The organism is Citrobacter sp. wls757, from assembly GCF_005280935.1.
GTDB lineage: Bacteria > Pseudomonadota > Gammaproteobacteria > Enterobacterales > Enterobacteriaceae > Citrobacter > Citrobacter portucalensis.
Genome location: NZ_SZWU01000076.1, coordinates 45,484 through 102,725, shown reverse-complemented (window position 1 = coordinate 102,725; position 57,242 = coordinate 45,484). Strand labels below are relative to the sequence as shown.

The 57,242-nt window shown below is 48.3% G+C and carries 59 protein-coding genes, 1 tRNA gene and 2 pseudogenes (1 of these 62 running past the window's edge); 26 read left to right on the top strand and 36 right to left on the bottom strand.

Going from position 1 to position 57,242, the window contains the following annotated elements:
- Positions 1-361 carry the 3' portion of a YkgJ family cysteine cluster protein gene (locus tag FDW94_RS20975; protein ID WP_137378198.1) on the top strand. 224 nt of this gene lie to the left of the window's left edge, so the window shows 361 of its 585 coding nt (coding positions 225-585); its start codon lies beyond the left edge, outside the window; its stop codon occupies positions 359-361.
- A 29-nt stretch (positions 362-390) separates the two neighbouring features.
- On the opposite strand, the gene FDW94_RS20970 is transcribed toward FDW94_RS20975, so the two are convergent.
- The gene (locus tag FDW94_RS20970) at positions 391-654 is read right to left on the bottom strand and encodes a hypothetical protein (protein ID WP_137378197.1); all 264 of its coding nucleotides are present in this window, start codon (positions 652-654) and stop codon (positions 391-393) included.
- 219 nt (positions 655-873) lie between these two features.
- On the opposite strand from FDW94_RS20970, the gene FDW94_RS20965 reads away from it, so the two are divergent.
- From FDW94_RS20965 to mobQ, 3 genes are all read left to right on the top strand, one after another.
- The gene (locus FDW94_RS20965) at positions 874-1,728 is read left to right on the top strand and encodes an erythromycin esterase family protein (RefSeq protein WP_137378196.1); all 855 of its coding nucleotides are present in this window, start codon (positions 874-876) and stop codon (positions 1,726-1,728) included.
- A 106-nt stretch (positions 1,729-1,834) separates the two neighbouring features.
- Positions 1,835-2,410, top strand: coding sequence for a GNAT family N-acetyltransferase (locus FDW94_RS20960; protein WP_137378195.1), 576 nt, complete (start codon positions 1,835-1,837; stop codon positions 2,408-2,410).
- An 804-nt stretch (positions 2,411-3,214) separates the two neighbouring features.
- Positions 3,215-4,687, top strand: a complete 1,473-nt coding sequence (mobQ, locus tag FDW94_RS20955; RefSeq protein WP_137378194.1) for a MobQ family relaxase — start codon at positions 3,215-3,217, stop codon at positions 4,685-4,687.
- 67 nt (positions 4,688-4,754) lie between these two features.
- Here mobQ and FDW94_RS20950 read toward each other — a convergent pair whose 3' ends face one another.
- On the bottom strand, positions 4,755-5,297 hold the full coding sequence (locus FDW94_RS20950) for a shikimate kinase (protein WP_137378193.1): 543 nt from the start codon (positions 5,295-5,297) through the stop codon (positions 4,755-4,757).
- A 185-nt stretch (positions 5,298-5,482) separates the two neighbouring features.
- On the opposite strand from FDW94_RS20950, the gene FDW94_RS20945 reads away from it, so the two are divergent.
- Both FDW94_RS20945 and FDW94_RS20940 read left to right on the top strand, forming a co-directional pair.
- A complete protein-coding gene (locus FDW94_RS20945; RefSeq protein WP_170974260.1) occupies positions 5,483-6,157 on the top strand; it encodes a class I SAM-dependent methyltransferase in 675 nt (224 codons plus the stop codon).
- Between the two features lie 87 nt (positions 6,158-6,244).
- Positions 6,245-6,637: a cell envelope integrity TolA C-terminal domain-containing protein gene (locus FDW94_RS20940; RefSeq protein WP_137378191.1), complete on the top strand. Its 393-nt coding sequence runs from the start codon at positions 6,245-6,247 to the stop codon at positions 6,635-6,637.
- A gap of 172 nt (positions 6,638-6,809) precedes the next feature.
- Here the strand turns inward: FDW94_RS20940 and FDW94_RS20935 are convergent.
- From FDW94_RS20935 to FDW94_RS20920, 4 genes and pseudogenes are all read right to left on the bottom strand, one after another.
- Positions 6,810-7,084 (bottom strand): annotated as a pseudogene (locus FDW94_RS20935) (hypothetical protein).
- 10 nt (positions 7,085-7,094) lie between these two features.
- Entirely contained in the window at positions 7,095-7,646 is a 552-nt protein-coding gene (locus tag FDW94_RS20930; protein WP_137378190.1) for a lipoprotein, read from the bottom strand.
- Positions 7,647-7,660: 14 nt separating this feature from the next.
- Positions 7,661-8,227: a hypothetical protein gene (locus tag FDW94_RS20925; RefSeq protein ID WP_137378189.1), complete on the bottom strand. Its 567-nt coding sequence runs from the start codon at positions 8,225-8,227 to the stop codon at positions 7,661-7,663.
- A gap of 580 nt (positions 8,228-8,807) precedes the next feature.
- Positions 8,808-9,077: a hypothetical protein gene (locus tag FDW94_RS20920; protein WP_137378188.1), complete on the bottom strand. Its 270-nt coding sequence runs from the start codon at positions 9,075-9,077 to the stop codon at positions 8,808-8,810.
- A gap of 858 nt (positions 9,078-9,935) precedes the next feature.
- Between FDW94_RS20920 and FDW94_RS20915 the strand changes: the two genes are divergently transcribed.
- The 3 genes from FDW94_RS20915 to FDW94_RS20905 all read left to right on the top strand — a co-directional run bounded on the left by FDW94_RS20915 (position 9,936) and on the right by FDW94_RS20905 (position 11,690).
- A complete protein-coding gene (locus FDW94_RS20915) occupies positions 9,936-10,493 on the top strand; it encodes a replication/maintenance protein RepL (RefSeq protein WP_137378187.1) in 558 nt (185 codons plus the stop codon).
- A gap of 153 nt (positions 10,494-10,646) precedes the next feature.
- The gene (locus FDW94_RS20910; RefSeq protein WP_137378186.1) at positions 10,647-11,126 is read left to right on the top strand and encodes a DUF4756 family protein; all 480 of its coding nucleotides are present in this window, start codon (positions 10,647-10,649) and stop codon (positions 11,124-11,126) included.
- 159 nt (positions 11,127-11,285) lie between these two features.
- Positions 11,286-11,690 (top strand): H-NS family nucleoid-associated regulatory protein, encoded by a 405-nt coding sequence (locus FDW94_RS20905; RefSeq protein ID WP_137378185.1) that lies wholly within the window; start codon positions 11,286-11,288, stop codon positions 11,688-11,690.
- A 560-nt stretch (positions 11,691-12,250) separates the two neighbouring features.
- Here FDW94_RS20905 and FDW94_RS20900 read toward each other — a convergent pair.
- The 12 genes from FDW94_RS20900 to nac all read right to left on the bottom strand — a co-directional run bounded on the left by FDW94_RS20900 (position 12,251) and on the right by nac (position 19,332).
- The gene (locus tag FDW94_RS20900) at positions 12,251-12,601 is read right to left on the bottom strand and encodes a DUF6404 family protein (protein ID WP_137378184.1); all 351 of its coding nucleotides are present in this window, start codon (positions 12,599-12,601) and stop codon (positions 12,251-12,253) included.
- Between the two features lie 269 nt (positions 12,602-12,870).
- Positions 12,871-13,113 (bottom strand): DNA-binding protein, encoded by a 243-nt coding sequence (locus FDW94_RS20895; RefSeq protein ID WP_137378183.1) that lies wholly within the window; start codon positions 13,111-13,113, stop codon positions 12,871-12,873.
- 69 nt (positions 13,114-13,182) lie between these two features.
- Complete coding sequence (locus tag FDW94_RS20890; protein ID WP_137378182.1) at positions 13,183-13,533, bottom strand: hypothetical protein; 351 nt, start codon at positions 13,531-13,533, stop codon at positions 13,183-13,185.
- 158 nt (positions 13,534-13,691) lie between these two features.
- Positions 13,692-13,985, bottom strand: coding sequence for a hypothetical protein (locus FDW94_RS20885; RefSeq protein ID WP_137378181.1), 294 nt, complete (start codon positions 13,983-13,985; stop codon positions 13,692-13,694).
- 74 nt (positions 13,986-14,059) lie between these two features.
- Entirely contained in the window at positions 14,060-14,359 is a 300-nt protein-coding gene (locus FDW94_RS20880; RefSeq protein ID WP_137378180.1) for a hypothetical protein, read from the bottom strand.
- Between the two features lie 16 nt (positions 14,360-14,375).
- Positions 14,376-14,756, bottom strand: coding sequence for a hypothetical protein (locus tag FDW94_RS20875; protein WP_137378179.1), 381 nt, complete (start codon positions 14,754-14,756; stop codon positions 14,376-14,378).
- Positions 14,757-14,772: 16 nt separating this feature from the next.
- Positions 14,773-15,084 carry a hypothetical protein gene (locus tag FDW94_RS20870; protein WP_137378178.1) on the bottom strand — a complete coding sequence of 104 codons (312 nt, stop codon included), beginning with the start codon at positions 15,082-15,084 and terminating at the stop codon, positions 14,773-14,775.
- A gap of 30 nt (positions 15,085-15,114) precedes the next feature.
- A complete protein-coding gene (locus FDW94_RS20865) occupies positions 15,115-15,330 on the bottom strand; it encodes an AlpA family transcriptional regulator (protein WP_137378177.1) in 216 nt (71 codons plus the stop codon).
- Positions 15,331-15,477: 147 nt separating this feature from the next.
- Positions 15,478-16,341, bottom strand: coding sequence for a DUF6387 family protein (locus FDW94_RS20860; RefSeq protein WP_137378176.1), 864 nt, complete (start codon positions 16,339-16,341; stop codon positions 15,478-15,480).
- A 419-nt stretch (positions 16,342-16,760) separates the two neighbouring features.
- The gene (locus FDW94_RS20855; protein WP_137378175.1) at positions 16,761-16,952 is read right to left on the bottom strand and encodes a hypothetical protein; all 192 of its coding nucleotides are present in this window, start codon (positions 16,950-16,952) and stop codon (positions 16,761-16,763) included.
- Between the two features lie 410 nt (positions 16,953-17,362).
- Positions 17,363-18,313: an HTH-type transcriptional regulator Cbl gene (cbl, locus tag FDW94_RS20850; RefSeq protein ID WP_020996493.1), complete on the bottom strand. Its 951-nt coding sequence runs from the start codon at positions 18,311-18,313 to the stop codon at positions 17,363-17,365.
- A 101-nt stretch (positions 18,314-18,414) separates the two neighbouring features.
- Positions 18,415-19,332 (bottom strand): nitrogen assimilation transcriptional regulator NAC, encoded by a 918-nt coding sequence (gene nac, locus FDW94_RS20845; protein WP_103285036.1) that lies wholly within the window; start codon positions 19,330-19,332, stop codon positions 18,415-18,417.
- A 326-nt stretch (positions 19,333-19,658) separates the two neighbouring features.
- On the opposite strand from nac, the gene FDW94_RS20840 reads away from it, so the two are divergent.
- Positions 19,659-19,734 (top strand) — tRNA-Asn (locus tag FDW94_RS20840).
- A gap of 75 nt (positions 19,735-19,809) precedes the next feature.
- On the opposite strand, the pseudogene FDW94_RS24570 reads toward FDW94_RS20840, so the two are convergent.
- Positions 19,810-19,899, bottom strand: a pseudogene (locus tag FDW94_RS24570) (type II toxin-antitoxin system PemK/MazF family toxin); the annotation flags it as partial.
- A 181-nt stretch (positions 19,900-20,080) separates the two neighbouring features.
- Here FDW94_RS24570 and FDW94_RS20830 point away from each other — a divergent pair.
- The 10 genes from FDW94_RS20830 (at position 20,081) to FDW94_RS20785 (ending at position 31,133) form a co-directional block, all read left to right on the top strand.
- Positions 20,081-21,064, top strand: a complete 984-nt coding sequence (locus tag FDW94_RS20830; RefSeq protein WP_137378174.1) for an alpha/beta fold hydrolase — start codon at positions 20,081-20,083, stop codon at positions 21,062-21,064.
- Positions 21,065-21,353: 289 nt separating this feature from the next.
- Positions 21,354-21,875: a ferric citrate uptake sigma factor FecI gene (gene fecI, locus FDW94_RS20825; protein WP_008784388.1), complete on the top strand. Its 522-nt coding sequence runs from the start codon at positions 21,354-21,356 to the stop codon at positions 21,873-21,875.
- Complete coding sequence (gene fecR, locus FDW94_RS20820) at positions 21,872-22,825, top strand: ferric citrate uptake sigma factor regulator FecR (protein WP_137378173.1); 954 nt, start codon at positions 21,872-21,874, stop codon at positions 22,823-22,825. Before fecI ends, fecR begins: the two co-directional genes overlap by 4 nt.
- A gap of 86 nt (positions 22,826-22,911) precedes the next feature.
- Positions 22,912-25,236, top strand: a complete 2,325-nt coding sequence (gene fecA / locus FDW94_RS20815) for a TonB-dependent Fe(3+) dicitrate receptor FecA (RefSeq protein ID WP_137378172.1) — start codon at positions 22,912-22,914, stop codon at positions 25,234-25,236.
- Between the two features lie 74 nt (positions 25,237-25,310).
- A complete protein-coding gene (locus FDW94_RS20810; protein WP_008784385.1) occupies positions 25,311-26,210 on the top strand; it encodes a Fe(3+) dicitrate ABC transporter substrate-binding protein in 900 nt (299 codons plus the stop codon).
- On the top strand, positions 26,207-27,205 hold the full coding sequence (gene fecC, locus FDW94_RS20805; RefSeq protein WP_111465782.1) for an iron-dicitrate ABC transporter permease FecC: 999 nt from the start codon (positions 26,207-26,209) through the stop codon (positions 27,203-27,205). Before FDW94_RS20810 ends, fecC begins: the two co-directional genes overlap by 4 nt.
- The gene (gene fecD, locus FDW94_RS20800; protein ID WP_137378171.1) at positions 27,202-28,158 is read left to right on the top strand and encodes a Fe(3+) dicitrate ABC transporter permease subunit FecD; all 957 of its coding nucleotides are present in this window, start codon (positions 27,202-27,204) and stop codon (positions 28,156-28,158) included. Before fecC ends, fecD begins: the two co-directional genes overlap by 4 nt.
- The gene (fecE, locus tag FDW94_RS20795) at positions 28,159-28,926 is read left to right on the top strand and encodes a Fe(3+) dicitrate ABC transporter ATP-binding protein FecE (protein ID WP_137378170.1); all 768 of its coding nucleotides are present in this window, start codon (positions 28,159-28,161) and stop codon (positions 28,924-28,926) included.
- A gap of 371 nt (positions 28,927-29,297) precedes the next feature.
- Positions 29,298-29,900, top strand: a complete 603-nt coding sequence (locus FDW94_RS20790; RefSeq protein ID WP_032942979.1) for a TetR/AcrR family transcriptional regulator — start codon at positions 29,298-29,300, stop codon at positions 29,898-29,900.
- 78 nt (positions 29,901-29,978) lie between these two features.
- Positions 29,979-31,133: an MFS transporter gene (locus FDW94_RS20785; RefSeq protein ID WP_048235640.1), complete on the top strand. Its 1,155-nt coding sequence runs from the start codon at positions 29,979-29,981 to the stop codon at positions 31,131-31,133.
- A 194-nt stretch (positions 31,134-31,327) separates the two neighbouring features.
- Here the strand turns inward: FDW94_RS20785 and FDW94_RS20780 are convergent, their stop codons facing one another.
- Positions 31,328-31,549: a hypothetical protein gene (locus tag FDW94_RS20780; RefSeq protein ID WP_003036289.1), complete on the bottom strand. Its 222-nt coding sequence runs from the start codon at positions 31,547-31,549 to the stop codon at positions 31,328-31,330.
- Between the two features lie 404 nt (positions 31,550-31,953).
- Between FDW94_RS20780 and shiA the strand changes: the two genes are divergently transcribed.
- The 3 genes from shiA to FDW94_RS20760 all read left to right on the top strand — a co-directional run bounded on the left by shiA (position 31,954) and on the right by FDW94_RS20760 (position 36,637).
- Positions 31,954-33,270: a shikimate transporter gene (gene shiA / locus FDW94_RS20770; RefSeq protein WP_003832199.1), complete on the top strand. Its 1,317-nt coding sequence runs from the start codon at positions 31,954-31,956 to the stop codon at positions 33,268-33,270.
- A gap of 118 nt (positions 33,271-33,388) precedes the next feature.
- The gene (locus FDW94_RS20765) at positions 33,389-34,843 is read left to right on the top strand and encodes an AMP nucleosidase (protein WP_032942969.1); all 1,455 of its coding nucleotides are present in this window, start codon (positions 33,389-33,391) and stop codon (positions 34,841-34,843) included.
- A 15-nt stretch (positions 34,844-34,858) separates the two neighbouring features.
- Positions 34,859-36,637: an aminopeptidase P family protein gene (locus FDW94_RS20760; protein WP_137378169.1), complete on the top strand. Its 1,779-nt coding sequence runs from the start codon at positions 34,859-34,861 to the stop codon at positions 36,635-36,637.
- A 55-nt stretch (positions 36,638-36,692) separates the two neighbouring features.
- On the opposite strand, the gene ptsG is transcribed toward FDW94_RS20760, so the two are convergent.
- From ptsG to yceD, 14 genes are all read right to left on the bottom strand, one after another.
- Positions 36,693-38,126, bottom strand: coding sequence for a PTS glucose transporter subunit IIBC (gene ptsG, locus FDW94_RS20755; protein ID WP_003836725.1), 1,434 nt, complete (start codon positions 38,124-38,126; stop codon positions 36,693-36,695).
- Between the two features lie 416 nt (positions 38,127-38,542).
- The gene (locus tag FDW94_RS20750; protein WP_048214455.1) at positions 38,543-39,340 is read right to left on the bottom strand and encodes a metal-dependent hydrolase; all 798 of its coding nucleotides are present in this window, start codon (positions 39,338-39,340) and stop codon (positions 38,543-38,545) included.
- Between the two features lie 10 nt (positions 39,341-39,350).
- Positions 39,351-40,355, bottom strand: coding sequence for a DNA polymerase III subunit delta' (holB, locus tag FDW94_RS20745; RefSeq protein ID WP_137378168.1), 1,005 nt, complete (start codon positions 40,353-40,355; stop codon positions 39,351-39,353).
- Entirely contained in the window at positions 40,352-40,993 is a 642-nt protein-coding gene (gene tmk / locus FDW94_RS20740; RefSeq protein WP_008784374.1) for a dTMP kinase, read from the bottom strand. Before tmk ends, holB begins: the two co-directional genes overlap by 4 nt.
- Positions 40,983-42,005, bottom strand: a complete 1,023-nt coding sequence (gene yceG / locus FDW94_RS20735) for a cell division protein YceG (RefSeq protein WP_008784373.1) — start codon at positions 42,003-42,005, stop codon at positions 40,983-40,985. Before yceG ends, tmk begins: the two co-directional genes overlap by 11 nt.
- Positions 42,006-42,007: 2 nt before the next feature.
- Complete coding sequence (gene pabC, locus FDW94_RS20730; protein ID WP_032942963.1) at positions 42,008-42,817, bottom strand: aminodeoxychorismate lyase; 810 nt, start codon at positions 42,815-42,817, stop codon at positions 42,008-42,010.
- Positions 42,818-42,952: 135 nt separating this feature from the next.
- Entirely contained in the window at positions 42,953-44,194 is a 1,242-nt protein-coding gene (gene fabF / locus FDW94_RS20725; protein ID WP_137378167.1) for a beta-ketoacyl-ACP synthase II, read from the bottom strand.
- Between the two features lie 85 nt (positions 44,195-44,279).
- The gene (gene acpP, locus FDW94_RS20720; protein WP_000103754.1) at positions 44,280-44,516 is read right to left on the bottom strand and encodes an acyl carrier protein; all 237 of its coding nucleotides are present in this window, start codon (positions 44,514-44,516) and stop codon (positions 44,280-44,282) included.
- Positions 44,517-44,670: 154 nt separating this feature from the next.
- Complete coding sequence (gene fabG, locus FDW94_RS20715) at positions 44,671-45,405, bottom strand: 3-oxoacyl-ACP reductase FabG (RefSeq protein WP_003036255.1); 735 nt, start codon at positions 45,403-45,405, stop codon at positions 44,671-44,673.
- Between the two features lie 12 nt (positions 45,406-45,417).
- On the bottom strand, positions 45,418-46,347 hold the full coding sequence (fabD, locus tag FDW94_RS20710) for an ACP S-malonyltransferase (RefSeq protein WP_003832182.1): 930 nt from the start codon (positions 46,345-46,347) through the stop codon (positions 45,418-45,420).
- 15 nt (positions 46,348-46,362) lie between these two features.
- Positions 46,363-47,316, bottom strand: a complete 954-nt coding sequence (fabH, locus tag FDW94_RS20705) for a beta-ketoacyl-ACP synthase III (protein WP_003832181.1) — start codon at positions 47,314-47,316, stop codon at positions 46,363-46,365.
- A 77-nt stretch (positions 47,317-47,393) separates the two neighbouring features.
- The gene (plsX, locus tag FDW94_RS20700; protein ID WP_071846967.1) at positions 47,394-48,473 is read right to left on the bottom strand and encodes a phosphate acyltransferase PlsX; all 1,080 of its coding nucleotides are present in this window, start codon (positions 48,471-48,473) and stop codon (positions 47,394-47,396) included.
- A 123-nt stretch (positions 48,474-48,596) separates the two neighbouring features.
- Positions 48,597-48,770 (bottom strand): 50S ribosomal protein L32, encoded by a 174-nt coding sequence (gene rpmF / locus FDW94_RS20695; protein WP_003036242.1) that lies wholly within the window; start codon positions 48,768-48,770, stop codon positions 48,597-48,599.
- Positions 48,771-48,786: 16 nt separating this feature from the next.
- Positions 48,787-49,308 (bottom strand): 23S rRNA accumulation protein YceD, encoded by a 522-nt coding sequence (gene yceD / locus FDW94_RS20690; protein ID WP_003036239.1) that lies wholly within the window; start codon positions 49,306-49,308, stop codon positions 48,787-48,789.
- Between the two features lie 197 nt (positions 49,309-49,505).
- Between yceD and FDW94_RS20685 the strand changes: the two genes are divergently transcribed.
- Positions 49,506-50,090 (top strand): nucleoside triphosphate pyrophosphatase, encoded by a 585-nt coding sequence (locus tag FDW94_RS20685; RefSeq protein WP_003832177.1) that lies wholly within the window; start codon positions 49,506-49,508, stop codon positions 50,088-50,090.
- 82 nt (positions 50,091-50,172) lie between these two features.
- Here FDW94_RS20685 and rluC read toward each other — a convergent pair whose 3' ends face one another.
- Positions 50,173-51,126 carry a 23S rRNA pseudouridine(955/2504/2580) synthase RluC gene (gene rluC, locus FDW94_RS20680; protein WP_003036228.1) on the bottom strand — a complete coding sequence of 318 codons (954 nt, stop codon included), beginning with the start codon at positions 51,124-51,126 and terminating at the stop codon, positions 50,173-50,175.
- A gap of 574 nt (positions 51,127-51,700) precedes the next feature.
- On the opposite strand from rluC, the gene rne reads away from it, so the two are divergent.
- Complete coding sequence (gene rne / locus FDW94_RS20675; RefSeq protein ID WP_111465792.1) at positions 51,701-54,964, top strand: ribonuclease E; 3,264 nt, start codon at positions 51,701-51,703, stop codon at positions 54,962-54,964.
- A 40-nt stretch (positions 54,965-55,004) separates the two neighbouring features.
- On the opposite strand, the gene FDW94_RS20670 is transcribed toward rne, so the two are convergent.
- Entirely contained in the window at positions 55,005-56,030 is a 1,026-nt protein-coding gene (locus tag FDW94_RS20670) for a LysR family transcriptional regulator (protein ID WP_137378166.1), read from the bottom strand.
- Positions 56,031-56,051: 21 nt separating this feature from the next.
- Here FDW94_RS20670 and FDW94_RS20665 point away from each other — a divergent pair.
- Positions 56,052-57,242 (top strand): MFS transporter (locus FDW94_RS20665; RefSeq protein WP_137378251.1); only part of this gene is annotated, 1,191 nt, incomplete at its 3' end.

Sequence of the window (57,242 nt, the reverse complement as noted above, 5' to 3'; positions counted from 1 at the left end):
CTGCCAACAAGGTTGTGCCCATTGCTGCAAAATCCCAGTATCTGTAACAGCTGTTGAAGCAATATTAATCGGAGAATATACAGGCAAGAAAGCAAAAGAAATAGTTGAAATAGAACCAGCACTGGATAAATATGATTACTGCCCCTTTTTGGATAGAACTACTGCAAGCTGTTCAATTTACAAAGTCAGACCTCTCCATTGTAGAAATTTTCATTCTTTTGATCATTATGATTATTGTAAAACACCAGACGTTGACCATTTGATATTCATGACAACATCGAATGAGAGATTAACTGATCTTCTTGATATGCTAATCACCGCTAGTAAGGGTTATTCAGCTGACATTCGCGAATGGTTTTAATAATTATAGGTATCATGTTAAAATGATACCTATAGTCTACCAATGTTCAATTTCCCATCAATCATCTTGCAGATGATATTAATATATTTATTCTTTTCCTTTTCATTTTTATCGAACCCTAAGATATACATAGTCATTATTTTTTTGATCTCCATGCCAGAAACCTCTGATGAAAAACCGTCCTCATTATGAAGATTTATAAATTCTTCGCTCATTATTAAGTTTAAAAACTTAATGGCTACATTTATATCATTATACCCCATTTCATCTAACCCTATATTTTTTGTTTTCATCTTACTCTCCATTTGTTAATATTTATTTGTTATATCATTCTCGCTTATATAGTCAAATTTAACACATTAGATATCGCCCCACCCACCCGACACTGGTCGCTAGAAAAAAAACCACAACTACTGAAAAAAGTTACTCTTTAACAAAATAGTGTTGGCATTGCTTTAATAGATTAATTCATTTATGATGAAAAATATAAATGTCTCGATTGGTTATAAAAAATGAAAGCTCTTGATTATGATATAAACCATCATCAGATTATTTTTATTGGAGAGTCCATACACGGAGTTTCCCAATTCACCTTATTCAAACATCAGTTTATGAAAAAGCACGTTGACAAAAACTGGATTTGTTTATTTGAAGCTGATTATCTTGGTATGAAGTTGTCTCGATCTCAGGGAGATTGTGCTAATAAAATATTACTGAATTTTCCGTTAGTGATGAGAACACGAGAAACATTCGATCTTTTAACTTGGTTAGTTGAACATGATATTCCATATCACGGTATTGATAATATACCAAGAAGATTATTATCTGATTACCCGGTTGATTGGTTGTCAATAAAATCCGAACAAGATCTGGAATATCAGAAGCTAAAAATCACTAACAACCTTTTTGAATGGAGAGAGGAGGAAATGGCAAAAAACATCACCAATACAATAGGTATTTACGGTAAAAATAATAAAGCACTTATTATGCTTCACAATATGCATATTAAAAACAAAGGAAGTCACGAGAACAGTAATCTACGATTGAGGTCAGTAAAAGAAAGAATTGATGCACGTTTACGCAAAAAAAGTATCTCTATAGCTCAAGTTGCTCTTCGTGGAAGCGCTATTAATAACGATCTTACCCCATTTCATTTTTGTATCAATGACGCACAGTCAGTTGAATCATTCGCTATTAATTCAGACAATATTTACAACATCCACTCAGCAACAGATTTGCCAAATGAAGCTGTTGCATATCATCATGCTTTTGAAAAAGAGAATATTTCAGCAAAAGAACAGTATGAATGGATTATTGTTTTTAGGGATGTCACCCCTCCTAAACAAAATTTCACTGATAGCAATTAATTACTATGCAGATATCAGGGATTGGCTAGAATGATGACATTACAAGACTCCTTAAACTGCTTGAATTTGCTCAAAGAGAAGCTTAGAGTTGAAACAAGAATGTTTGATGCCGACCTTAACCGACAATTTCATGAAACAGACCATGTTAGTTCAGCACATAGTTACGGAGAGGTTGTTACTCCGCCCTCTTGAATTGAGTGATGCCACAACTATAGAGCATCTGGCTGGTGATCCCCTAATCTCGATGTGGACGTCCAGCTTTACGACGCCTTTCAGTCATCAACAGAGTATCCGCTGGGTAAACAACTCTATTATTGCAATGAATTCGGGCTACTCCATTATTTTAGCCATAACAGTGAAAAAAAGGAGACACCTCATTGGCGTAGTAAGCTTAAGGTTTTCTGAAAATGAGATCCCGCAGCTGGGGTACTGGCTTGGGACGGAATATCAGGGAAAAGGTTATTGCACGGAAGCAGTCAATGCAGTTATTGAATACGGTTTTGACCAGCTTGAATTACCGGAAATAATGGCCCGTTGTGCAGACAACAACACAGCATCAAAAGGTGTGATGCTTCGTTGTGGAATGCAGAAAATCATGGAAACCCCTTCTATAAAAATCATTAAGGATATTCCAGTAGCGCTAATCAGCTACAGTAAAAAACATCCTACACAATCTGGATAGCAGATTATCGATAACTCAAGTTTAATGTCTCTTACCGCAAACCTTCAGAAATATATTCTAGCGCTGGTAGGACACGCAGCGCAAGATGATTGTTCCAAACAATCAGTAGCTGAACAGGCTTGCCCTGTTAATGATGGGATTTATCCCGAAAAAATGGTGTTTTGGTTTTAAAAATATGATGCCAGTAAGCTCAAAATAAAAACAAGCAACACATACCAGTGCAATCACTAACGTTAATTATCTGATACTCTCCGCGTTACTTATTTTATTAAATCAATAAAAACTATTTCACCTATTGCTTTTAAACTCTGATTTCTGAATTTAGCCTGTGAATTGTGCAACACATAAAAGCATCGGTTATTTTCGCCATTTCATCTATATTACGCTTTCCCGCCTTACGGCGGGAGTGAAAAACACTTCTTTTGCCCTTACGGGCGCTATCTAAAACACAAATATCTAACATTATTATCCTACCTCAGCCGTTCATCCGATTCCTGCCCTGTTAAGTTCACAGATATTAAAACTAGTGCTATTAATTAAGGGTAAGAAAACTTTTTACATTGTCGTTATTTTTAGCTCCGTCAGGAGATATAAAAATAAAGCAATGCCCACCTATACACTCACTTCGTGAGCGTGTGGGGTCTACCGACGGTTGCCTGCCGCAGGCTAACACCGTTTCCTTCGGAAACAAGGTCAACGTCAACACCAGAGTTTTTCTTACGAAAAACTAAAATCCGCATAGTTATATTTAAGATTTATATTTTGGTTTGATATTTAAATTTATATTGAGGTTGTTTTTATTGTATGGCTATTTTTCATCTTGATTTTAAAATTGTGAAACGTTCAGAAGGCAGGTCTTCCGTTGCGAAAGCTGCTTACCATGCTCGTTGCAAAATCACAGATGAAAGAACAGGTGATACGTATGATTATAGCCGCCGTACTGATTTATATGGGCATTTCATATTAGCTCCCGCCAATGCCCCAGAATACATAGTAAAAGACTCTACAGCATTGTGGAATGAAGTTGAAAGCGTTGAGCGCCAACACAACGGTCAAACATCCCGTTATTTCAATGTTGCTATTCCTGCCGAGTTAAACAATGATGACAAGAAAAAACTTGTCCTTGAATATTGTCAAAAAAATTTCGTTGAAAAAGGCATGATTGCTGACATCGCTTTCCATGATCTTGATAGTGATAATCCTCATGCTCACGTCATGTTGACATTAAAAACCATAGGCCCGGAAGGTTTTGGTAAAAAAGAAAGAAGCTGGAATGACAGAAAAATGTCCGTTCTTTGGCGTGAGTCATGGGCATCGATGGCTAACAGCTATCTCGCTGCCGCTGGCTCGTCAGAACGTATTGACCATCGCTCTCTCCAAGCCCAGCATGAGGAAGCATTAGAGAAAGCAGCGGTTGCTCTGGATAATGAAGAAAAAGCGCTATGGCTTGCTAAAGCCGCCGAAACAAACCGCCCTGCAATGAAACGTACCCACAGTGCCAAATGGCGTAGTAAGGCTGCTCAGGGGCAAAGGGCCGCAGAACAGGCTGTTCGTGATGCAGCGAAGCAGGAAGCAGTTGAAGTCTACAAAACATTCAGTGAACTTGATCTTGAAATCGTCGTTGATGTTAGAAGCTTTACGATTACACATCTTGCTGAACCCGAAGAGATCATTCGTCCTGACTACCCGGCAACAACAAAGCAGCAGCCTGTTCTTACAGCATCTGAACCATACAGAAGGCCAGCCGTAGAATCTTACCTTAATCCAAACAAGATAAGTAAGGTTGGTTTGGCAGGAGAAGGAACTCCCGTTCAGGTTGCTCCTGAACCGAATAAATCCACTAAGCTGATAACACCTTCTTCCGGAAAAGCCGGAGCGATAAACCGCGCTCCCATGAGCAATAGAAAGCAGGTTAAACCCCGTCAGATTGGCATATTTAAGCGTTTCACCACCTATATCGTCGATTTTTTCAAAGAGAAATTCATCTGGGCCAAGAAAAAGCCAGCCCATGTTCCCGTTGATGCTGAACACGATAAGCGTATTGCTGAAAACTATGTCTTTGATGAAGTGCAGGGTATCTATGTTCCACGCTATGCACATGAGGAACGAGCAAGATTTAACACTGATGACTACAAACCAACAAAAGATGAAATCACTCGTTTCCCAAGCCGTCCTAAATACGAACCACATAATGCCGATCAGAACGTGGCTCCTGTACCATCTCTAAACTCCAGAAAAAGTAACCCCCTGAGACCACAACCTCCGGGTTATTGGTAATGATGGCGGCATTTCAACTGGACTACTTCAACCTGTGTCTTCCGGGTATGGCAGCAAAGCTAGTTTGTTAAGCTGAACGCTTACCAAGTTCACTTGCTATTTTAGCCGCTATATATTCAGGTTTTTCCATTGAAAAAATTTTTAAATTTCCCATATCAACATAATCATTAAATCTTTGACTGAATTTCTCCTCTTCTTTCTCTCTCAACAAAGAAAAACCCCGATTAAGTTGTCTATCTATGATACATTTCATAGCTTCATCATAATTCTGGGAGGGCATTACTAATACAGAGAAACCACTTTCACTCACTACTTTCTTATTATCCTCCACTATATCTGCACGAACATTTGTAGATAAAAAACCTGAAGATAGAATAAATAACACATCGTGCTGGCAATATTCAATCATTAATTTTTTCAGCAATGCAGAATTCTTCTCAAGATAGGCTTCATAACCATGCAACTTTATATACTCTCTAATGTTAGAGATTCTTTCACAAAATTCGCTGTCAAGATCTATCTCAATATATCCGAGCATATCAGACAGGATTTTACCAACTGTACTTTTACCCGCGCCTCCAAGCCCTATCAAAAAAATACAATCTGCCATATGTTTTCCATCATCATTAAAATCACCACATATATACTACAACCTCAAAGGTTAAATATCTTGTTTATTTTGATATGAGAACACATGTTTTGATAAAAAATGTGAAATAAGTCATGCAGTTTAATGATTAGCCACGGTATTATAAATCAATTTTAATCATGGGGCTAAAACGAGGATGTTCAAATATGAACAATGATGATACGTATGAAAAAAAATATCGGATATTGCGCCAGCAAAATCTTGATGCTTGGACAGGTGAAGGATACGCAAGAGCGTGGGAGCAACTGAATCATATTTTTGATATGCTTAACAAAAAAAATCTTTTCCCGGCACCACCTGCAAAATTTCTTGAACTTGGTTGTGGCAATGCAGCGATGTCTTCGCAACTGATGGCGCAAAAAGGTTATGATATTTACGGCATCGACATATCCCCAACAGCAATTATATGGGCTAATGAGCGATTTTCATCATTAAACCTGAAAGGTAGTTTTTATGTTGATAATGTTTGCAATATTTCTCATTTCCCCTCCGAAAGCTTTGATATTATTTATGACGGAAGTTGCTTACATTGCATCATTGGAGAAGACAGATTAACTTGCTTCGCGGAAATGAAACGTCTGATTAAATCAGATGGTATTTTAATAATATCTACAATGTGTGGTCTCCCTAAGCAGCAAGAAGATATTAACAACTATGACCTTGAGAGTTATCAACTCTATCATGAAGGTCAACCATGGCGTACATTAAAACCTCTTGACTGTCTCAAGGAAGAAATAACTAACTCAGGATTTTCTATCAATTATATTCATGTTAATGAAAATCCTTGGTGGGATCATGCTACTATTGCTTGTAAAAAATAAATAATAGTTTTATTGATATCTGTATATAGTTCTCTAAAATGACATTAATATAATTTCTTTTTTATATTTGTTAGCAGGATAAGAAATATGAACAAACCATTAACCATACTGGCTTTAGTCGTTTCTGTCACTGGCTGCGCACCACTTCATCCAGCTGATTGCCATAAAACAACAGCTCTCGGCAGTTGTAGCTCCGGTCGTTTCACCGATAATGATGAATATGGAAAACAGGCCAGAGCGATTAAAGATGCTATCGAATCACAACTTGCTCAAAGGTATGTTTGGTCTGGTAAAAAGTGTATATTGCATTTAGATTTTGCTTATGATGGAAAACTTAAAAACATTGAAGTAAGGGATGGCAATAAGCATTATTGTGCTGCATTAAAAGTTGCGGCAGAGCAGGCAACATTTTCACCATTCCCGAACGAGAGCATATACAATGCTTTCGCGGAATCCCGATTCAATATCCAAGGGGAATGATCAATTTAAAAGTTAACCTCACAGCATCAACTGATAATAGAGGCTTTTCGTTCAAAATAGAATAAACCAAAGTTATAATATTAAGTTTCAAACATCAATCGCATATTCATATAAAACTGCATATAATTCAACAAGGGCCATGAGAAGAACATAGCCCTTTCCATTTTAAAAGCTACATCCTTCGCCTGAACACAACATTATCAGAGAAAATTGCCTTACCTGCGACAAACCCAACAGCGGCAATTATTGGCAGGCTGATAGTAGCTCCCGCGATGCCTGTCGACATTCCGATCAGGATAGACAGGCCGAATGTAAGTAAGATAACCACAGCAGCATACCAGCCGGGGAAGGTCCATACAGAACAGTCGCCATGCAGCCGGTGCAAACGTGAACACCTCTTTGACTTTCTTTCAGGCAAAACGGACACTGGATAGTTTTGTTTTCCATGATAGACCCCTTAGATCGCTTTCCAGCCATTGCTGGTTTTAACAAGAGTAATCATGCTCTCTTCAGGTTCATTCATACCCTTGACGCTGGAGAACGCTTTTTTGTCCACCCATGAAGGAACATCCGCCAACTTCCATGTATAAGACACGCGAACAACTTTCTGATTACCATTTCCCGGTTCGGTCCATTCTTTTATCTCAGCAACAGCACGATGACCTACACAAGCACCTTGCTCACGATCCCAAAACTCAACCTCTTGGCCTTTGTCTGTTACTTCCAGAACATCAACACTGCCAAAGCCATTAGGTTGCTGCGAAACAGTAAGCAGCCCTTGTTCAGCAAGTCCTTTCAGGATTCCATCACTGGCACTGTATCCGGCAGAACGATAGCCGTGATTGACCCGGATGGGGAAGCCCTTATTGAACACAATGTCATTGTCCTGCAAGGAGTAGCACAGCTTTGATTGCGATATTTTCGCGTTGATCGCCTTCTCAAGATCGCCTTTTTCACCGCAGCCTGATAACAACACGGCAAGACCCGCAATGGCTAAAAATTTACGCATAGTTCTTATCCCTTCTAATGACTAATGGTGCCGTTTCTCAATACAACCAGACGAACTGGCATATCGGCGTTGTTGACGGTAGCGAACCCACGGACTTCGAAATTGTTTACTGTTCCGGTGACGCTGACTTTCTGGCCTTTCTTATAGGTAAGAACTGCATCATCAATACCAGAGTAGTAATCCAGCCAGACCATCCCGCCGCAGTAGCTGGTATCAGAGGTTTTAAATAAAAGGTAATAATTAGGGGCTGACTTAGGCATTCCCGTCATCATATCGCTGGCACTTCTGCCCTTCGTAACCTCGAGAACAGTGGCATTGGTGATAGAGATCCTTTTGCCTGTCCATTTTTTTTCTGCTGCCATTGCGTTTTCTTCATAGTCTTTGCAGACAGCACCAAGGCCAGATACAGACGATACCGGGCCAAGGTTTTGAATGGTGGCAGTTCCCTCCAGCGCTTTACCTACTGAAGACAACGAAGAACTGATTGCTCCATTAACTGTATTCACGCCATCGTTGAGCTGCTGGCAGCCAGAAAGAAACACCAGAGAGACCGCCAGTGGTAAGAAGTTATGTCCTTTCATCTATTCCTCAAGGATTTAGTCAGATTCGTATGCCCCAATCCCGGCGCACTGACCTGTAGATCAGGAGTTATCGTCTAATCAATTGATAGGATTGAATTATTTTTGTTGTTCGTCATATCGTTTAAATCGATCGATAAAAATCAATTGATAGGCAATAACTATTAAACACATATAATCGATCGATATAAACAATTAAAGCATCGATCAATAATCAGATTTCAATCGATTAAAGCTATCAATATTGATTTATCGATCTTTTGTATCAATTGATTGGGGGGGGTAATGGGAAATGTTCGATAGCCACAGTTGGCGTGCATTATCTAAATGATCAAGGGATAAGGAATGAAGCAGCACACATGATTTGTTCTGATACTTTTATAGGTGGAACAAAACCTGTCTACAGCGATCTGAAGCAGAGGAAAATGTCACAGACTTGACCTAAGCCGACATGGCATAGCTTATAGCCCTGTTGCTCGGTGATGAACACACGAGTTTTATCACTTACCGATTTCTGATTTTACTTAAAAAGTAATATTTTTCATGAAGTTAACATTATAACAGCAGCAGTGGGATGTTCAGGTTAGAGCATTAATGATTTTACGGTTTCTTCACTGATCTGACTGAGTTCAGAAATCAATCTCCTGTAGCTACTTACCATTCGCTCCCTATCCAAATCGCCTTCGGCCTCTGACAGGAAGAAATAACCGTAATCTTTAATATTGATGTTTTCGCTGTTTTCCAGTGTAAGCTTTATCCCATTTTTATTTTCTTCTATATCGTTTACGATACACGTCATAAAAGGGATGTTTTCATTTGATTTAAAGATACTTATTGTTTTTATGTATTTCATTACATGCCTTCCTTATTTTGTCTGTTATGTAATTAAATACCATTTATCGCTGATGAAAATCAAATTTAACTCACCATGCGCAACATGGATTACTTCTTTGTTATTATTCTTTTTGAATAAAATATTTATCTTATGAGCTAACGCTCATGTGCTGCCGCACGGCTACGCCCTAACACTGATATGAAATGAGATTTAATGTTCAAAGTATTATACTAAAATCGAAAACAGATCCTGTGCCTGCACATATGATCTTACTACCGACATATAGCATTTGCTCTTAAACCTATAGTAAAACTATATTTTCAGCAGCAGCACTTCGTGATTGTTCAAAACAATCACATTGCTGGAACAGGGTTCATCCCTGTTGATGATGGATTTATCCATGAAGAATTTCGGCGGTAGCCGCAGTGACGTAAAGGAAAAACAATTTCATCTTTACTAAGATATCAGCAGCGCTTAGTGATTGTTTGAAACAATCACTTCGCTGAGATATAAATTGAAGAGAGATAAACAATGCAATAAAAAGTAAAACTATACCCCTAAAATGCCTCTGTATAGTTGTTCTCAGCTTCGCTAATTTAATAATGAAGAAGAAAAATGCGCTCAGGCCAGCTATAGCTTGAAACCAAGTACCGACATCCGGGAGTTAAAGTCCCGAATCCCGGTACTTAAGTTGATAAGTATTCTCAAATAAAAATGATAAAGTGTTATTTATATATATTCTGTAGCACTACAAGTTTCACAAGTAAAAACATTAAGTGTTAGTTAATCTTAAAAATATAAACTTTAAATATTGACTTGTACGCAAATTATAGTATTTACTTAAATGTATAACTAAAAAATAAAGGAGTAAATACCATGATAGAAAATAAGATACAAACTGAAGTAAAGAAATCAAGAAGAGGTCTCCCACGTCATACTAAAAACCCATTTCTTAATGATACGAGTCTACATACAAAAACTGGCGTCAGACGTATTACTACAGGAAAAGATCGATTAGCATTAGTTAATGAAAATACTGGAGAGCAAGTTGGTAATGGCGGTTTCTATCAGGCTATGGAGATAGATAAGACACAGTTCGTGAAACTTTATGTTGACGGAGTATCGGCTATCGAAGGACTTTCTTCATCGGGTAAAAAAGTTTTCAAGATCCTTTATCTTGCTATCAGAGATAATAAGGATACTGATACTATTTTGATGTCATACGATATTGTTGAACAAGATGTAGTGAAAATATCAAGAACAACATATTTCAAAGGAATGAAAGAACTTGCTGACAAGAAGTTTATCGCAGAGACCATGATACAGAACTATTATTTTATTAATCCAGACTATATGTTTAATGGTGATCGTTTAACTTTCATGAAAACTTATTACTTGAAGGACAAAAAGAAAATAGTGAATAATAAAAATTAATTACCAGCGGGAAAACAGGCTAAAAAAATCGCCGTAATAAACCACGATTGCATTAAAGGTATTTTCTTGCCAAGAGAGCTAAAGAGCTAATTTTACACTAACACCATATCTCGTAATATAAAATATCCACTATTTTTATTAACGAGGTTTTATATGAGAAAAGTAAAAACAGACAACAGTGACTTAATCGAATACGTAAACACAGTCAAAGAACTAAAAAATCATATTTCGATAGAAGAATACAGAAATGAATATCGCAAACTGCGTTCCGATGACATTCCATTGGCTCAGGCTCAAAAATTTAAGTCTGCACATACCGAACTTCGCAAACTTGATAAAAGGAGAGAATCTCTTATTGAATGCTTTATTGATGAATTAAATCCCATCAGCAGTTCAAAAGCTAACACATCAGCGAAGTCATCAGGTAATCTTGAATTATGTCAAGAACGTTCTTTATACCGCAAGGCAATTTCAGAAAAAAGCGATGACGAAATAGTAGCCTTGGTGATAAAACAGCGTACAGAAGCTGCTGTTGAGTTTCAGCGCTCTGTTGAACAGAGTCTTGAACAACTCTCCCAAATCTCATCAGAGTTCGAACCATCAAGCCAAAAACGCAGGAAAATGTTTTTTTGAAGAACTACTCAATGTTATACGTGTCAAATGGGATGTTTTAAGATTGCTTAACCGACAATATTTACTATATTATTGACTGGCCGGTATTTTTTGACTGTTCAACAACACCGCCTACATTCTTTTATTAAACACCCATTTTAAAACACCGGATGACATACTATGAGTGAAGCTCTCAAGGCACTGAACAATATTCGTACACTTCGCGCACAGGCCCGTGAAACTGATCTGGCAACGCTTGAAGAGATGCTGGAAAAGTTAACAGCAATCGTTGAAGATCGTCGTGAGGAAGAAAGTGCCGTCCGTAAAGAACAAGAAGAACGTCAGGCTAAGCTTGAAGCCTTCCGCCAGAAACTGTTAGAAGATGGTATTGATCCAGCAGAACTCCTTGCTGCTGTTGGCTCATCTCAGCCTAAAGCCAAATCGACTCGTGCTCCACGCCCTGCTAAATACAAATATACAGATGAAAACGGTAATGAGCAGACTTGGACAGGTCAGGGCCGAACTCCTAAAGCAATCACTGCTGCTATCGAAGCAGGTAAAACACTGGAAGACTTTGCGATCTAATCACTCTAAAACCGTCAATCTGATTTGGCGGTTTTTATTATGATGTGTATCGGCAAATAGTAATTTCCGACCACATCCCCGCAGTTGCCTACGGCATCCCCCTGTCAATCCGCCGCCATCATTCCTGCATACGACATGGTTTTCGCAAATGATTTTTACCTTCCATAAATGTACAAAATTGAACACTTTTCGTTGTTTTTATCCGTTCCTTTTGCTGATATAGTTATTTTGTATTTCTCACAACTATAAAATTATCATCCTTTTACAGGACCCCCGTGGGTCCTTTTTTTTCATTAATACGCTAAGACTAAGTGATCATGGCAGTTGACCAATTTTCGGCAGAAGAAAGCGTACCTGTACTGAACATGATGATCACGGCTACGCGGTTGTAGCTCTTCAAGTGTTGTTTTCTGTTTTATTGTCAGTTCAATTTTCATCAGGCTAGCATTGTCCTCATTTTCCCACAAACTTACGCATTTTCAATAGTCACGGATTATGAACGTAGACTCTAAACATTTTTCTATCGCTTTCAGCTAACGTCCTGTTGGATGTAGCCTGTTTTACTCAAGACTATTCCAATCTGGAAGATTATTAGCTACTCTTCTCCACCAGTGGTACAACGCCATAGAAATCCCCATCCAAACGTCAAATAACAAACTTCTAGCAATAGCATCAGTTGGATCCATCCCCGATTCCTTCCATGTAAAAAACCACATCAGTATTCCCCAGACAGAGCCAATCGGTATTCCCATCAACAAAGCGACTTGCCAGAATCTCGCGAAAGGCAACGGAGGTATCCTGATACCCATTTTCCATGCGAGGCGTAGCAGTGGGGGGGCATAGTTACTGCTCCACATTTTCTTGCTTTTCATAATGGAAATGGCTCGTTCTTTTTTCTCTTCAAAATCCATGCAAGTCCTCTCTAATTTCATCAGAACCCTTCTCAACATGAAAAGCCAGCTTAGCAATGGAATGGTCTGCCCAAAACCTCACTCAGTTCTCTCCACTGAGGAAGTAGAAAGGCTATCAGGCACTACTTTGCCAGATGGCAACTATCACATCAGTTCAACACCCCTGTATGCTTTAGACAAACTAACAATACCTTCACCAGTCGAGTTATTACAATTGCTGTTATCAGTTTACCCGGTATGTTCGTCCACATTTCGTGTCCGGGCTATCATTATTTGAATAAGCTTTCCGGCGATACACGTTCACGCACCATTTTCTCAAGCAACTGTTGTAATCTCTTAGCCCCCAAGTTTTGTACCTTTTTCTCACCAATCTCCAGATAGTATTCTTCCCGGCGCTCCGCAACGACTTGACGGAACTTCTTCAAAAGCTGTTCCAGTGTTTTCATATCAGTCGTCGCAGCTTCAGCTTGGATTTTTTTATACATATACATAACATGGAATTCATCAATCATATTGGTTATCTCCGCTTCATTACAGGATTATTTCCCTCTACACGAGGGAATATTCATCATATTTTAATATCACATCACCGTCATTTTTAACTTCCAATAAACAGGGTCTTGATTTTCATCCTGATTTATATTCTTAAACGCGAGTTCAATGATATGCTCCAGATGCCAATGTAAGATCTCTTCCTTCAAATCATTTTTATCGATATCATATGTATTATTTTTAATAGAGTATTTCATTATCTCACGAGTTATCAATACATCATAAATAACTTCTGAATATTTCCCCCAACTCAAAATCGAGATTGCTGTTTCAGGATCTTTTTCGTAAATAGCATATATCTCATTACAGAACCCTTGTAAGATGTTAGCAATAAGTTCATTTTTTGTTTTATCATGACTGTTTAATACAATCTCTTTCATTTTCTCATCCTTATTTTTCAGTAAATAATCAGTAAGACATTAGTTGTTATAAACGACATTGATGATGGCACAACCATATTCCAGATCTATACCCGTTATACTTCAAGCTGCATGTGCGTCGCCGCCTTCCTGCAACTCGGATTATTTAGGTTATATTGTTACTTACAAAATATCCAAGAATGGCGTACAAGCCGTTCTGCCACCTCTTCAAAGTTAACCTCAGTAAGACTTCCACTATTGCCTTCCAGTGAAGTAAACTTGTAGAAGTGATTGCTGATATGTGCTATCACATTTTGAATAAACAGACTCATCACTTCGGCATCATCAACATAGTACGAGATATTATAACTGCACATCTCTTGCAAGGATTTCCAGCTTGCTTCAAAAGAACGCAGGGCCAAATAATAAAACACCTCTGTAGATACATTTTTAATTTCAATATTTTTTCTCATGATCATTTCTCACTATTAAATGATATTTGTTTGTTTTTTATTTTCCGCCACACAAATGAGGCTGGATGGATTTTTTAAATAATACCTAATCTCTTTTTGTGATTAACACGTAGTGTCATCAATACCACCACCTTATCAACCATTTTTACTGAATGTCCTACTTCAAAATACTCGGCCCTGACTACTTTTTTAAACGATGAACTTGCATTTTTGATACAAGCCTTATAAATACCATCCATGAATGCATCATCCTTCATTAATGTCTCTACTTCATCGGGACGGATTTCCTTAAGCGTATTTATTTTCATTTCATAGAATAAACTTGCCATATGCATGAAAACCTTCTGGGATTCTTTTATCAGTTTTTCACTCATGTTATTACTCCTTGTTTTAGATTATAGTTTGTTTGTTGTGGCTTAGCTCTATAGTTTTATAATAAACGATAGGGCTGTTCTTTTCATGGCATTTAATAATAATGTCATGAAAACCTGTCATAACAATCTTAGTCTCATGTAAATGTATTTTCTTTGTGTCCTTTTCATCTTCTATCCATTCATTCAATGTCATTTGGATAATACATTTAATATATTTCTCTACAATCAACCCATCCCTTATTATTTTTAAAAATAAACCATCCTTCATGTTATAATATAGATAATGTATGAACTCATTGTATGTATCTATCACATCAGAGATGAAACTTGCTGTTTCAGGATTTGTTGCCATTATGCTAATCGGGGTTTCGTCCCATTCCATACTTTTCTCTTTCATTTATTTTCCTCTTTTATTACAAGTGAACACAAAACAATGAATATATAGATTCCAGATTATTTTTGACTTTATCCATGAATAACCTATATTCCGTTCTTGAATCATCTTTCATCGCTTTATTGAAATCTTCTTTTGTTCTTTCTATAACCTTATTGAAAACCTCTTCAATATATTTCCTGTCATACAAATGTCGTTTATAGTCATCCCCCATGCACTGAGCCATAACCACAACATGTTTCTTAAAGTTCTCTATAGCTAGTTCTGCAAATATTTCTGTTTCGTCATTAGTAACTATAAAACCACAAAGTTCAATATCACCTTTTTTCATCTTAACTCCTCATTATTTAATAAATATATTTTAGATATGATTGCGAGAATCAGAAATGATTTTGCAAATCCATTCATCTATCTCACTTTCAATAAATGCTATAGACCGCAATCCGATTTTTACTTGCTTAGGAAATTTACCCGCTCTTATTAAGGTATATATCCACGTTTTACCAAATCCTGTTCTTCTTATTACTTCGGATAACCGAATAAGCTTTGGATGTTTATCTGTTTTGTTTTGAACCATGTTTATCTCCTGTGTTGTTCGATGGAGATAATTCTAGGGTTTTGGCTGGTTATAAACTAGGGACGTTCGCTAACCGTGAGTTTCGCGGAAATTTTTGGCGGGATACTCTTTATAGGGACATTCGCAGAATGTGAACATCCCTTGTGTTTACTTTCTATTTTTATCAGGAGCTTTATCGTTAATTGTTATGACTTCAGCAATTTTCCAGTCCTTTAAAATATTATTTTTGATATAGAAATCATTTAAAACCTTGAAGTACTCATCGTTATCAAGATAACTTTTCGCGTAATTATAATCAGTATCTTTGATGTTCTCACTACTTCGGATCCCATTATTACCATGCAGGATGTCAGCTAAAATTGTGAAAGGTATATTCTTACCTTCGTTGTAGAGCTGTTCCCATGAGATCAAATCCATCAAAGGGATGACTTTGTAATCAAGTATTCTTTCAAAGGTCCTATGACCAAACCTAAACTTTCGTTTCGGCGGTTTAGGCGTTTTTAGGTGCTTTTGCCATAGAGCAATCAGTACTTTCAGATGTTCTGCGAGATCGTCACTGCTGGCTTCTTCCAAGTCAATTTCAATCAGCATCTTGTTAGCAGGGTTCATGCCTCCTTGTTTAAGATACTCAGAGATGTAGTCCGAACTCACTGTAACAGGGTCTGTTTGCTCTGAAGTCTCCAGCCGATACATAGCCCGCCCATAGTTGAACAATTGGACTCTGCTCATTGGTCTTACAGCATAGCTATGTGACAGTCTGTGATTGTCTGAAATCCAGTCCGATTGAAGTATCACATCACCACATCTGATTTTGGCATCATGGTATATAGCTTGCATTTGATTATCTTTGCCTGCTGTTTCCCATTGTTGTCTTGTTTTGTAAGCCAACATCCGTCTTTCAAGCTCTGCATAGATTTGTTCTAGGGTGAGATCTTTCAGGCCATCATATCGGCGTACATCAAACCAAGATAACGCTGTTCTGAGTTCTTCCATTTCCTTTTGTGTAGTCATTGTTCTACCCATTGCTTTTGTGTTTCATAAAAGTTAACCCATTCAACATGATAGAGAAAGTGGAAAAGAGGGGCGGGTTTTCAGGATGGTGTGAGAGCAGATAGGTGATCTTGGATGTAAGTGCTTTCATCTTGACTAAATATTTTTTCTTTTCTACATAATAACAAATTGTTTTATATTAATTATTTTTACAAAAATAACGACAACATCATGTTGATGTCTAAAGTGAAATGAGATTCATATAGTTAGATGATTATGACAACAACAAATTGTTTTTAATTGACATTTTATTGATAAGAAAATAATAATGATGGTAAATATGTTGGTAAAAATATAGTTAACTTTAACAAAGTCCGTAATAACAGGAGATACAGATGAAGTTCGAGTCCAGTCAGAGGAGCCATATTTAAGAAGCCTGCTTAGGAAACTAAGCAGGCTTTTTGCTTTTCTGCGATCCCATTCGCCAGGTAGACCGCTTCACTCCACACCAGGTTTTTCCATACTGCCGACGGGAGAATGTCCGTCTGCTTATGCAAAATGTCTCTATGATCCAATTCGTTAACGTCAGGGTTAAGTATCTTATCGTGCAACGACATCAGAATGAGACCCATACTTGCCCATGCCGATACTGCTGAAAGCAGCGCTAACCGCTTTATTAGTAATTCCACTGAGTACAATAGCCGGTGAGAAAGTCACGCTACGTTGCCCGGACAGAGGCTGGGCGGAGGTGACATTTCATTTGTTCCAGCACGTTAGCGTGCTGTGGGAAAACAATAGTTTTTATATTTCCGATGCCCGCCGTAGTCAGAGTAATAAATTCTATACGTTTACCAATCGAGATGTTCTTTCGGTGAAGAATGGATTTCAGTTTATTTATGCGGATTCGGGACGGGCGGTGTCTTGTTCGATATTGTCGCGGGTGCCGACGCAGGATCTGAGGCTGGAGACCTTGAGGTAACGCAGCTTTCTACCCGCCATTCAGCGACGTCAGAGAAGCCCGTTCGCTCACGGGCTTTGGTAGTTAAATCTGATAATCAATCACCGCTTCATCTGGCTCCATCGCCTGGCGCTTAATTTCATCGACGGATAGCCCTGCATTGCATAGCTCGATGAATCGCCAGACGTAGTTGCGCTGCAGCTGTCCGCGTTTAAGCCCCAGCCAAACGGTATTTGCATCAAACAAATGCCGGGTATCCAGACGGGTTAAGGTCCCCTCTTCCTGCTCGCCGCTGGATTGCTCTGCCACCAGCCCAATCCCCAACCCCAGCGACACGTAAGTTTTAATCACATCCGAGTCCTGGGCGCTGAGAATAATATCCGGTATCAGCCCTTTGCGAGCAAATGCTTCATCGATGCGGGAACGCCCTGTAATCCCCTGACGATAGGTAATTAACGGCCAGTGAGCAATAGACTCCAGCGTGAGCGGAGAGGCTTTCACTAATGGATGGTCATTAGGAACAAGCAGGCTGTGGTGCCAACGAAACCAGGGAAAAGCCACCAACAATGGATCGCTGCTCAGCCGCTCACTGGCAATTCCGATATCTGCCCCGCCATTTTGTAGCAGGACATCAATCTCCTGTGGCGTACCCTGAATAAGTTCCAGACGCACCTCAGGGAACAGCTCACGAAAAGCTTTTATCACCGCAGGCAAGCTATAGCGTGCCTGGGTATGCGTGGTGGCAATCGTCAGAACGCCGGACGTGTCATTGGTAAACAGATCCGCCAGTCGACGAACATTACTGGCCTCATTCAGAATACGCTCGGCAATAACCAGCAAGGCTTTACCCGGTTCGGTCATGCCCAACAGGCGTTTACCGCGACGGATAAAAATCTCGATACCAAGTTCATCTTCAAGTTCACGAATGTGTCGGCTGACGCCCGACTGCGAGGTGTACAGTATATTCGCGACCTCTGTCAGGTTGTAATCCTGACGGGCCGCCTCGCGGATTATTTTAAGTTGCTGGAAATTCACGTTTCGCTCCGGGCACATCAGACATTACGCTATTGTTAAAGTCTGATGCCCGGCATAACAAATAATAAAAACCTGCATCTTATTCCTTGCGGGAATAAGGTTTAGCTGACTAGCTGCAGCTCGCGATTTTCCAGCGCCGGACGGCTGACCAGCGACAACAGGATCTCCTTCACGGCCTGCGCCTGGGGCGATAAGCTCCCTCTGGCGGATACGTTCAACGATAATGGCAGATTCATCGACGGTGTTGTGATGCGCGCCATCCAGCCGTTAGCCGCATTGCATAATGAACGGGCGGCCGACTCAGGCAACACTGTGACACCCATACCACTGGCAATGGCGGCCGTTAGGGTGGAGATAGACTCAATTTCGCCAATCACTTTAGCCGTTAAGCGACGTAGCGAAAAAGCTTCATCCACGCGCAGGCGAACCGCGCTGTAATCCCGTGGCAAGAACAAATTCATCTGCGCCACTGCGGCTAAATCGACGCTTTGGCCAGGACAGTCACGCGTGCCGACCAGGTACAGATCCTCTTTAAGCAACGGTTGACTGCTGATGCCCGCCACAGGAGAACGCTCATAGAGCACTGCCATATCTAATTGCCCGCTGAGCAGCTTGTCATTCAGCACTGCCCCACTGTTTTCATGCAAATAGACCAGCACATCAGGCAGTTCGGCACGTAGCGTCTGTAATAACGGCATGGTAATGGATGACGCGACTGTCCCCGGCGCAAGGCCGATAGAGACCTGTCCACTCAAGGTCTGGCCCACGTTATTAACCGCAAGTTGCGCCTGTTCGCACTGACGTAAAATCGTCCGGGCGTGGGTATATAGCACTTTTCCTGCTTCCGTCGGCGTGACGCCACGCTTGGTACGAATCAGCAATTGCTGATCCAGCTCACCTTCCAGCGTAGCGACCTGCTGGCTCAGCGCGGGTTGCGCAATGTGCAACACTTCCGCTGCCTGGGTCAGGCTACCAATATCGACGATTTTCACGAAATATTTCAGTCGTCTGAAGTTCATTTTGCCTCCTGTCGGAATACCAGAACCCGTGCTGGCAGTCATTAAATTCAGGATTGCAAGATGCTTGCCACTTTCGTCTAAAACGGTGTTTTACGGTTAAAGCCGCGTAAAGTCAGGAGTAAAAGCGAAGGAAGATCATTCTGCACACCTAAGTATCTCATTCAGGCTGCCCTGGAAGAGGTAGACACGCACCAGAATGGGGCAAAAGCATAAAAAGACGGAAAGATCGCCGCTTTGCTGATTTTGTCAGCAAACGAACACACAAATGTATTTACCCCTTTGACAAGCCTCACCACCCTCGCTAATATGCGCCTCGTTCAAACGATTCCTCTGTAGTTCAGTCGGTAGAACGGCGGACTGTTAATCCGTATGTCACTGGTTCGAGTCCAGTCAGAGGAGCCATATTTAAGAAGCCTGCTTAGGAAACTAAGCAGGCTTTTTGCTTTTATGCCATTGCTCATTGCGCATATCAAAACCTCAACTTAGTCTGGCCAACACTTCATTCATAATAGCCGCAGGTATTTGTTCCAGACGCTTGCCGTTCCAGGCTTCCATATCAATAGACCGGAACAACAATGAGTTGAGATGTCCACTCTTCGCTCACAGTAGACTTTAAACTCACCCAGTACGTCCGCTCTGTGCCCAGAAGCGGCGTTTTCTATCACCGCTGATATATTAATCAATGTAGAGCAGGCCATATTTATAATATAAATTGACGGGTACGCTGAATTTTACAGGAACATCTCCAATGAATATTGCCGCCTCAATTGCCCTTTTGGGCGCTTGCCCATTTGTGAGTCTGGCGGCAGTACCGGTGACCTTTTCCGAAACTGCCCTGGATGCCGCAGGGCCAAAAGGCCCTTTGAAAGGCACGTTACTCACCCCGAATTCAAAACCAACAGCCGTTGTTCTTATCGTTCCTGGCTCCGGGCCAACCGATCGGGATGGAAACAACCCGCTTGGTGTGAATGCATCGCCTTACCGACTTCTTGCTGAAGGCCTGGCTGCCAAAGGTTTTGCGACGCTTCGTATCGACAAACGTGGAATGTTCGCTAGCGCAATGGCCGTAGACGATGCCAATGCGGTGACGATTGCTGACTATGTTGACGACATTCGATCCTGGGTAGACGTGCTTAGACGTCACATGCACACTCCCTGTGTTTGGGTTTTAGGACACAGCGAAGGGGGTGTAGTCGCACTTGCCTCGGCTCAAGAAGAGAATGTGTGCGGTGTGGTTCTTATCGCAACGCCTGGGAGGCCGATGGGCGAGGTGTTGAGGGGGCAACTTAACGCTAATCCGGAAAATGAAATTCTATTAAAGCAGGCGCTGCCGATAATTGATGCTCTGGAGCATCGGCGGCGAGTCGATATTACGAATATTCACCCAGCACTGCAAAGTATCTTTAATCCTGCTGTTCAGGGGTTTTTGATCAATGCATTTTCATATAATCCGGGTCATCTCATTTCGAGTATTTCCAAACCCGTGTTAGTGCTACAAGGGCAACGCGATCTCCAGGTGGAAGAAACGGATGCAAGACTGCTTAAGGCCGCGAATCCTCAAGCGTCCCTGGTTATACTGCCCAATATGAACCATGTTATGAAAGAGGTGACTTCGGACGATCGCAAAGCGAATATCGCGACATACGCTGAACCCGCGCTCCCCTTAGCTCCCGGTTTAATCGACTCGATTGAGCATTTCCTGATCCGCAACTCACCTTTTCCCGAAAAGTAACAGCTGCTCTGCTCTCGGTGTCCTCCCAAGACGGTTTACTTTTAAAGAGTTCAGCATGCTTTAAAGCATTCGTCTGCTCCATGCTCACAGCAGACATGGTCAGATGTCATTCCAACCGTCACATGCCAGAAGCAGACTCCCCTTCCCCATCCGATATCCACCTCATAACATTTGTATAAATAACAACGCATTAAGAAGTTCAACGTAATACAATTATATTTATAATTGTAATGATAACCATTCTCATATTACTATAATCGCGTGATAATTAACTTTTGATACATTCCACATGTCTGACCACGCCACTACCACTGCTTCCTTTACGCTCGAGTCGCTTTATGGCGCACATCACGGCTGGTTGAAAAGCTGGCTGACGCGCAAACTCCAGTCCGCCTTTGATGCAGATGACATTGCCCAGGACACTTTTCTACGGGTAATGGGCAGCGACTCGCTCTCGACGATCCGCGATCCGCGCTCCTTTCTGTGCACTCTCGCCAAACGGGTGATGGTCGACCTGTTTCGCCGAAACGCGCTGGAAAAAGCCTATCTGGAGATGTTGGCGCTTATGCCGGAGGCGCTCGCGCCTTCCCCCGAGGAACGCGAGAGCCAGCTCGAAACCCTGCAACTCATCGACAGCATGCTTGACGGGCTGAACGGAAAAACACGAGAAGCGTTTCTGCTTTCGCAACTGGATGGTCTGACATACAGCGAGATCGCGCTGAAGCTCGGTATCTCCGTCAGTTCGGTGAAAAAGTATATGGCAAAGGCTATCGAACATTGTCTGCTGTTTCGTCTGGAGCACGGTCTGTGAACGCTTCTATCACCGATTCTCGCCGCCAGGCATTGCGCTCGGCATCGCACTGGTATGCTGTATTGAGCGGCGAGCGTGTCAGCCCACAGCAAGAAGCGCGCTGGCAACAATGGTACGAAGAGGACAAAGATCATCAGTGGGCCTGGCAACAGGTTGAAAACCTGCGCAGCCAGCTCAGCCGCGTACCGGGCGATGTTGCCAGCCGGGCGCTGCACGATACGCGCCTTACCCGTCGTCATGTCATGAAAGGGCTACTGCTGCTGCTCGGCGTGGGCGGCGGCTGGCAGCTCTGGCAGTCTGAAGCCGGTGAAGGTCTGCGCGCGGATTACCGCACCGCCAAAGGCGCGGTCAGCCATCAGCGGCTGGAAGATGGCTCGCTGCTGACGCTCAACACACAAAGCGCCGCGGACGTTCATTTTGATACGCGTCAACGCGCTGTCCATCTCTGGTACGGAGAAATTGCTATTACTACCGCAAAAGACGCGCAGCAGAGACCTTTCCGCGTTGTGACCCGTCAGGGCCAGCTCACCGCATTAGGCACAGAATTTACCGTCTACCAGCATGACAACGTCACACGCGTTGTCGTTCAACAACACGCTGTTGAAGTCTTACTGGCAAATCGTCCGCAGGAAAAACGCATCGTCAGCGCTGGCGAGAGCCTGCAGTTTAGCGCGTCTGAATTTGGTGCAGTAGCCTCAGCGGATGATGAAAGCGCCACCTGGACGCAGGGCATTCTGAGCTTCAGCGATAAACCTTTGAGTGAAGTGATTGCCACGCTGAGCCGTTATCGCAACGGCGTGCTGCGCTGCGATCCGGCTGTAGCCGGGTTACGCCTGAGTGGCACTTTCCCGCTGAAAAATACTGATGCAATCCTGGATGTTATTGACAAGACTCTTCCAGTGAAAATTCAGTCAGTTACGCGATACTGGGTAAATATTTCCGCACTGTAAGAAAAATAATTCTCATTTCGATTGTCCTTTTTACCCTTCTCATTCGACTCATAGATGAACACAACAAAAATGATGATGGAGAAGGTATGACGCCTTTACGCGTTTTTCGCAAAACAACACCTTTGGTTAACGCCGTTCGCCTGAGCCTGCTGCCGCTGGCCGGGCTGTCGTTATCCGCCTTCGCAGCGCAGGTTGATATTGCACCGGGTTCGCTCGACAAAGCCCTTAATCAGTATGCCGCGCTCAGCGGAATTACCCTGTCGGTTGACGCCAGCCTGACGCGCGGCAAACAGAGTAACGGTCTTCACGGTGACTACGACGTCGAAACCGGCCTGCAACACCTGCTGAACGGTAGTGGCCTGCAGTTGAAACCGCTGGGTAATAACAGCTGGACGCTGGAGCCCGCACCAACACCGCAAGAAGATGCCCTGACCGTGGTGGGCGACTGGCTGGGGGATGCGCGCGAAAACGACGTATTCGAGCATGCCGGCGCACGTGACGTTATCCGCCGTGAGGATTTTGCCAAAACCGGCGCAACATCCATGCGCGAGGTACTGAACCGCATTCCTGGCGTTACCGCCCCAGAAAACAACGGCACCGGTAGCCACGATCTGGCAATGAACTTTGGTATTCGCGGCCTGAATCCGCGCCTGGCCAGCCGTTCAACGGTGCTGATGGACGGTATTCCCGTGCCGTTTGCCCCTTACGGCCAGCCGCAGCTTTCACTGGCGCCCGTCTCACTCGGAAATATGGACGCCATCGACGTGGTTCGCGGCGGTGGCGCGGTGCGTTACGGGCCACAGAGCGTGGGCGGTGTGGTGAACTTTGTTACCCGCGCTATTCCGCAAGACTTCGGCATGGAAGCCGGCGTGGAAGGCCAGCTCAGCCCAACATCTTCACAAAATAACCCAAAAGAAACGCACAACCTGATGGTGGGTGGCACGGCGGATAACGGTTTTGGTACCGCCCTGCTTTACTCCGGTACACGTGGAAGCGACTGGCGCGAACACAGCGCGACCCGCATCGACGACCTGATGCTGAAAAGCAAATATGCGCCAAACGAAGTGCATACCTTCAACAGTCTGTTGCAATACTACGACGGTGAAGCTGACATGCCCGGCGGCCTGTCTCGCGCGGATTACGATGCCGACCGCTGGCAATCCACGCGCCCTTACGATCGCTTCTGGGGGCGCCGCAAGCTGGCAAGCCTCGGCTATCAGTTCCAGCCGGACAGCCAACATAAATTCAATATTCAGGGCTTCTACACTGAAACCCTGCGCAGCGGCTACCTGGAACAGGGAAAACGCCTCACCCTTTCACCGCGTAACTACTGGGTACGCGGCATTGAACCACACTACAGTCAGAGCTTTATGGTGGGTCCTTCCGCGCACGAAGTGGGCGTGGGATACCGTTATGTGAGCGAGTCGACGCATGAAATGCGTTACTACACTGCCACCAGCAGTGGACAACTGCCGTCCAGCGCCAGCCCTTACGACCGCGACACTCGTTCCGGCACCGAAGCGCATGCCTGGTATCTGGATGACAAAATCGACATTGGCAACTGGACTATCACACCGGGTATGCGCTTTGAACATATCGAGTCATACCAGAACAACGCCATCAAAGGCACACATGAGGAAGTAAGCTACAACGCCCCACTTCCGGCGCTAAATGTGCTTTATCACCTGACTGATAGCTGGAATCTTTATGCAAACACTGAAGGCTCATTCGGCACCGTACAGTACAGCCAAATTGGCAAGGCTGTGCAAAGCGGCAATGTGGAACCGGAAAAAGCGCGAACCTGGGAGCTCGGAACCCGATACGACGATGGCGCGCTGACGGCGGAAATGGGGCTGTTCCTGATTAACTTTAATAATCAGTACGATTCCAACCAAACCAACGACACCGTTACTGCACGCGGTAAAACGCGTCATACCGGACTGGAAACTCAGACTCGCTATGATCTCGGCACATTGACGCCAACGCTCGACAACGTTTCAGTCTACGCAAGCTATGCGTATGTGAACGCTGAGATTCGCGAGAAAGGCGATACCTATGGCAATCAGGTGCCCTTCTCACCAAAACACAAAGGCACGTTGGGCGTGGACTATAAGCCGGGCAACTGGACCTTCAACCTGAATAGCGATTTCCAGTCCAGCCAGTTTGCGGATAACGCCAACACCGTTAAAGAGAGCGCTGATGGCAGTACCGGTCGCATCCCTGGCTTTATGCTCTGGGGCGCACGCGTAGCCTATGACTTCGGCCCGCAGATGGCAGACCTGAACCTGGCGTTCGGTGTGAAAAATATCTTCGACCAAGAGTATTTCACCCGCTCTTACGACGACAACAACAAAGGCATCTACGCAGGCCAGCCGCGCACGCTGTATATGCAGGGTTCGTTGAAGTTCTAAACCCCGTTTACCCGGCCTGCATGCTGTTTTTGTAGGTCGGGCAAACGAAACGCCACCCGACGCAGGCAATTTACATGTTCACACCATTACGCACGCTATTCGCCGCTCTGCTGCTCACCGGCCATGCTTTTGCCGCCACGGTTCATGACGAACATGGCACCTTTACGCTTGATAAAACGCCACAACGGATAGTGGTGCTGGAACTGTCGTTCGCGGACGCACTGGCTGCTGTCGATGTCAGTCCGGTCGGCATTGCCGACGATAACGATGCCACACGCATTCTTCCAGAGGTTCGTGCCCATCTGAAACCCTGGCAGTCTGTCGGCACGCGTGCGCAGCCGAGTTTAGAAGCCATCAGCGCGCTGAAACCGGATCTGATCATTGCCGACAGCAGCCGCCATGCGGGTATTTACATCGCCTTACAGCAAATAGCACCTGTGCTGCTGCTCAAGTCCCGCAATGAAACCTACGCTGAAAATCTGCAATCTGCGGCCATCATCGGTGAAATTGTGGGTAAAAAAGCACAGATGCAGTCACGCCTGGCGCAACACCAACAACAGATGTCAGCGTGGGCCAGCCAACTGCCAAAAGACACGATGGTGGTGTTTGGTACGTCCCGAGAGCAGCAGTTCAACCTGCATACTCAGGAGACCTGGACCGGGGGCGTCCTGACCTCTCTGGGGCTGACGGTGCCTGCAGCTATGGCGGGTTCGTCTATGCCGTCCATCGGTCTGGAACAACTGCTGGCGCTCAATCCGGCATGGCTGCTGGTCGCGCACTATCGTGAAGAGAGCATCGTGAAACGCTGGCAACAAGACCCGCTGTGGCAGATGTTAACTGCGGCGCAAAAACAGCAGACGGCGTCGGTCGACAGTAACGCCTGGGCGCGGATGCGCGGCATTTTCGCAGCCGAACGCATTGCCAGCGACACGGTAAAAATCTTTCACCACCAGCCTTTATCCGATGTGAAATGACAATTTTCAAACATCCAGCGCTACAGTGGGGTCTTCCCCTTGTCGCGCTTATCGCTATCTTCTGGCTGAGTCTGTTTTGCTACTCGGCCATTCCTGTTTCTGGCGTTGATGCCATTCACGCCCTGCTGCCAGGCCATACGCCGACGCTTCCACAAGCGCTGGTGCAAAACCTTCGTTTGCCAAGAAGCCTGGTCGCCATTTTGATCGGCGCAAGCCTGGCTCTGGCGGGAACGCTGCTGCAGACCCTGACGCATAATGCAATGGCCTCCCCTTCACTACTCGGTATTAACAGTGGCGCAGCGCTGGCGATGGCACTTACCAGCGCTATCAGCCCTGCGCCCGTTACGGGTTACTCCATCGCCTTTATAGCCGCCTGCGGTGGCGGCGTAAGCTGGCTGATGGTGATGACCGCAGGTGGTGGATTTCGCCACACCCAGGACAGAAACAAACTGATCCTCGCGGGCATCGCGTTCTCGGCTTTCTGCATGGCCCTTACCCGCATCACTCTGCTGCTGACGGAAGATCACGCCTACGGCATTTTTTACTGGCTTGCGGGAGGCGTATCCCACGCACGTTGGCAGGAGTTCTGGCAGCTTTTCCCAATGGTAGTGGTTGCTGTACCGGTGGTATTGCTGCTGGCTAATCAACTGAACCTGCTTAACGTCAGTGACAGCACCGCCCGCACGCTGGGGGTGAATCTGCCGAAGCTCCGTTTGATCATCAATATTCTGGTGCTGCTTCTGGTCGGTACCTGCGTCAGCGTGGCAGGTCCGGTGGCGTTTATCGGTCTGCTGATGCCGCATCTGGCTCGCTTCTGGGTGGGATTCGATCAGCGCAAGGTCCTGCCGATGAGCATGCTTATGGGCGCCACGCTGCTGCTGCTGGCTGATGTTCTGGCCCGAGCGCTGGCCTTCCCTGGCGAATTGCCCGCGGGGGCAGTAGTGGCGCTGATTGGTGCACCCTGTTTTGTCTGGCTGGTCAGGAGGCGTGGATGAAAATTGCGTTCGTCATTTTCATCGCCCTCGCGCTGGCAGGACTTTCGGCTTTGTCACTACAAATGGGGGTGATCGCCGTTCCCTGGCGTGCTCTGCTGAACGACTGGCAGACCGGGCGCGAATATCATTTCGTATTAACGGCGTACCGCCTGCCGCGATTGCTGCTGGCGCTGCTTGTCGGTGCAGCCCTCGCGGTGGCAGGCGTGCTGGTGCAAGGGATCGTGCGTAACCCTCTGGCATCACCGGATATCCTCGGCGTAAACCATGCCGCCAGCCTGGCCTCTGTGGGCGCGCTGCTTCTCTTACCGTCACTACCGGTGATTACTCTGCCGCTACTGGCCTTTGCCGGTGGCATGGCGGGCCTGATCCTGCTGAGAATACTGGCGAACACCAGCCAGCCGATGAAGCTGGCGCTCACGGGTGTTGCGCTCTCTGCCTGCTGGGCCAGCCTGACGGATTATCTGATGCTTTCGCGTCCGCAGGATGTGAACAGCGCCCTGCTGTGGCTGACCGGCAGCTTATGGGGCCGTGACTGGAGCTTTGTGAAAATAGCCGCCCCACTGCTGATTTTGTTTCTGCCGCTGAGTCTGCGTTTTTGCCGCGATCTCGACCTCCTGGCATTGGGCGATGCGCGCGCCACCACGCTCGGTGTGTCGGTGCCGCGTATTCGGCTCCAGGCTTTGCTACTGGCCGTCGCCATGACATCGACCGGCGTGGCCGTCTGCGGCCCAATTAGCTTTATTGGTCTTGTGGTGCCGCATATGGTGCGCAGCATTACCGGTGGACGTCACCGCTGGCTGCTGCCCGTTTCAGCCATGACAGGTGCGTTACTGCTGGTGGTTGCCGACCTGCTGGCGCGAATTATTCATCCTCCTCTGGAACTTCCGGCTGGCGTGCTGACCGCCATTATCGGTGCACCATGGTTTGTCTGGCTGCTTGTGAGAATGCGATAAATGACATTACGAACTGAAAATCTGACGGTCTGTTACGGTACAAACAAGGTGCTTGATGGCGTTTCACTCGCCCTACCAGCGGGGAAGACAACCACCCTGCTCGGCCCTAACGGCTGCGGGAAGTCAACGTTGTTAAACTGTTTTTCACGACTGTTAACGCCGCAGTCCGGCGGCGTATTTCTCGGCGATAGTGCCATCAATACGCTCTCATCACGCCAGCTAGCCCGCAGGCTGGCGCTGCTGCCCCAGCACCATCTAACTCCCGAGGGGATCACCGTCCAGGAGCTTGTTTCGTACGGTCGCAACCCGTGGTTGTCACTCTGGGGGCGTCTCTCCGTTGAAGACAATACGCGGGTCCATGATGCTATGAGCCAGACGCAGATCCAACATCTTGCCGACCGACGGTTAACCGATCTTTCTGGCGGTCAGCGACAGCGCGCATTTCTGGCGATGGTCCTGGCGCAGGATACGCCCGTTGTACTACTCGATGAGCCAACCACCTATCTCGATATCAATCATCAGGTGGAACTGATGCGGCTGATGGGCGAACTCCGGGCTCAGGGGAAAACGGTGGTCGCCGTGCTGCACGACCTTAATCAGGCCAGCCGGTACTGTGACCATCTGGTGGTCATGGCGAACGGACATATTATGGCGCAAGGCACACCAGAAGAGGTGATGAACCCTGGATTGCTGAGAACCGTATTCAGCGTGGATACGGAGATACACCCCGAACCAGTATCTGGCAGGCCGATGTGTGTAGTGAGGTAGATGATACAGTCTGTAATGGTACCATGGCTTCAACAGGTCGCCTGTCATATCACTCACGCTGCGATGACTTTACTCTGCCCTGTGAGTTCAATCGGTCGATGCAACACTATCCTTAATCGAAGGGGGACGTTGGACGTTCACTAGAATACGGCAGATTCCGGTGTGATGGTTAACCATTACGCGTGGTTGTCGTTGTATCAACGTACTATCCTGGAAAGGATAAAATCCACACATCCCTCTACAGAAACGCATAGCAATTCATAAGAAAATCTGTCTGCGCGTCATCGCTGATTTATTTATAAAAATTATTTGACTGATCGTTCCATAATCAATACTATGCCGCCTCAACTCATTTCAAGTCCCACATCCCTATGAGTGCTGAAAAACCAACCTTTCCAGGTCGTCCACGAAAGTTCGAAGATCAGGATGTCATTGATGCTGCCGTCGCTGTTTTCAGCGCCAATGGTTATGCAGGCACCTCTGCGCAAGATTTATGCAATGGTACGGGATTAGGGCGGGGAAGCCTATACAATGCCTTTGGAAGCAAGCAAGCCCTGTACGAGCAAGCTTTGTTGCGCAGCCACGAACAAACTATGTCAGCACAGTTAACAATACTCACACAACCAGGTCTGGTAAAAGAGCGATTGCATACCCTTCTGCTCTGGGGTATTGCCGAAGATCTTTCTCAGCCAGAGCAGCATGATGCGATGGTCTTATTTTCAGCCTTAGAGATGGGCAGTAAAGATGAAGCCGTTGCGAGCCTGAATAATGAATATCGTCAGCATTTAGAAAAAACGCTGGTGTCGGTATTCATCGAAGGCCAACGAAGCGGCGAACTGAACAATAAAGCATCAGCCGTCGAAATGGCGAGAGGCTTTATGGCAGGCTATTACGGTTTACGTGTACTGAATAAAAACATTACAGATAGAAAAATCCTCGAAGATGTCGTCGCTGGTCTGTTAATCAATTTATAAATTTAAGCGAAAAAATTCATTATTTACTTGCACTCATTTTTGTAACGATCATTCCAATACAAGGAAAAATAAAAAAACATGCCATTAGTCGTTTATATTTTAGGGTTAGCCATTTTTTCATTAGGTACAGCAGAGTTAATGGTGGCGGGTATGATGACCACGCTATCGGAAGCATTTGGTGTTACAGTCGGCGAAGTCGGGCATTTGATTTCATATTATGCATTCGGTGTAATGCTAGGTGGCCCGGTATTAACCTACACCTTTCTTAAGTTTAAAGCGCCCTATCGCTCAACATTATTATGGCTGTTAGGGTTATATGTTATCGTACAAGGATTAAGCGTCTTTGCCTCTGATTACAATGTGCTAGTTGCCATTCGCATCGTGACAGGTATTTTATGTGCAGGGTGTTTAAGTCTTTCACTCGCGACAAGTATGGCTCTTGTATCTGTAGAAAATCGCCCTCGTGCCGCATCAATAGTGATAGCAGGTTTTATGGTATCCAATGTCTTTGGTGTACCTATCGCGACAATCATTGACCAGCACTGGGGCTGGAAAATGAGTTTTGGGCTGGTCGCGGTCCTGGTTTTCATATGCCTGCTAGCATTAGTACGTTTATTGCCACATATGAGCGGCGGCGGTGCTATCAAGATGGCTGAAGAGATTAAGGCATTTAAAAATAAAGCCTATTGGAAAGCCTGTGCAACCAGCTGTTTGATTTTGGGAGCAAGTTTTGCGGCATTCAGTTATTTTGTCCCCGTGCTGACGGATGTCAGTGAATTTACAATGCAGACGGTTCCCTTCATTTTGATGCTTTATGGACTAGCCAATATCATCGGGAATATGGTAACGGGACGTCTTGCATATCGCCATAGTTTAACTGTTATGGTTGTCGGCTTAACAATATTGAGTATTTCTTTGCTCGGCATGGCGCTATTTGTTCAATATCAGGTCATTGCTATTCTGGCTGTTATACTTATCGGTTTATCTGGCGTACCAATGAATCCGGCAATGATGGCAAGAATTGTCAGCGTGGCACATCCAGGGCCAATGGTCAATGCCGTTCATACTTCCGTGATCAATATTGGATTAGGTGGCGGTTCTTATTTAGGTGGAATGGCAATTTCATCTGGATTCGGTTTACGTTCAGCTCTATGGATTGGAATGGTATTAGCGGTTCTGGCTTTATTATCCGTATTACCTTATATCCGTCGTAGTAAACAAGGCTGGAGTTAATAGGTTCTGAAGATAAAAATGCCCCACTTATAAAAATTACGGGGCGTCGATTTAGCCGTTAAATTTTATTCAAAACTCACTGGCTGCATGTCGCTCAAAGTTGCCCCTCAGCTCCACGACAGGTGCGTAGTAAACCCATCCGTGTAAGTGCACAATTTTCATGTGTCACTAAAGCAGTGTGTTCCCATCAACATTCAGTCAGCTTTATACGCCTGCCACTCGCGCCAGACATTCTCAGGATCAATATCGCGGTAGCCACGCTCTCTGATTATATCCTCGGCTGCTTCGGCTGGCAGGCGGATGGCTGTAGCGCCATCGCGAATGGACTCAACCTCATCGCGGGTCAATTCCCGTCCTATGTCCTGTTCTTTATCAATCAGAACTACGATCAACGCAGGGATAAAAACAATCTTCATACTGATAAGCCTCTGAAATGTTCGCATGCCACTGTATCACTGACAGTTTTGATATAGTTCAGTAATCGTCGATTTATTTCCAGGACGGGAATCATTCATGACATTACAAATCCGTGAAGCTACACCGGCGACGCGATGTTGCTTAATACGCTGGGCTACCGCATCTACCGCGCACACTTTGAACAAAAGGCAACAATTTTTGAACACCCTGCTTTCGAGCGGTTTTTTTGCTTTTCTGTTTTCTCATTCATCTTATTTTTCATGTTGCCATCAGATGAGGGAGATAATCGTTTTCACTTCCCGTCTGTCGCGGTAATCTCATAACGGTCGTTAATATTGCGACTGCAATGTGTGTAACCCAACTCAAATACTAATAACTAAAAAACAGTACAGACAGGATAACTATGGATTCCTCCCTCACCTCCACGGGTCCCCAACAGGACGCCTCTTCACTTAACCGCGCCCGACGCGCTGCGCTTGGTAGCTTCGCGGGTGCCGTGGTCGACTGGTATGATTTTCTGCTTTACGGCATCACTGCCGCACTGGTCTTTAACCGCGAGTTCTTCCCGCAAGTCAGCCCGGCGATGGGGACACTTGCCGCATTTGCCACCTTTGGCGTCGGATTTTTGTTCCGTCCGCTAGGCGGGGTGATCTTCGGCCACTTCGGCGATCGCCTGGGGCGTAAACGTATGCTGATGCTCACCGTCTGGATGATGGGGATCGCCACTGCACTGATAGGGATTATTCCTTCCTTTGACACCATTGGCTGGTGGGCTCCCGTACTGCTGGTGACGCTGCGTGCTATTCAGGGATTCGCCGTTGGCGGTGAATGGGGCGGCGCGGCGTTGCTCTCGGTCGAAAGCGCGCCGAAAAATAAAAAAGCCTTCTACAGCAGCGGTGTTCAGGTCGGTTATGGCGTCGGGCTACTGCTTTCTACCGGTCTGGTCTCGCTGATTAGCTCGCAAACCACCGATGAGCAGTTCCTGAGTTGGGGCTGGCGTATTCCATTCCTGTTCAGCATCGTGCTGGTATTGGGCGCGTTGTGGATGCGTAACCGAATGGATGAATCGGCCGAATTCGAACAGCAGCAGCAGGCACCGCAACCAGAGAAAAAGAGACTACCGGTAGTCGAGGCGTTAATCCGTCATCCAGGTGCCTTTTTGAAAATTATCGCTCTGCGCCTGTGTGAACTGCTGACGATGTATATCGTCACTGCGTTTGCCCTAAATTACTCCACGCAGAATCTGGGCTTACCCCGTGAACTGTTTCTGAATATCGGCTTGTTGGTGGGAGGGCTGAGCTGTCTGACCATCCCCTGCTTTGCCTGGCTCGCCGACCGCTTTGGTCGCCGGCGCGTTTACATTACCGGCGCACTGGTCGGGACGCTCAGCGCATTCCCGTTCTTTATGGCGTTAGAAGCGCAATCCATTTTCTGGATCGTGTTCTTCGCGATTATGTTGGCCAACATTGCACACGATATGGTGGTCTGCGTGCAGCAACCTATGTTTACCGGTTTGTTTGGCGCAAGCTATCGCTACAGCGGTGCGGGCGTTGGTTATCAGGTAGCAAGCGTGGTTGGCGGCGGTTTTACCCCCTTCATTGCTGCTGCGCTGGTAACATTCTCCGGCGGAGACTGGCACAGTGTGGCCATTTATCTGATGGCGGGTTGTCTTATTTCCGCCACTACAGCATTGCTGATGCGGGATAAGCAGCACGGTTAAGCCCGGGTGCGGAGGCCGTCCGGTCTTCGCACAATCTTCCTCAACGTCTGACTTTTGTTTCACATTCCTGTGACATACTATCGGGAGAGCAGTACATCTGTGGAACAAGGAGACAGACATGAACAATAAGGGCTCCAGCCTGACCCCGGCTCAGGCACTGGATAAACTGGACGCGCTGTACGAGCAGTCGGTAAAAGCACTGCGTAGCGCCATTGGTAAGTATATTGAAACAGGGACGCTCCCTGACGTAATCGCCCGCCATAACGGTCTTTTTGTTTACCCATCACTGTGTGTCACCTGGGATGGCAGCGCCACCAATCCCCCTAAAACCCGCGCCTATGGTCGTTTTACCCATGCGGGCTGCTACACCACTACGATTACCCGTCCGTCGCTTTTTCGTCCGTATCTTGAAGAACAACTCACGCTGCTGTATCAGGATTATGATGCGCATATCTCCGTTGAGCCGTCGCAGCATGAAATCCCCTATCCGTATGTCATTGACGGTTCTGAACTGACGCTCGACCGCTCGATGAGTGCCGGCCTAACGCGCCACTTCCCCACAACCGAGCTGTCACAGATTGGCGATGAAACAGCCGACGGTACCTATCATCCGGCGGAATTCTCCCCGTTGTCGCACTTCGACGCACGACGAGTAGATTTTTCGCTGGCTCGACTACGCCACTACACGGGAACACCGGTTGAACATTTTCAGCCGTTTGTGCTGTTCACCAACTACACCCGCTACGTCGATGAGTTTGTGCGTTGGGGTTGCAGCCAGATCCTCGACCCGGACAGCCCGTATATCGCGCTTTCTTGTGCGGGCGGGATCTGGATCACCGCTGAAACTGAAGCGCCTGAAGAAGCGATCTCCGATCTCGCCTGGAAGAAACACCAGATGCCCGCCTGGCATTTAATCACCGCCGACGGTCAGGGGATCACACTGGTCAATATCGGCGTTGGCCCGTCTAACGCCAAAACCATTTGCGATCATCTGGCCGTACTGCGTCCTGACGTCTGGCTGATGATTGGTCACTGTGGCGGGCTGCGTGAAAGCCAGGCGATTGGCGACTATGTTCTGGCCCACGCTTATCTGCGTGACGATCACGTGCTGGATGCAGTTCTACCGCCGGATATCCCAATTCCGAGCATTGCGGAAGTACAGCGCGCACTGTATGACGCCACCAAAGAAGTCAGCGGTATGCCCGGTGAAGAGGTTAAACAGCGCCTGCGTACCGGTACCGTCGTCACCACCGACGATCGCAACTGGGAATTACGCTATTCCGCTTCTGCGCTGCGTTTCAACCTCAGCCGCGCGGTGGCTATCGATATGGAAAGCGCCACCATCGCCGCCCAGGGCTACCGCTTCCGCGTTCCGTACGGCACGCTGCTGTGCGTTTCCGACAAGCCGCTGCACGGTGAGATCAAACTGCCTGGTCAGGCCAACCGTTTTTATGAAGGTGCCATTTCTGAGCATCTGCAAATAGGTATCCGGGCTATCGATCGTTTGCGTGCTGAAGGCGACCGACTGCACTCCCGTAAATTACGTACATTCAACGAACCGCCGTTCCGTTAAGAACTGAAGGTAACTATGCACAACTCAACTCCTCTTTCCGCCCTGCGCAACCTGCTGATAGCGCAGGGGCTGGATGGCATGATTGTTCCGCGCGCCGATGCTCATCAAAGTGAAGATTGTACGCCGCATGACAATAAACTGGCCTGGCTGACCGGTTTTAGCGGCTCTGCTGGCCTCGCGTTGGTCCTTCGGGATCGCGCGTTAATGTTTGTCGATGGACGCTATCAGGTCCAGGTACGCAATGAAGTCTCGCTGGATGATTTTGAAATTCATCATTTACACGATGAACCGCTGGCCGACTATTTGCAGTCTCATGTTGCAGCAGGCAAACGTATCGGCTTTGAACCGATGCTGATGGTCAATAGCCAGTTTGAAGCACTGTCGGCAACCCACTGCGAGCTGGTGCCTCTTGAGCAAGATCCTTTTGACCAGGTATGGCTAGACCGCCCGGCAGGGCCCTGCGGCATCATTCGTGAAATGCCCATTGAAATCAGCGGTGAAAGCAGCACGCAAAAGCGTGCCCGCGTCGTGGAACAACTCGCTCAACACCAGGCTGACGTGCTGGCAATTACCCTGCCGGATAACATTGCCTGGTTATTGAATGTGCGCGGTTCGGATCTGGCCATGGTGCCAGTGCCGTTTTCGTTTGCCCTGCTCCATCGCAGCGGTGAGCTGGAATGGTTTGTGGATAGCAATAAAACGCAACAGCTCCCCGCATCACTGCTGGATACGCTTACTCTGGCCCCGCAAGAGAATTTTCTGACTCGCTGCCAGCAATTAGCTAATGGGAAGCGTTTCCTGGTCGATAAAGACTACGCCCCGGTCGCATTGCGTTTTGCCATTGAAGAACACGGTGGCAACGTCTTATGGGCGCCCGATCCCATCACTCTGATGAAATCCCACAAAAATGACGTTGAACTGGCAGGCTATCGGGAATGCCATGAACAAGATGGCGCAGCCTGGGTAAACTTCCTTGCCTGGCTGTCCCATGAAGTTCCTTTGCGCGAAGCGGCAGGCAATACGGTCACCGAGCTGGAAGCGCAGGCCAAGCAACTGGAATTTCGCCAGCAGCAGCCGGGATTTATCGAGCAAAGTTTCAGCACGATTTCGGCCTCTGCCAGCAATGCCGCAATGTGTCATTACCACTCCAGTGAAAAGACCAATACGCCAATTACCTCGCAGGCCATGTATCTGAATGATTCCGGTGGCCAGTACCACAATGGTACGACGGATACGACGCGTACCCTCGCGTTTGGCCCACAGGATCCACAACGTCGCCTGCATTACACTGCCGTGTTGAAAGGCTTTTTGTCGCTTATTTCGCTGCAGTTTCCCAGCGGGACTCAGGGCCATCAACTGGATGCTTTTAGCCGCCGGGCGTTGTGGGAGCTGGGTCTGGATTTTGATCATGGTACGGGACACGGCGTGGGTCACCAGTTGCTTATTCATGAGCAACCCCATCGCATCGCCAAAAAAGTAAACCCGTGGCCACTGGTCGCAGGCAACATCATCACCATCGAGCCGGGTTATTATCTGGCCGGACAATATGGGATCCGTATTGAGAATCAGGTGGAGATTATCAACAGTCGTCCTGGTTTCTGTCGTTTCTCAACGCTGACGCTGGTACCGATTGATTTGAATCTGGTCGAACTGCATCTGCTGAGTGATGCTGAGAAACAGTGGATTGATGATTACCACCAGCAGGTCAGAGAGACACTATCCCCGCGCGTAAACGCAGAGGCTCGTCCCTGGCTGTTCGCTGCCACCGCACCGATTCGCGTTCAGGCTAATTAATGCAATAAAAAAGGCAGCCCGCAGGCTGCCTTAGTTCTCCCCAACTTCTTACTGCTTAGCTGTTACGGATGTACTCATCCATTTCAGTTTTCAGGTTATCGGACTTAGTCCCGAAGATAGCCTGAACACCGGAACCAGCTACCACAACGCCTGCCGCACCCAGTTTCTTCAGGCCAGCCTGATCCACTTTAGCAACGTCAGCCACGCTGACACGCAGACGAGTGATGCACGCATCGAGGTTAGTGATGTTTTCTTTACCGCCGAATGCAGCAACCAGAGCCGGAGCCATTTCACCGGTTGCACCTGCTTTGCTGTCTTCGGTAGCATCTTCACGACCTGGCGTTTTCAGGTCCAGCGCTTTGATCAGCACACGGAAGATGGTGTAGTAAACAATCGCATAACCGATACCGACAATCGGGAACAGCCACAGTTTGCTGCTGTTACCGGACAGAACGATAAAGTCGATCAGACCGTGGGAGAACGACGTACCGTCGCGCATACCCAGCAGGATACAGATCGGGAATGCCAGACCAGCCAGAATCGCGTGGATGATGTACAGGATCGGCGCCACGAACATGAAGGAGAACTCGATCGGCTCGGTAATACCGGTCAGGAACGAGGTCAGCGCCGCGGAGATCATGATACCGCCCACTTTCGCGCGGTTTTCTGGTTTAGCAGAGTGCCAGATAGCAATAGCAGCAGCCGGCAGACCGTACATTTTGAACAGGAAGCCACCGGACAGTTTGCCCGCAGTCGGGTCACCCGCCATATAGCGAGGAATATCACCGTGGAACACCTGACCCGCAGCGTTGGTGTATTCACCGATCTGCATCTGGAATGGAACGTTCCAGATATGGTGCAGACCAAACGGTACCAGGCAGCGCTCAATGAAGCCATAGATACCGAACGCAACGACCGGGTTCTGGTATGCAGCCCACTGAGAGAACGTCTGAATAGCAGTACCAATCGGCGGCCAAATGAAGGACAGAACCACACCTGTGAAGATGGCAGCCAGACCAGAAATGATAGGAACGAAGCGCTTACCCGCAAAGAAGCCAAGATACTCAGGCAATTTGATACGGTAGAAACGGTTGAACATATACGCTGCAATCGCACCGGAGATAATCCCCCCGAGAACACCCGTATCAGCAAGGTGTTTAGCGGCGATCTCTTCAGCAGGTAAATGCAGAACCAGCGGCGCAACAACAGCCATGGTCTTAACCATGATGCCGTAAGCAACAACGGATGCCAGTGCAGATACACCGTCATTATTAGTGAAGCCTAACGCAACACCGATAGCAAAAATCAGCGGCATGTTCGCAAAAACAGAACCGCCTGCTTCTGCCATTACGTGCGATACAACGGCTGGCAGCCAGCTGAAGTTAGCGGAACCGACGCCCAGCAGGATACCTGCAATCGGGAGTACGGATACCGGCAGCATCAGCGATTTACCGACCTTTTGCAGGTTAGCAAATGCATTCTTAAACATAATTAGGAGTGCTCCTGAGTATTTGTGCTTATACACTTCATCCTTCAAACCGCCTCAGCGCGGGCTGCGCTCGTTCATCCCAGACACTTACTCTAGTAAGCTCCTGCAATTCACTCACTTGCCGCCTTGATGCAGCTTGATTGACTTTGTGTATTCTACGTTCTCACGCATTGGCGAGGGGGGAGAACCTCGCCGTGTACAGGGCATCTAAGTACCCTTTATTTATTACACAGAGTAAAATAATTCAGTTTGTTTTTGTTTGACGGCTATCACAGTTCAGTCGTGAATGGCCGCAAAATCCGCACATTCCGATAAAATGCGTTTCTGAATGTGTCAAACTGATTATTCACCGCCCATTTTGTGGCGGTGAACTTTACTCGCATTAGTGATTAATTACGAGCTTTAAAAAAAGTCAGTTAACGAACAGATTGCAGGCGAGAAGCGTCGATGTGAAACAGGCGGGCAAAGTTATCAGTGGTTGCCTGCGCCAGTTCTTCAACGGCAACACCTTTCACTACGGCCAAGTACTCTGCAACGTCACGAGTCATGGCGGGCTGGTTCTCTTTTCCACGATGCGGTACAGGCGCAAGGTAGGGAGAATCCGTCTCGACCAATAACCGGTCCAGAGGAACATAGCGGGCGGCATCACGGAGCTGCTCTGCATTTCGGAACGTGACGATGCCGGAAAACGAGATATAGAATCCAAGGTCCAGTAATTTGCCCGCCGTTTCTCTGTCCTCTGTAAAACAGTGTAGTACGCCGCCACAATCCGTCACTTTTTCTTCGCGCAGAATAGACAGCGTATCGGCTCGCGCATCGCGGGTATGCACGATAACCGGCTTCTGTAACTCACGGCCGATCTGAATATGGTGGATAAAAGATTCCTGCTGGCGCACCTTTGTTTCCGGCGTGTAAAAATAGTCCAGCCCGGTTTCTCCCATCGCCACAACCCCCTCTTCGGCGGCAAAACGACGCAGGTCCTCAACATCATAGGTTTCATCCTGATTTAACGGATGCACGCCGCAGGAGAAAACGACATTGTCACGCTCACCGACCAGTTCGCGCATACTGCGATATCCTGGCAGGGTGGTCGCGACGGCAAGACAGAATTTCACATCACGTGCGGCCGCTTTTGCCAGCACGTCATCCACGTCCTTATGCAGAGATTGATAATCCAGGCCATCAAGATGGCAGTGTGAGTCGACTAAAAACATAATGTCTCTCTCAAAGATGGGGAACAGGCAGTACGGTGCCCGGTTGCAGGTAATGCTCAATACGAAGAATAAGATCGGTTAACACCAGTTCACGGTTTACGCCCGTTACGTTCAGCAGTTGCTGACGACAATGACAAACGTCACCGAGTATCGCCTGTATCTGGGCAACGGATAACCGTTCTGCGATAGAAGATATCAGGTCCAACGCATCAGGATTCGTTAAATGGGAAACGCCATACGGACGTTTCAACGCATCGGTCAACAACGTTGCCAGCCAGTGTAAACGGGCGGTAGCCTGATCGTGATTTAACGCCGCGAGCAAGATATACCAGTCTCCTGTGTTTAATGTGTTCACCAGTGCCGCACAAAAATCTGTGCGGTGCGCCCAGCTTTCAGCCTGTAACAACGTGAGTGCCGCGCCTGGCGAACCTGCACTCAGGCGTAACGCGCTCAGCAGCGCTTCTGACGATGCAGTCACCTCACGAGCAAGCCAGGAGATCGCATACGACTCCGGAGGTGGCGCAAGATGATGTAACCGGCAACGACTGCGTAATGTCGCCAGCAAGCGAGCTGGCTCTGTGCTGGCGAGGAAAAACCAGGTTTGTGCCGGGGGTTCTTCCAGCGTTTTCAGCAAGGCGTTGGCGGCGGCATCGGTTAACTGGGCAGCATCCGGGATCCACACGACCTTCGCACCACCGAGACGCGAATGCTCGTACAGCTTTTCACTGACTTCGCGTACCGCATCAACCCCGAGCGTGCTTTTGCCTTTTTCCGGCAGCAGCGAATAGTAGTCAGGGTGCGTCCCCGCCTGCATTAGCTGACAGCCGCGGCACTGTCCACAGCTTTTATGCCCTTCCGGCTGCTGGCACATTAAATAGCGGCTGAGGGCGTAAATCAGCGCGTCGTCGCCCATTCCGGGTAACGCCTGAATCAGTAACGCATGGTGACCACGACCCGTCTGGTAGCTGGCTACCAGTTTTTCAAAATCCGGTCGTAACCATGGGTACCATTTCATGCGCCCTGCTCCTTCACCCATTGGGTGATGGTATGACGGATATCAGCCATCACAGCCTCCAACGGCTGCGTAGCATCTATAGTACGAATGCTGGTGTCTTTGGCAGCCAGCTCAAGATAGCGCGCGCGAGTACGATTAAAGAAGTCGAAAGATTCCTGCTCAATACGATCCAGCTCGCCGCGGGCACGGGCACGCTTCAACCCGACTTCTGGCGTCACATCCAGATAGATCGTCAGGTCCGGGCGAAAATCACCAAGCACCGCATCGCGCAGGGTTGCCAGCATGTTTTGATCGATACCGCGTCCGCCGCCCTGATACGCCTGGGTCGACAGATCGTGACGATCGCCAATTACCCACGCGCCTTTCGCCAGTGCAGGTTTAATAACGGTTTCGACCAACTGTACACGCGCCGCGTAAAACATCAGAACTTCGGCTTTATCGGTAATGACCTCGTCACCGACCGATTTAATATCCAGCACCAGACTTCTTAGTTTCTCAGCCAGCTGCGTTCCACCAGGTTCACGGGTGAAAACCATGTCACGAATACCGAGTTGCTCAAGTGTCTCCACCACCACGTTACGCGCGGTGGTTTTTCCGGCGCCTTCCAGGCCTTCAATGACGATATAGTTACTGCCCATTTTTTTCCTTAAGCACTTTCAGGTAATCCTGCACGGACCGGTTATGGCTGGCAAGATTGGTGTTAAACGTGTGGCCGCCTTTACCGTCAGCCACAAAATAGAGATACGGCGTTTTTGCCGGATGCGCCGCGGCCTGCAATGAAGCCTCTCCCGGCATGGCAATCGGGCCTGGCGGCAGTCCCGTAATGGTATAGGTGTTATAGGCGGTCGGGGTGTCTAAATCCACACGCGACAATTTGCCATTATACCGTGTACCCATCCCGTAAATCACGGTCGGATCGGTTTGTAAACGCATACCGATACGTAAGCGGTTAATAAAGACCGAAGCCACCTGGTCGCGCTCGCTGGCAACCGCAGTTTCTTTTTCAATAATAGAAGCCATGGTTACCAGCTGATTTTTGTCCTGATAAGGCAGGCCATCAGCGCGTCCCTCCCAGACAGTATCCACCGCTTTAACCATTTTCTGATGCGCACGTTTTAGCAACGCTACGTCAGTAGTATTGGCGGTATACATCCAGGTATCTGGCCAGAACCAGCCCTCCACCCATTGCGGGTTTTCCAGCTTCAGCGCCTCGGCCACGGTCTCATAGCTATCGTCGCTTAACGTATGTTTGATATACGGGGCATCACGCAGCTGTTTGAGGTAATCGCTCAGGCGCATCCCTTCAACCAGACGTAACGGGAACTGCGCCTCTTTGCCGCTTTCCAGCAGTTGCAGCATGTCCCGCACCGTCATGTCAGGCGTGAAGCGATATGTTCCGGCCTTAAAATGCGACAGCTCGGGCTCCACACGCAGCAGCCACTGGAACACGCGCGGACGATTGATAACTTTGTCTGCATACAGCTGTTCGCCGAGAGCCAGACGGCCCGTTCCCGCTTTCAGCGTAAAAATCGTTTCTTCTTTAATCAATAATTTGCTGTCCGCCAGATGGCGAACTTTCCACATTCCCACTCCAGCGGCAATGCCCAGCACAACCAGCAATAACAGGACAACAAGTAACAGTTTTTTCATGACTAATTCGGGTGCTCACAAAGTGGGGCTAAATAATCAAATAACAAACGTGAAGACAACAACGTGTCGCCACAGGCACGCACGGGAATAATGGGCATTAACGCGTTACAGACGACGATTTCATCAGCCTGCATTACCTCCTCCAACCCGGCATACACTTCGACAATACTGAATGGCGATTGTGCCAGCATCCGGATACAGAATTGTCGCATAATACCGTTCACTCCGGCCTGGTCCAGCCGGGGCGTGTAAACCACATCGCCTTTACGCCAGAACAAATTAGCCGCACAGCATTCCGTAACCCATCCCTCGCTGTCAAGAACCAGCGCTTCATCGGCGTCCGTCTGTTCAAGATGAGAGCGAATCAACACCTGCTCCAGTCGATTCAAGTGTTTAAGCCCGGCAAGCAGTGGATTACGTCCCAGCCGCACTGGGCTTAGCGCCAGCGTAATACCTTCTTGCCGCCAACGATCGTAATGATCGGGCCAGGCTGAAACGGAGAGGATGCGTGTGGCACTATGACAATTTTTGCCACTGTAACCCCGGCCTCCACTGCCACGGCTGATAATCACTTTCAACACACCGCGTACGTGCCCTTTCGCCAGCATTTTCATTTCATTTTGCAGCTCGGACCAATCTTCAAAAGAGATCAGCAGTTTTTGGCAAGCGTCTTGTAAACGCTCAAGATGCGCTGCAAAGAGAGGAATTTCACCGTCGATAATACAGGCAGTGGTAAAACAGCCATCACCAAATTGGGTCGCTCGATCGCTTGCGGCCAGCATATCTTGCTCGCAGCCATTAATTAAGAACATGGTGGCTCCTTATTTCTGGTCCGCTAGTTTGGCAGGATGAGTAACACAGGACAAGGGCGGAAAACCGAATAAAAAAAGGCCCGACAAGCGGACCTTTTCAATTTGCTATCGATGCTAGCGCATCACCTGACGGACTTAAATCTTTTTAAAGATCAAAGAGCCGTTGGTACCACCGAAGCCAAAGGAGTTACACAGCGCATACTCCAGACCACTAACCTGACGCGCTTCGTGAGGTACGAAGTCCAGGTCACAACCTTCATCCGGGTTATCCAGGTTGATGGTTGGCGGAATAGCCTGATCGCGCAGCGCCAGGATAGAGAAAATAGACTCTACCGCGCCCGCCGCACCCAACAGGTGTCCGGTCATGGATTTGGTGGAGCTTACCATCACACGGCTTGCCGCATCGCCAAAGACAGATTTCACTGCCTGGGTTTCAGCTTTATCGCCTGCAGGCGTAGACGTACCATGTGCGTTGACATAGCCGATCTGACCCGCTTCAATAGCCGCATCGCGCAGTGCGTTGACCATTGCCAGCGCAGCGCCTGCACCGTTTTCCGGTGGCGACGTCATGTGGTAAGCATCGCTGCTCATACCGAAGCCAACGACTTCAGCATAGATTTTTGCACCGCGCGCTTTCGCTTGCTCGTACTCTTCCAGTACCACCATGCCAGCACCGTCGCCCAGCACAAAGCCGTCACGCTCTTTGTCCCATGGGCGGCTTGCCGCTTGCGGGTTATCATTACGCGTAGACAGTGCACGTGCCGCGCCAAAGCCACCCACACCCAACGGCGTACTGGCTTTTTCAGCACCACCCGCAACCATCGCGTCTGCATCGCCGTATGCAATGATACGTGCGGCATGACCGATGTTATGCACGCCTGAAGTACAGGCGGTCGCGATGGAGATGCTTGGCCCTTGCAGGCCGTACATGATGGTCAGGTGACCAGCCACCATGTTAACAATCGTCGACGGAACGAAGAACGGGCTGATCTTACGCGGTCCACCGTTTACCAGTGAGGTATGGTTTTCTTCGATCAGACCGAGACCGCCAATACCAGAGCCGATAGCGGCGCCAATACGATGAGCGTTCTCTTCCGTAATTTCGAGGCCAGAATCCTGCATGGCCTGAACGCCAGCGACAATTCCATATTGAATGAAGGCATCCATCTTGCGCTGTTCTTTACGCGAGATAATGTCTTCACAGTTAAAATCCTTTACTAAGCCAGCAAATTTCGTTGCATAGGCGCTAGTATCGAAATGGTCGATCAGGCTGATGCCACTCTGACCGGCAAGGAGAGCTTTCCAGGTAGACTCTACGGTATTGCCGACAGGAGACAACATGCCCAGTCCGGTCACAACTACACGACGCTTAGACACGGTTGTCCTCCAGGGAGGGAAAATAATTCAAGTGGGATAAAAAGATAAAACTCAGGCGGTCGAATGACCGCCTGGAGATGTTCACTTACGCCTGGTGGCCGTTGATGTAATCAATGGCAGCCTGAACGGTAGTGATTTTCTCAGCTTCTTCGTCCGGAATCTCAGTATCAAACTCTTCTTCCAGAGCCATTACCAGCTCAACGGTGTCAAGAGAATCTGCGCCCAGGTCTTCAACGAAGGAAGCATTGTTGGTTACTTCTTCCTGCTTAACGCCCAGCTGTTCGCCGATAATTTTCTTAACGCGTTCTTCGATAGTGCTCATACTCTTAAATTTCCTATCAAAACTCGCTTTCGCGATGGTTTTCGTAGTGTATAAAATGTTGAAAAATTTGCAACTAAATCCCGGCAGGTCTTACCACGATTTTACGTTATTTTGAGGCCAAGACCTACAATAACGCAAATATTTTTCATCGTGGTTAAACCATGTACATCCCGCCGTTGACGTGCAAAGTCTCACCTGTGATGTAACTTGCTTCGTCAGAAGCTAAAAATGCAACCGCACTGGCGATTTCCTGAGCGCCACCGAGGCGACCCGCAGGAACCTGCGCCAGAATACCCGCACGCTGATCATCAGACAGCGCACGCGTCATGTCCGTTTCAATAAAGCCCGGAGCAACAACGTTTACAGTAATGCCACGAGACGCAACTTCGCGCGCCAGTGATTTACTGAAGCCGATCAGACCCGCTTTCGCCGCAGCGTAGTTAGCCTGACCCGCATTTCCCATGGTACCAACCACAGAACCGATAGTGATAATACGCCCATGACGCTTTTTCATCATAGCTCGCATTACCGCTTTTGACAGACGGAAAACAGATGACAGGTTGGTTTCGATGATATCGTTCCACTCGTCATCTTTCATGCGCATTAACAGGTTATCACGAGTAATCCCAGCATTATTGACCAGGATATCGACTTCACCAAATTCTGCGCGAATATTTTCCAGAACAGATTCGATAGATGCCGGATCGGTCACATTCAACATCAGACCTTTACCATTTGCACCTAAGTAATCGCTAATGGCCTGCGCGCCGCTTTCGCTGGTAGCAGTACCGATAACTTTCGCGCCACGGGCAACAAGTGTCTCAGCAATTGCGCGGCCAATGCCACGGCTTGCACCGGTAACCAGCGCGATTTTTCCTTCAAAACTCATGGTCTTCCTCTTTTATTGCTCTAGCGCCGCAGACAGTGCCGCCGGCTCATTCAGTGCCGAAGCAGTCAGGGTGTCAACAATACGTTTCGTCAGACCGGTCAGAACTTTACCCGGACCGACTTCATACAGGTGCTCTACGCCCTGGGATGCCATAAATTCAACGGTTTTAGTCCACTGAACCGGGCTATACAGTTGACGAACCAGCGCATCGCGAATTGCGTCTGCCGTGGTCTCGCACTTCACGTCGACGTTGTTCACAACCGGAACAGTCGGCGCGTTAAAGGTGATTTTCTGCAGCTCAACGGCCAGTTTCTCAGCGGCAGGCTTCATCAGCGCGCAGTGAGAAGGAACGCTGACCGGCAGCGGCAGCGCACGCTTAGCGCCCGCGGCTTTACAGGCAGCACCAGCACGTTCTACGGCTTCTTTATGCCCGGCAATAACCACCTGACCCGGTGAGTTAAAGTTTACCGGTGAAACCACCTGGCCTTCGGCAGACTCTTCGCACGCTTTAGCGATAGCGGCATCGTCCAGACCGATAATAGCAGACATGCCGCCAGTGCCTTCCGGAACCGCTTCCTGCATGAATTTGCCACGCAGTTCAACCAGACGTACGGCATCGGCAAAACCGATAACACCCGCACATACCAGAGCAGAATATTCGCCCAGGCTATGACCCGCCATCAGCGCAGGTGTTTTACCCCCCTGCTGCTGCCATACGCGATAAAGCGCAACGGATGCGGTCAACAGCGCGGGCTGCGTCTGCCAGGTTTTATTCAGTTCTTCAGCCGGACCTTGCTGAGTCAACGCCCACAGATCATAGCCCAGTGCAGCTGATGCTTCAGCAAATGTTTCTTCAACAATTGGGTAGTTTGCTGCCATTTCAGACAACATCCCAACGGTCTGGGAACCCTGCCCCGGAAACACAAATGCAAATTGCGTCATGTTTAAATCCTTATACTAGAAACGAACCAGCGCGGAGCCCCAGGTGAATCCACCCCCGAAGGCTTCAAGCAATATCAACTGCCCAGCTTTAATACGCCCGTCGCGGACGGCTTCGTCCAGCGCGCACGGTACGGAGGCAGCAGAGGTATTACCATGTCTGTCGAGCGTCACGACAACATTATCCATCGACATACCCAGCTTTTTAGCTGTCGCGCTGATAATGCGCAGGTTAGCCTGATGCGGCACCAGCCAGTCCAGCGCAGAACGGTCGAGATTATTGGCTTCCAGCGTTTCATCAACGATGTGCGCAAGCTCGGTCACCGCGACTTTAAATACTTCGTTACCCGCCATCGTCAGGTGGATCGGGTTTTCCGGGTTCACGCGATCGGCGTTAGGCAACGTCAACAGTTCGCCGTAGCGACCGTCAGCGTGCAGATGCGTGGAGAGAATACCTGGCTCTTCTGATGCGCTCAGTACAACCGCACCAGCCCCATCACCGAAAATGATGATCGTTCCGCGATCGGTTGGATCGCAGGTACGGGCCAGGACATCGGAGCCAACGACCAGAGCATGCTTAACTGCGCCAGATTTAACGTACTGGTCGGCAACGCTCAGGGCGTAAGTGAAGCCAGCACAAGCGGCTGCAACGTCAAACGCCGGACAGCCTTTGATCCCCAGCATACTTTGGATCTGGCACGCCGCGCTTGGAAATGCGTGAGTGGATGATGTGGTAGCAACCACAATCAGACCAATTTGTTCTTTGTCGATGCCCGCCATTTCAATCGCACGGTTTGCGGCGGCAAAGCCCATCGTCGCAACTGTTTCATTTGGCGCTGCAATATGGCGTTCACGGATACCTGTACGAGTGACGATCCACTCATCAGACGTCTCAACCATTTTTTCCAAATCGGCGTTAGTACGCACTTGTTCAGGCAGATAGCTGCCAGTACCAATAATCTTCGTATACATGTACGCTCAGTCACTTTTTGGTTATATACCGCTACGAGCAAATCGCTGATACGGTGGCCACATTCACAAACGCACCGTTATCTGTGTGCTCGTGATTTTGCGCTTTCGCCACCGTCCAGCAGTTCGAATCCAGCTGGGTATACAGATTCCAGGCGAGCGGCAATTCGCTGAGGAACTTGTCGCTGCACCGCCTGCACTGCCTGTTCAATCGCGACTTCAAATGCTCGCTGATTGGCCGCACCATGACTCTTAATCACCGTGCCGCGCAATCCTAACAGACAGGCGCCATTATACTGGTCGGGGTTGAGGTGACTAAATCGCCTTGTCAGGCTTTTTTGTAACCAACGTTTTAATAACAGAAGCCACCACGACCGTTTTTTGCCCTCACCCTGAGATTTCAGCAGTGAAAGGAACATTCTGACAACACCTTCCATCGTCTTTAATGTGACATTACCTGTAAAACCGTCACAGACCAACACATCGGTTTTGCCAGTCAGTAACTCATTGGCTTCAAGATAGCCGATATAATTAATGGAAGGGATTGTTTTTAGCACAGCTGAAGCATCTCGAATACTGTCGAGACCTTTCGTTTCTTCTTCGCCGATGTTGAGTAACGCTACGCGAGGATTGGCAATGCCAACAACCTCTTCTGCCAGCACGGAACCCATGACGGCAAATTGCACCAACATCGTGCTATCACAATCTACGTTGGCGCCCAAATCCAGCACCACCGTTTTGCCCTTTTGCTGATGGGGTAACACCGTCACCAACGCAGGACGCTCAATCCCCTCAAGAGGTTTGAGCAATAACTTCGCAAGTCCCATGAGTGCGCCCGTATTACCGGCGCTGACACAAGCTTGTGCCTGACCTTCTTTCACGAGCTCCAGGGCAACACGCATTGAGCTTCCACGACTGGCGCGAATAGCTTGCGAGGGCCGGGCATCACTGGCAATAACTGACTGAGCAGGGATAATCTGCAGACGCGAACGTTGTTCGAAGTCAGCTTTGGCAAGTAATGGCGTGATTGTATCGGGATCCCCGACTAAAAGAAGTGTGAGTTGCGAATTAGAATTCAGTGCCTGCAATGCTGCAGGCACTGTCACGGTAGGGCCAAAATCTCCCCCCATGACATCTAACGCCAGGGTTAGACGTGTCAAGGTATCGTCGCTGCCCGGTTAGGTGTTTCCCCAGTTACCCGGGGAAAGCCTCACTAAGCTTCATCACGCGTTCACTCTTTGTCTTTCTCACCAGAAGTGGGAAAGCCATTGAGTCATGCGTGATTACTTAGCGATTACCTTACGGCCACGGTAGAAACCGTCGGCAGTGATGTGGTGACGCAGGTGTTGTTCACCAGAAGTTTTGTCTACAGACAAGCTGGTGACTGCGGTCAGAGCGTCATGAGAACGACGCATGCCACGTTTGGAACGGGTTGGTTTATTCTGTTGTACGGCCATGGACCTTACTCCTCAATTACTTACGCTTTAAGCTGGCTAATACGGCAAATGGGTTTGGCTTTTGCGCTTCATCAGGCAATTCGCCAAAGACCATGTCCGCCTCGGACACTTCACAGTGTTCAGAATCATGCACCGGAACTACCGGCAAGGAGAGGATAATCTCATCTTCAACCATTGCAAGCAGATCGATTTCACCGAATTCGTTAACCTCAATCGGCTCATACGCTTCCGGGAGTGCTTCAGCCTGCTCGTCAGAACGGACAGGACTAAAACAATATGTTGTGTGAACATGAAGTGGGAACGGTTTCCCGCAACGCTGACACTCGAGCGTAACCGATACCTTCGCATCACCGGTTATAACGGCGAGACGCTGGTTATCGATAGCGAACGACATGGAGCATTCCACATCACTGTCCACACTGACTACAGAATCGGCGACGCGCTCAACCAGATCAGAAGTATAGATACCTTCATAATCGAGGCGTTTTTGAGCCGTACGAACCGGATCAAGAGTCAGGGGTAATTTTACCTTTTGCATAGGGCGCGCATATTAACTTTGTAACGTCATATAGTCAAAGAAAAAGGCAGCCTGTGGTTGCCTTTTGCCAATAATTCGCACACATTGCGGGTCATCGACTTAAAATCGCTCAAGACAAGCCACTACAGCCAGCTTGTAGGTCGAAGTCCATAGTTTAAAATGGCTCTCATCAATACGCTATATGCGAGGGAAAAAATATGCCTCAACTTATTCTTGCTTCTACCTCCCCCTGGCGTCGCGCTTTACTCGAAAAACTGGCAATCCCGTTTGAATGCGCTGCGCCAGAGGTTGATGAAACGCCGTTGCCCGGCGAAGCACCACGCCATTTAGTCTTGCGACTGGCGCAGAAAAAAGCGCAATCTCTCGCCCACCGTTACCCATCGCATCTGATTATTGGCTCCGATCAAATTTGTGTTCTTGATGGTGAAATAACCGGCAAACCATTAACTGAAGAAAATGCGCGCCAACAATTACTCAAAGCCCGTGGCAATATTGTGACGTTTTACACCGGACTGGCGCTGTATAATTCTGCGACCGGACATTTACAAACTGAAGTAGAACCTTTTGACGTCCATTTCCGTCATTTAAGCGAGGCGGAAATTGATGATTATCTGCGTAAAGAGCGCCCGCTCCATTGTGCAGGTAGTTTCAAAAGTGAAGGGTTAGGTATTGCACTCTTTGAACGCCTGGAGGGTCGTGACCCAAATACCCTGATCGGTTTGCCGCTTATCGCGTTGTGTCAAATGCTGCGGCGGGAAGAGATGAACCCGTTGAATGCCTGATTGATCTGCCTGATGGCGACGCGATGCGTCTTATCAGGCCTACGGTGCATCACACGATTGTAGGCCTGATAAGCAACGCGCATCAGGCTTTACTGCGTAAAACCTCAAGGCAGCGCTTCAATTGCTTATCCATCGGCGCCTCAATACGCATCACTTCACCCGTTCCCGGATGGGTAAATTTCAACGCTGCGGCGTGCAGGAAAAGTCGATTCAACCCCGTATCCGCCAGTTGCTTATCGAACTCACGGTCACCGTAGCGATCGTCAAAAGCAATTGGATGACCGGCATACTGGGTATGCACACGAATCTGGTGCGTACGTCCGGTCACCGGGCTACAGCGCACAAGCGTGGCAAACGCATAGCGCTCTTCCACTTTAAAACGTGTTTCTGACGGTTTGCCTTCCTGGTTCACCCGCACGATACGCTCGCCGCTTTGCAGAATGTTCTTTAACAGCGGCGCCTGCACGGTTTTGACATGCGACTGCCATTGGCCTCGAACCAGCGCGAGATAGTCTTTCTGCATGCCTTTTTCACGCAGTTGTTCATGCAATGAACGCAAGGCTGAGCGCTTTTTAGCCACCAGCAAAACGCCGGAGGTATCCCGGTCGAGGCGATGCACCAGTTCAAGGAAACGCGCTTCAGGTCGCAACGCACGTAATCCTTCAATGACGCCAAAGCTTAACCCGCTTCCGCCATGTACGGCCGTACCTGAAGGTTTGTTAAGCACCAGAATGTGGTCATCTTCATATAAAATGACGTCGGTCAGCGCCGCGACCTTTTGCAGGTTCGGTGAAATGGCCTCTTCTTCACGTTCAGCGACCCGCACAGGTGGAATACGCACAATATCCCCGTCTTCGAGTTTGTACTCGGGTTTAATGCGTTTTTTATTCACCCGCACTTCGCCTTTACGCAAAATGCGATAAATCATACTTTTCGGCACGCCCTTAAGCTGGGTGCGCAAAAAGTTATCGATGCGTTGCCCTGCTTCGTCGGCAGTAATGGCAACTGTTTTTACGGCTGGAGTCTCTGTTTTCATGGGGGCCGATTTTAAATAGCCATCAAGATTCGCGCCACACATTTTTCTATGCTTATATTAACTGCTATACCTTATTACTTAAGTTTGACATAGCCGATTTGGTGGTTATTAAAGCAATCACTACGCGGAAGTGAAAAAACTGTGAGTAACCGGGTGATAAATGGCAAAAGTCATCTTGCTATAACAAGGTTAGCAGTGGAATAATGAGGTTGTTTCCGTGTTGAATCTTGTTAAAACAAGAACTTTTCCGGAATGACCCAATTTTGCCCGACCGATCATCAACGCAGCAATGGCGTAAGACGTATTGATCTTTCAGGCAGTTAGCGGGCTGCGGGTTGCAGTCCTTACCGGTAATATGGAAGCTTTTCTGGAGAGTAACACCCAGACTGTTCCCCTGATAATTGCGCTGTGTTTCCGTATGAAATACAGGCAACCGACACTCTGCGCCTCTTTGAGCTGACGATAACCGTGAGGTTGGCGACGCGAATAGACACGAGGCCATCGGTTCACACCCGGAAAGGCATTACTCTGCCCGCAGCTTAGTCGTCAATGTAAGAATAATGAGTAAGTTACGATGAAAAGAATGTTAATTAACGCAACTCAGCAGGAAGAGTTGCGTGTCGCCCTTGTAGATGGGCAACGTCTGTACGATCTGGATATCGAAAGTCCTGGACACGAACAGAAAAAAGCCAACATCTATAAAGGCAAAATTACCCGTATTGAACCGAGTCTGGAAGCTGCTTTTGTTGATTACGGCGCTGAACGTCACGGTTTCCTCCCGTTAAAAGAAATTGCCCGCGAATACTTCCCCGCTAACTACAACTCCCATGGTCGTCCCAACATTAAAGACGTGTTGCGCGAAGGTCAGGAAGTCATCGTTCAGATCGATAAAGAAGAACGCGGCAATAAAGGCGCTGCGCTGACTACCTTTATCAGCCTGGCGGGTAGTTATCTGGTTCTGATGCCGAACAACCCGCGCGCGGGCGGTATCTCCCGCCGCATTGAAGGCGACGACCGTACCGAATTAAAAGAAGCGCTGGCAAGCCTGGAACTGCCTGATGGCATGGGGCTTATCGTGCGTACCGCAGGGGTCGGCAAATCCGCCGAAGCGCTGCAGTGGGACCTGAGCTTCCGCCTAAAGCACTGGGAAGCGATTCAAAAAGCCGCTGACAGCCGCCCTGCTCCGTTCCTGATCCACCAGGAAAGCAACGTTATCGTTCGCGCTTTCCGAGACTACTTACGTCAGGACATCGGCGAAATCCTTATCGATAACCCGAAAGTGATGGAGATGGCGCGTCAGCACATCGCCGCACTGGGTCGTCCGGATTTCAGCAGCAAAATCAAACTGTACACCGGCGAAATCCCGCTGTTCAGCCACTATCAGATCGAGTCTCAGATTGAGTCCGCATTCCAGCGCGAAGTACGTCTGCCGTCCGGCGGCTCAATCGTTATTGACAGCACAGAGGCACTGACCGCTATCGATATCAACTCCGCACGCGCAACTCGCGGCGGCGACATCGAAGAAACAGCGTTCAACACTAACCTTGAAGCAGCCGATGAAATTGCCCGTCAGCTGCGTCTTCGCGACCTCGGCGGTCTGATTGTAATCGACTTCATTGATATGACGCCGGTTCGCCACCAGCGCGCGGTTGAAAACCGTCTGCGCGAGGCCGTACGCCAGGACAGAGCGCGTATTCAGATCAGCCATATTTCTCGCTTCGGTCTGCTGGAGATGTCTCGTCAGCGTCTGAGCCCGTCTCTGGGTGAATCCAGCCATCACGTGTGCCCGCGCTGCTCCGGCACCGGTACCGTACGTGATAACGAATCACTGTCGCTGTCTATTCTGCGTCTGATCGAAGAAGAAGCACTGAAAGAAAATACGCAAGAAGTTCACGCTATTGTTCCTGTGCCAATCGCCTCTTACCTGCTTAACGAAAAACGTACCGCGGTTAATGCTATCGAAACGCGTCAGAATGGCGTGCGCTGTGTGATCGTGCCAAACGATCAGATGGAAACCCCGCACTATTCTGTGCTGCGCGTACGCAAAGGGGAAGAAACACCGACCCTGAGCTACCTGCTGCCGAAACTGCATGAAGAGGCAATGGCATTGCCGACGGAAGAAGAGTACGTCGAGCGTAAACAGCCTGAGCAACCGGCGCTGGCCACCTTCGCCATGCCTGACGTTCCGCCAGCCCCTGCTCTGCAGGAACCTGCCGCGAAAGCCGCCGCGCCTAAAGCTGCAGCAGCAACCGCAGCCGTTGCCGCACAGCCCGGTTTGATTAGCCGTTTCTTTGGCGCACTGAAGTCCATCTTCGGTGGTAGCGAAGAAGTGAAACCGGTTGAACAACCTGCGCCGAAAGCTGAAGAGAAAACCGAACGCCAGCAGGATCGTCGTAAACCGCGTCAGAACAATCGTCGCGACCGTAACGATCGTCGTGATAACCGTGATAATCGCGGTGACCGTGACAACCGTAGCGAACGTTCAGAAAACGGCGAAAACCGTGAAGATAACCGCCGTAACCGTCGTCAGTCCCAGCAGCAAAATGCGGAAGCTCGCGATAACCGCCAGCAAACCACTGATGTTGTAGACAAAGCGAAATCCGGTGATGAACAGCAGGCGCCGCGTCGCGAACGTAACCGCCGTCGTAACGATGACAAGCGTCAGGCTCAGCAGGAAGTTAAAGAGCTGAACCAGGCAGAACAACCTGTGCAGGATACCGAGCAGGAAGAGCGCGTACGTCAGCCTCAAACCCGCCGCAAACAGCGTCAGTTGACTCAGAAAGTGCGTTTCACAGACAGTCCGGCGGTTGAAGCCGAAGTGGCTACTGTTGCTGCAATCGCTGAAACTGCTGTTGCTCAACCAACAGAACAGCCGGTACCGGCACAGCGCACCGAACTGGCGAAAGTTGATCTGCCAGCCGTCGTTGCGACTGAGCAGGAAGACAACAGCGAAGCTCGTGACTCCAACGGTATGCCGCGTCGTTCTCGCCGCTCTCCTCGCCATCTGCGCGTCAGTGGACAGCGTCGTCGTCGTTACCGTGACGAGCGTTATCCGGTTCAGTCGCCAATGCCGTTAACGGTCGCCTGCGCATCTCCTGAATTAGCGTCCGGTAAGGTTTGGATCCGCTACCCTGTTGCACGTCCTCAGGATCAGCAGGTTGAAGAACAGCGCGAACAGGAAATGGTCCAGCAGCAAGCTGCACCTGTCGCCGTAGAGCCTCAGGTTGCTGCCGCTGCCGTTGAACACATTGTGGATACCCCTGCGCCGGTTGAAGCCGTGCAACCAGAGGTTGTCGTAGCTGAGCCTCAGGCCGCCGTTGTTGAAACCACACAGGTTGAAACCACGCATCCGGAAGTGATTGAGACCCCGGTCGAGGAACAACCGCAAATTATCGCTGCATCTGATGCGCCCGTAGCAGAAGAAATCACCGCTGAAGCCGAACCTGTGGCTGACGTTGTGACTGCACCGGTTGCCGAAGAGCCTGCAGAGGTTGTTATTCCCCAGCCAGAAGTGGTTGAAGAGATTACTGAGGTTGTGGAAACAGCGCCAGTTGTTGAAGAAGTTGCAGCGCCGAAAGACGTTGTTGCCGCGCCTGTCGTCGAAACTGAAGTCGTTAAGGCTGAAGTTGTCGCAGCCAGCGCTGATGCTGAACACCTGCACAGCCATGCAACCGCGCCAATGACCCGCGCTCCGGCACCGGAATATGTGCCAGAAGCGCCGCGTCATAGCGACTGGCAGCGTCCGGCATTCGCCTTTGAAGGCAAAGGTGCCGCAGGTGGACACAGCGCAACGCATCAAGCGACTGCGCCAGCAACACGTCCACAGCCTGTTGAGTAAGCCATAATCAATATCAAAGCCGGCCCTCGGGTCGGCTTTTTTATATCTGATCTACACCTTTCATCCCCGTCAGCTGCGGCATAACATCCTTCATTAGGGCCAGAAACTTGCGTAAGCGGGTCGGATAGTAACGCGCCCACGGATAAACCAAATGTACAGGCAACGGCGCCGCATGCCACTCAGGTAGCAACGCAACCAGACGTCCATTGGCAATATCCTCCGCCACCATCCAGCTTGAAACAATTGTCACTCCCAACCCCGCCAGCGCAGCATTTCTTGCGACATAAATACTGTCTGTGCTTAATCTGGGTGAAATATTCAGCGTGACTGGCTCATTAAGCAATTGGTGCAACAACGAAACGCTATGCTGATAAAACGTGTTCACGGCAATCCAGGGCAGCGCTGATAACTGCTCAGGATGAGAAAGCTCGCCATATTGCTCCAGCAGTCCTGGACTCACCACCATACTACGGGGAACTTCAGCCAGTAAGACGGAAACCGTGGCCGGATCCACCTCAGCACCAACCCTGATCGCACAATCAATATTATCGCTCAGAAAATCAACGGTTTTATCGTTGAGCATCCACTCTACTGCCAACTGGGGATAGCGCGAAAGAAACTGCAAAAGCGGCTCAAGTAGTTGTTGTTGCCCGAACGCATGCGGTGCGCGGACTCGCAACGTCCCCACCGGTTCATCTTCTGTGACATTAAGTCCATCTTCCAGCGCCAGCCAGGCATCAATAATCTTCTTAGCATGCTGATAGCCTCTTTCACCATCGTCGGTCAATTTCATCGCATGCGTGGTACGCATAAGCAGTTTCACACCCAGCAGCGTTTCCAGCGATTGCAGCCGTCGGCTAACGGTCGCCTGCGTCGTCCCTATCTGTTTTGCCGCTGCCGAAAGCGATCCTGCTTCGACAATACGTACAAACGTACGCATCAGCTCCACCCTGTCTATACGCTCATTTTTTATCATTTTCAGTTTCATCATACGTCTGACGTATAACTGTTTTACCACTGCGCTCGCTACCGCGCCACTCGCTGAAGGATAAAAATAGCCGCACATCTTGTGATTGAGGAATCATTTGTGAACACACATACCGCACTTTCCCGTTGGGTCATTTTTGTTCTGGCAATGGGCGCCGGATTCAGCGTGGCCGCTATCTACTACGCCCAGCCTCTTCTGCCTTTAATGGGTCAGGATCTGGCCTTAAGTCTCACCGGTATGGGGTTGGTCCCGACGCTGACCCAGGCGGGATATGCGTTAGGTATATTGTTTTTATTGCCATTAGGCGATCGTTATGACCGCCGGACATTAATCCTGCTGAAAAGCATCTCTCTTGCCGCGCTGCTGCTGGCCTGTAGCTTTACCGGTCAGTTGCATTCGCTATTACTGGTGAGCCTGCTGATGGGGATGGCGGCAACCATGGCACAAGATATTGTGCCTGCGGCGGCAATACTGGCGCCCGAAGGCAAGCAGGGAAAAACGGTGGGCACCGTGATGACGGGCCTTCTGCTGGGGATTTTACTCTCACGTACCGTCAGTGGGCTGGTGGGCGAAGCGTTTGGCTGGCGCGAGATGTACCAACTCGCTGCCGTCAGCATTGCCGTAATTACCGCGATTATGTGGAAAGTACTGCCTCGCTTTACGGTCCATTCCACGTTGAGCTATCCATCATTAATGCTCTCAATGGCGCAACTTTGGCAACGATATTCCACCTTGCGCCGCGCAGCACTGGCACAAGGCTTTCTGTCCATTGCTTTTAGCGCCTTCTGGTCTACGCTGGCGGTGATGTTATCTGAGCATTACCACATGGGTAGCGCTATAGCGGGTGCTTTTGGTATCGCGGGAGCAGCCGGAGCGCTTGCCGCACCGATGGCGGGCCATCTTGCCGATAAAGTGGGTGCGGCAAAAGTGACGCAATTGGGTGCTTTGCTGGTAACGGTATCTTTCGCACTGATGTTTTTGTTACCCGCCCTGCCCGTTCAGGGGCAGTGGCTGCTCATCGCCCTTTCGGCGGTAGGTTTTGATCTCGGATTGCAATCCAGCCTGGTTGCTCACCAGAATCTGGTCTATAGCCTGGAGCCTCTGGCACGAGGACGATTGAACGCTCTGCTGTTTACGATGGTGTTTATCGGTATGGCGCTGGGTTCGGTTCTCGGAAGTCAGGTCTACGCCCTGGCCAATTGGGAAGGTGTCGTTGCGTTGGCTACCTTCAGCAGTGCAATTGCGTTGGTCATAAGACTGACGGGGAACCCGTCGCTTAGTAAGACGTCG

Excerpts from the sequence above, each read along its gene's own strand:
- FDW94_RS20970 (WP_137378197.1), bottom strand. The coding sequence starts at position 654 with ATGAAAACAAAAAATATAGGGTTAGATGAAATGGGGTATAATGATATA.
- FDW94_RS20965 (WP_137378196.1), top strand. The coding sequence starts at position 874 with ATGAAAGCTCTTGATTATGATATAAACCATCATCAGATTATTTTTATT.
- FDW94_RS20960 (WP_137378195.1), top strand. The coding sequence starts at position 1,835 with ATGCCGACCTTAACCGACAATTTCATGAAACAGACCATGTTAGTTCAG.
- mobQ (WP_137378194.1), top strand. The coding sequence starts at position 3,215 with ATGGCTATTTTTCATCTTGATTTTAAAATTGTGAAACGTTCAGAAGGC.
- FDW94_RS20950 (WP_137378193.1), bottom strand. The coding sequence starts at position 5,297 with ATGGCAGATTGTATTTTTTTGATAGGGCTTGGAGGCGCGGGTAAAAGT.
- FDW94_RS20945 (WP_170974260.1), top strand. The coding sequence starts at position 5,483 with ATGAACAATGATGATACGTATGAAAAAAAATATCGGATATTGCGCCAG.
- FDW94_RS20940 (WP_137378191.1), top strand. The coding sequence starts at position 6,245 with ATGAACAAACCATTAACCATACTGGCTTTAGTCGTTTCTGTCACTGGC.
- FDW94_RS20930 (WP_137378190.1), bottom strand. The coding sequence starts at position 7,646 with ATGCGTAAATTTTTAGCCATTGCGGGTCTTGCCGTGTTGTTATCAGGC.
- FDW94_RS20925 (WP_137378189.1), bottom strand. The coding sequence starts at position 8,227 with ATGAAAGGACATAACTTCTTACCACTGGCGGTCTCTCTGGTGTTTCTT.
- FDW94_RS20920 (WP_137378188.1), bottom strand. The coding sequence starts at position 9,077 with ATGAAATACATAAAAACAATAAGTATCTTTAAATCAAATGAAAACATC.
- FDW94_RS20915 (WP_137378187.1), top strand. The coding sequence starts at position 9,936 with ATGATAGAAAATAAGATACAAACTGAAGTAAAGAAATCAAGAAGAGGT.
- FDW94_RS20910 (WP_137378186.1), top strand. The coding sequence starts at position 10,647 with ATGAGAAAAGTAAAAACAGACAACAGTGACTTAATCGAATACGTAAAC.
- FDW94_RS20905 (WP_137378185.1), top strand. The coding sequence starts at position 11,286 with ATGAGTGAAGCTCTCAAGGCACTGAACAATATTCGTACACTTCGCGCA.
- FDW94_RS20900 (WP_137378184.1), bottom strand. The coding sequence starts at position 12,601 with ATGGATTTTGAAGAGAAAAAAGAACGAGCCATTTCCATTATGAAAAGC.
- FDW94_RS20895 (WP_137378183.1), bottom strand. The coding sequence starts at position 13,113 with ATGATTGATGAATTCCATGTTATGTATATGTATAAAAAAATCCAAGCT.
- FDW94_RS20890 (WP_137378182.1), bottom strand. The coding sequence starts at position 13,533 with ATGAAAGAGATTGTATTAAACAGTCATGATAAAACAAAAAATGAACTT.
- FDW94_RS20885 (WP_137378181.1), bottom strand. The coding sequence starts at position 13,985 with ATGAGAAAAAATATTGAAATTAAAAATGTATCTACAGAGGTGTTTTAT.
- FDW94_RS20880 (WP_137378180.1), bottom strand. The coding sequence starts at position 14,359 with ATGAGTGAAAAACTGATAAAAGAATCCCAGAAGGTTTTCATGCATATG.
- FDW94_RS20875 (WP_137378179.1), bottom strand. The coding sequence starts at position 14,756 with ATGAAAGAGAAAAGTATGGAATGGGACGAAACCCCGATTAGCATAATG.
- FDW94_RS20870 (WP_137378178.1), bottom strand. The coding sequence starts at position 15,084 with ATGAAAAAAGGTGATATTGAACTTTGTGGTTTTATAGTTACTAATGAC.
- FDW94_RS20865 (WP_137378177.1), bottom strand. The coding sequence starts at position 15,330 with ATGGTTCAAAACAAAACAGATAAACATCCAAAGCTTATTCGGTTATCC.
- FDW94_RS20860 (WP_137378176.1), bottom strand. The coding sequence starts at position 16,341 with ATGACTACACAAAAGGAAATGGAAGAACTCAGAACAGCGTTATCTTGG.
- FDW94_RS20855 (WP_137378175.1), bottom strand. The coding sequence starts at position 16,952 with ATGGGTCTCATTCTGATGTCGTTGCACGATAAGATACTTAACCCTGAC.
- nac (WP_103285036.1), bottom strand. The coding sequence starts at position 19,332 with ATGAACTTCAGACGACTGAAATATTTCGTGAAAATCGTCGATATTGGT.
- FDW94_RS20830 (WP_137378174.1), top strand. The coding sequence starts at position 20,081 with ATGAATATTGCCGCCTCAATTGCCCTTTTGGGCGCTTGCCCATTTGTG.
- fecI (WP_008784388.1), top strand. The coding sequence starts at position 21,354 with ATGTCTGACCACGCCACTACCACTGCTTCCTTTACGCTCGAGTCGCTT.
- fecA (WP_137378172.1), top strand. The coding sequence starts at position 22,912 with ATGACGCCTTTACGCGTTTTTCGCAAAACAACACCTTTGGTTAACGCC.
- FDW94_RS20810 (WP_008784385.1), top strand. The coding sequence starts at position 25,311 with ATGTTCACACCATTACGCACGCTATTCGCCGCTCTGCTGCTCACCGGC.
- fecC (WP_111465782.1), top strand. The coding sequence starts at position 26,207 with ATGACAATTTTCAAACATCCAGCGCTACAGTGGGGTCTTCCCCTTGTC.
- fecD (WP_137378171.1), top strand. The coding sequence starts at position 27,202 with ATGAAAATTGCGTTCGTCATTTTCATCGCCCTCGCGCTGGCAGGACTT.
- fecE (WP_137378170.1), top strand. The coding sequence starts at position 28,159 with ATGACATTACGAACTGAAAATCTGACGGTCTGTTACGGTACAAACAAG.
- FDW94_RS20790 (WP_032942979.1), top strand. The coding sequence starts at position 29,298 with ATGAGTGCTGAAAAACCAACCTTTCCAGGTCGTCCACGAAAGTTCGAA.
- FDW94_RS20785 (WP_048235640.1), top strand. The coding sequence starts at position 29,979 with ATGCCATTAGTCGTTTATATTTTAGGGTTAGCCATTTTTTCATTAGGT.
- FDW94_RS20780 (WP_003036289.1), bottom strand. The coding sequence starts at position 31,549 with ATGAAGATTGTTTTTATCCCTGCGTTGATCGTAGTTCTGATTGATAAA.
- shiA (WP_003832199.1), top strand. The coding sequence starts at position 31,954 with ATGGATTCCTCCCTCACCTCCACGGGTCCCCAACAGGACGCCTCTTCA.
- FDW94_RS20765 (WP_032942969.1), top strand. The coding sequence starts at position 33,389 with ATGAACAATAAGGGCTCCAGCCTGACCCCGGCTCAGGCACTGGATAAA.
- FDW94_RS20760 (WP_137378169.1), top strand. The coding sequence starts at position 34,859 with ATGCACAACTCAACTCCTCTTTCCGCCCTGCGCAACCTGCTGATAGCG.
- ptsG (WP_003836725.1), bottom strand. The coding sequence starts at position 38,126 with ATGTTTAAGAATGCATTTGCTAACCTGCAAAAGGTCGGTAAATCGCTG.
- FDW94_RS20750 (WP_048214455.1), bottom strand. The coding sequence starts at position 39,340 with ATGTTTTTAGTCGACTCACACTGCCATCTTGATGGCCTGGATTATCAA.
- holB (WP_137378168.1), bottom strand. The coding sequence starts at position 40,355 with ATGAAATGGTACCCATGGTTACGACCGGATTTTGAAAAACTGGTAGCC.
- tmk (WP_008784374.1), bottom strand. The coding sequence starts at position 40,993 with ATGGGCAGTAACTATATCGTCATTGAAGGCCTGGAAGGCGCCGGAAAA.
- yceG (WP_008784373.1), bottom strand. The coding sequence starts at position 42,005 with ATGAAAAAACTGTTACTTGTTGTCCTGTTATTGCTGGTTGTGCTGGGC.
- pabC (WP_032942963.1), bottom strand. The coding sequence starts at position 42,817 with ATGTTCTTAATTAATGGCTGCGAGCAAGATATGCTGGCCGCAAGCGAT.
- acpP (WP_000103754.1), bottom strand. The coding sequence starts at position 44,516 with ATGAGCACTATCGAAGAACGCGTTAAGAAAATTATCGGCGAACAGCTG.
- fabG (WP_003036255.1), bottom strand. The coding sequence starts at position 45,405 with ATGAGTTTTGAAGGAAAAATCGCGCTGGTTACCGGTGCAAGCCGTGGC.
- fabD (WP_003832182.1), bottom strand. The coding sequence starts at position 46,347 with ATGACGCAATTTGCATTTGTGTTTCCGGGGCAGGGTTCCCAGACCGTT.
- fabH (WP_003832181.1), bottom strand. The coding sequence starts at position 47,316 with ATGTATACGAAGATTATTGGTACTGGCAGCTATCTGCCTGAACAAGTG.
- rpmF (WP_003036242.1), bottom strand. The coding sequence starts at position 48,770 with ATGGCCGTACAACAGAATAAACCAACCCGTTCCAAACGTGGCATGCGT.
- yceD (WP_003036239.1), bottom strand. The coding sequence starts at position 49,308 with ATGCAAAAGGTAAAATTACCCCTGACTCTTGATCCGGTTCGTACGGCT.
- FDW94_RS20685 (WP_003832177.1), top strand. The coding sequence starts at position 49,506 with ATGCCTCAACTTATTCTTGCTTCTACCTCCCCCTGGCGTCGCGCTTTA.
- rluC (WP_003036228.1), bottom strand. The coding sequence starts at position 51,126 with ATGAAAACAGAGACTCCAGCCGTAAAAACAGTTGCCATTACTGCCGAC.
- rne (WP_111465792.1), top strand. The coding sequence starts at position 51,701 with ATGAAAAGAATGTTAATTAACGCAACTCAGCAGGAAGAGTTGCGTGTC.
- FDW94_RS20670 (WP_137378166.1), bottom strand. The coding sequence starts at position 56,030 with ATGTGCGGCTATTTTTATCCTTCAGCGAGTGGCGCGGTAGCGAGCGCA.